General features: G+C 73.7%; 57 protein-coding genes (1 of these 57 only partly in view). 42 read left to right on the top strand and 15 right to left on the bottom strand.

Annotation, left to right across the window (positions count from 1 at the left end; all coding sequences use genetic code 11):
• The 5 genes from AC0I8G_RS19780 to arfB all read left to right on the top strand — a co-directional run.
• Positions 1-309 carry the 3' portion of an ATP-dependent Clp protease ATP-binding subunit gene (locus AC0I8G_RS19780; protein WP_328294524.1) on the top strand. 2,193 nt of this gene lie to the left of the window's left edge, so 309 of the gene's 2,502 nt are visible here — the last part of the coding sequence; its start codon lies off the left edge, out of view; it ends in the stop codon at positions 307-309.
• Between the two features lie 192 nt (positions 310-501).
• Positions 502-1,047 (top strand): amino-acid N-acetyltransferase, encoded by a 546-nt coding sequence (locus AC0I8G_RS19775; protein ID WP_471731464.1) that lies wholly within the window; start codon positions 502-504, stop codon positions 1,045-1,047.
• On the top strand, positions 1,044-1,541 hold the full coding sequence (locus tag AC0I8G_RS19770; protein ID WP_471731463.1) for a gluconokinase: 498 nt from the start codon (positions 1,044-1,046) through the stop codon (positions 1,539-1,541). The genes AC0I8G_RS19775 and AC0I8G_RS19770 overlap by 4 nt, the downstream gene beginning before the upstream one ends.
• A gap of 14 nt (positions 1,542-1,555) precedes the next feature.
• On the top strand, positions 1,556-2,989 hold the full coding sequence (locus tag AC0I8G_RS19765) for a GntT/GntP/DsdX family permease (RefSeq protein ID WP_471731462.1): 1,434 nt from the start codon (positions 1,556-1,558) through the stop codon (positions 2,987-2,989).
• Between the two features lie 125 nt (positions 2,990-3,114).
• The gene (arfB, locus tag AC0I8G_RS19760; protein WP_471731461.1) at positions 3,115-3,540 is read left to right on the top strand and encodes an alternative ribosome rescue aminoacyl-tRNA hydrolase ArfB; all 426 of its coding nucleotides are present in this window, start codon (positions 3,115-3,117) and stop codon (positions 3,538-3,540) included.
• 7 nt (positions 3,541-3,547) lie between these two features.
• Here the strand turns inward: arfB and AC0I8G_RS19755 are convergent, their stop codons facing one another.
• Complete coding sequence (locus AC0I8G_RS19755; protein WP_471731460.1) at positions 3,548-4,444, bottom strand: HhH-GPD family protein; 897 nt, start codon at positions 4,442-4,444, stop codon at positions 3,548-3,550.
• Positions 4,445-4,508: 64 nt separating this feature from the next.
• Here AC0I8G_RS19755 and AC0I8G_RS19750 point away from each other — a divergent pair, with 64 nt between their 5' ends.
• Positions 4,509-5,192, top strand: coding sequence for a hypothetical protein (locus tag AC0I8G_RS19750; protein ID WP_471731459.1), 684 nt, complete (start codon positions 4,509-4,511; stop codon positions 5,190-5,192).
• 33 nt (positions 5,193-5,225) lie between these two features.
• On the opposite strand, the gene disA is transcribed toward AC0I8G_RS19750, so the two are convergent.
• From disA to AC0I8G_RS19735, 3 genes are all read right to left on the bottom strand, one after another.
• Positions 5,226-6,305: a DNA integrity scanning diadenylate cyclase DisA gene (disA, locus tag AC0I8G_RS19745; RefSeq protein WP_380258219.1), complete on the bottom strand. Its 1,080-nt coding sequence runs from the start codon at positions 6,303-6,305 to the stop codon at positions 5,226-5,228.
• A 100-nt stretch (positions 6,306-6,405) separates the two neighbouring features.
• Positions 6,406-7,824, bottom strand: a complete 1,419-nt coding sequence (gene radA, locus AC0I8G_RS19740; protein ID WP_471731458.1) for a DNA repair protein RadA — start codon at positions 7,822-7,824, stop codon at positions 6,406-6,408.
• Between the two features lie 95 nt (positions 7,825-7,919).
• The gene (locus AC0I8G_RS19735) at positions 7,920-8,285 is read right to left on the bottom strand and encodes a hypothetical protein (RefSeq protein WP_471731457.1); all 366 of its coding nucleotides are present in this window, start codon (positions 8,283-8,285) and stop codon (positions 7,920-7,922) included.
• A gap of 118 nt (positions 8,286-8,403) precedes the next feature.
• Here AC0I8G_RS19735 and AC0I8G_RS19730 point away from each other — a divergent pair, with 118 nt between their 5' ends.
• Positions 8,404-9,570, top strand: a complete 1,167-nt coding sequence (locus AC0I8G_RS19730; protein WP_471731456.1) for a GGDEF domain-containing protein — start codon at positions 8,404-8,406, stop codon at positions 9,568-9,570.
• Positions 9,567-11,363 (top strand): putative bifunctional diguanylate cyclase/phosphodiesterase, encoded by a 1,797-nt coding sequence (locus AC0I8G_RS19725; RefSeq protein ID WP_471731455.1) that lies wholly within the window; start codon positions 9,567-9,569, stop codon positions 11,361-11,363. The genes AC0I8G_RS19730 and AC0I8G_RS19725 overlap by 4 nt, the downstream gene beginning before the upstream one ends.
• On the opposite strand, the gene AC0I8G_RS19720 is transcribed toward AC0I8G_RS19725, so the two are convergent.
• Both AC0I8G_RS19720 and AC0I8G_RS19715 read right to left on the bottom strand, forming a co-directional pair.
• Positions 11,330-12,019 (bottom strand): class I SAM-dependent methyltransferase, encoded by a 690-nt coding sequence (locus tag AC0I8G_RS19720; RefSeq protein WP_471731454.1) that lies wholly within the window; start codon positions 12,017-12,019, stop codon positions 11,330-11,332. The two genes, AC0I8G_RS19725 and AC0I8G_RS19720, sit on opposite strands and share 34 nt — an antisense overlap.
• A complete protein-coding gene (locus tag AC0I8G_RS19715; RefSeq protein ID WP_471731453.1) occupies positions 12,016-12,834 on the bottom strand; it encodes a DUF3109 family protein in 819 nt (272 codons plus the stop codon). Before AC0I8G_RS19715 ends, AC0I8G_RS19720 begins: the two co-directional genes overlap by 4 nt.
• Positions 12,835-12,888: 54 nt before the next feature.
• Between AC0I8G_RS19715 and AC0I8G_RS19710 the strand changes: the two genes are divergently transcribed.
• From AC0I8G_RS19710 to AC0I8G_RS19650, 13 genes are all read left to right on the top strand, one after another.
• Positions 12,889-13,857: a Ppx/GppA family phosphatase gene (locus tag AC0I8G_RS19710; protein WP_471731452.1), complete on the top strand. Its 969-nt coding sequence runs from the start codon at positions 12,889-12,891 to the stop codon at positions 13,855-13,857.
• A gap of 1 nt (position 13,858) precedes the next feature.
• Positions 13,859-14,686 (top strand): sugar phosphate isomerase/epimerase family protein, encoded by an 828-nt coding sequence (locus AC0I8G_RS19705; protein WP_471731451.1) that lies wholly within the window; start codon positions 13,859-13,861, stop codon positions 14,684-14,686.
• Positions 14,687-14,712: 26 nt separating this feature from the next.
• Positions 14,713-15,480, top strand: a complete 768-nt coding sequence (gene proC / locus AC0I8G_RS19700) for a pyrroline-5-carboxylate reductase (RefSeq protein ID WP_471731517.1) — start codon at positions 14,713-14,715, stop codon at positions 15,478-15,480.
• Between the two features lie 83 nt (positions 15,481-15,563).
• On the top strand, positions 15,564-16,679 hold the full coding sequence (locus AC0I8G_RS19695; RefSeq protein WP_471731516.1) for an acetoin utilization protein AcuC: 1,116 nt from the start codon (positions 15,564-15,566) through the stop codon (positions 16,677-16,679).
• Between the two features lie 190 nt (positions 16,680-16,869).
• On the top strand, positions 16,870-17,070 hold the full coding sequence (locus AC0I8G_RS19690) for a helix-turn-helix domain-containing protein (protein ID WP_328294542.1): 201 nt from the start codon (positions 16,870-16,872) through the stop codon (positions 17,068-17,070).
• A 175-nt stretch (positions 17,071-17,245) separates the two neighbouring features.
• Positions 17,246-17,344: a 30S ribosomal protein bS22 gene (locus AC0I8G_RS19685; RefSeq protein WP_012085056.1), complete on the top strand. Its 99-nt coding sequence runs from the start codon at positions 17,246-17,248 to the stop codon at positions 17,342-17,344.
• 240 nt (positions 17,345-17,584) lie between these two features.
• Positions 17,585-20,890 (top strand): hypothetical protein, encoded by a 3,306-nt coding sequence (locus tag AC0I8G_RS19680; protein WP_471731450.1) that lies wholly within the window; start codon positions 17,585-17,587, stop codon positions 20,888-20,890.
• Positions 20,887-21,651, top strand: coding sequence for a hypothetical protein (locus tag AC0I8G_RS19675; protein WP_471731449.1), 765 nt, complete (start codon positions 20,887-20,889; stop codon positions 21,649-21,651). The genes AC0I8G_RS19680 and AC0I8G_RS19675 overlap by 4 nt, the downstream gene beginning before the upstream one ends.
• The gene (locus AC0I8G_RS19670) at positions 21,648-22,787 is read left to right on the top strand and encodes a glycosyltransferase family 4 protein (RefSeq protein WP_328294545.1); all 1,140 of its coding nucleotides are present in this window, start codon (positions 21,648-21,650) and stop codon (positions 22,785-22,787) included. The genes AC0I8G_RS19675 and AC0I8G_RS19670 overlap by 4 nt, the downstream gene beginning before the upstream one ends.
• Entirely contained in the window at positions 22,784-23,920 is a 1,137-nt protein-coding gene (locus AC0I8G_RS19665) for a glycosyltransferase (protein WP_471731448.1), read from the top strand. Before AC0I8G_RS19670 ends, AC0I8G_RS19665 begins: the two co-directional genes overlap by 4 nt.
• Before the next feature lie 55 nt (positions 23,921-23,975).
• A complete protein-coding gene (locus AC0I8G_RS19660; RefSeq protein ID WP_471731447.1) occupies positions 23,976-25,475 on the top strand; it encodes a glycoside hydrolase 5 family protein in 1,500 nt (499 codons plus the stop codon).
• A gap of 178 nt (positions 25,476-25,653) precedes the next feature.
• Positions 25,654-26,820 (top strand): glycosyltransferase family 4 protein, encoded by a 1,167-nt coding sequence (locus tag AC0I8G_RS19655; RefSeq protein WP_471731446.1) that lies wholly within the window; start codon positions 25,654-25,656, stop codon positions 26,818-26,820.
• A 59-nt stretch (positions 26,821-26,879) separates the two neighbouring features.
• Positions 26,880-27,938: a cellulase family glycosylhydrolase gene (locus AC0I8G_RS19650; RefSeq protein ID WP_471731445.1), complete on the top strand. Its 1,059-nt coding sequence runs from the start codon at positions 26,880-26,882 to the stop codon at positions 27,936-27,938.
• 97 nt (positions 27,939-28,035) lie between these two features.
• On the opposite strand, the gene AC0I8G_RS19645 is transcribed toward AC0I8G_RS19650, so the two are convergent.
• Positions 28,036-29,307, bottom strand: a complete 1,272-nt coding sequence (locus tag AC0I8G_RS19645; RefSeq protein WP_471731444.1) for a glycosyltransferase — start codon at positions 29,305-29,307, stop codon at positions 28,036-28,038.
• Positions 29,304-30,260: a glycosyltransferase family 2 protein gene (locus AC0I8G_RS19640; RefSeq protein ID WP_471731443.1), complete on the bottom strand. Its 957-nt coding sequence runs from the start codon at positions 30,258-30,260 to the stop codon at positions 29,304-29,306. The genes AC0I8G_RS19645 and AC0I8G_RS19640 overlap by 4 nt, the downstream gene beginning before the upstream one ends.
• 391 nt (positions 30,261-30,651) lie before the next feature.
• Here AC0I8G_RS19640 and AC0I8G_RS19635 point away from each other — a divergent pair, with 391 nt between their 5' ends.
• Positions 30,652-31,530, top strand: coding sequence for a DUF4397 domain-containing protein (locus AC0I8G_RS19635; RefSeq protein WP_471731442.1), 879 nt, complete (start codon positions 30,652-30,654; stop codon positions 31,528-31,530).
• Positions 31,527-32,198 (top strand): class F sortase, encoded by a 672-nt coding sequence (locus tag AC0I8G_RS19630; protein ID WP_471731441.1) that lies wholly within the window; start codon positions 31,527-31,529, stop codon positions 32,196-32,198. Before AC0I8G_RS19635 ends, AC0I8G_RS19630 begins: the two co-directional genes overlap by 4 nt.
• A gap of 18 nt (positions 32,199-32,216) precedes the next feature.
• Here AC0I8G_RS19630 and AC0I8G_RS19625 read toward each other — a convergent pair whose 3' ends face one another.
• Together AC0I8G_RS19625 and AC0I8G_RS19620 are read right to left on the bottom strand one after the other, a co-directional pair.
• Positions 32,217-33,422 (bottom strand): GH12 family glycosyl hydrolase domain-containing protein, encoded by a 1,206-nt coding sequence (locus tag AC0I8G_RS19625; RefSeq protein WP_471731440.1) that lies wholly within the window; start codon positions 33,420-33,422, stop codon positions 32,217-32,219.
• Positions 33,423-33,498: 76 nt separating this feature from the next.
• Positions 33,499-34,299 carry an HAD family hydrolase gene (locus tag AC0I8G_RS19620; protein ID WP_471731439.1) on the bottom strand — a complete coding sequence of 267 codons (801 nt, stop codon included), beginning with the start codon at positions 34,297-34,299 and terminating at the stop codon, positions 33,499-33,501.
• A 122-nt stretch (positions 34,300-34,421) separates the two neighbouring features.
• Between AC0I8G_RS19620 and AC0I8G_RS19615 the strand changes: the two genes are divergently transcribed.
• The 18 genes from AC0I8G_RS19615 (at position 34,422) to AC0I8G_RS19530 (ending at position 51,260) form a co-directional block, all read left to right on the top strand.
• Positions 34,422-34,670 carry a glutaredoxin family protein gene (locus AC0I8G_RS19615; protein ID WP_380158564.1) on the top strand — a complete coding sequence of 83 codons (249 nt, stop codon included), beginning with the start codon at positions 34,422-34,424 and terminating at the stop codon, positions 34,668-34,670.
• Positions 34,671-34,875: 205 nt separating this feature from the next.
• On the top strand, positions 34,876-35,595 hold the full coding sequence (locus AC0I8G_RS19610) for a redox-sensing transcriptional repressor Rex (protein ID WP_471731438.1): 720 nt from the start codon (positions 34,876-34,878) through the stop codon (positions 35,593-35,595).
• Positions 35,596-36,924: a glutamyl-tRNA reductase gene (locus tag AC0I8G_RS19605; RefSeq protein ID WP_380258263.1), complete on the top strand. Its 1,329-nt coding sequence runs from the start codon at positions 35,596-35,598 to the stop codon at positions 36,922-36,924. It abuts the gene before it with no gap.
• Complete coding sequence (gene hemC, locus AC0I8G_RS19600) at positions 36,921-37,916, top strand: hydroxymethylbilane synthase (protein ID WP_471731437.1); 996 nt, start codon at positions 36,921-36,923, stop codon at positions 37,914-37,916. Before AC0I8G_RS19605 ends, hemC begins: the two co-directional genes overlap by 4 nt.
• 5 nt (positions 37,917-37,921) lie before the next feature.
• Entirely contained in the window at positions 37,922-39,715 is a 1,794-nt protein-coding gene (locus tag AC0I8G_RS19595) for a bifunctional uroporphyrinogen-III C-methyltransferase/uroporphyrinogen-III synthase (protein WP_471731515.1), read from the top strand.
• Positions 39,716-39,733: 18 nt separating this feature from the next.
• Entirely contained in the window at positions 39,734-40,711 is a 978-nt protein-coding gene (gene hemB, locus AC0I8G_RS19590) for a porphobilinogen synthase (RefSeq protein WP_471731436.1), read from the top strand.
• Between the two features lie 428 nt (positions 40,712-41,139).
• Positions 41,140-42,333 (top strand): aldose epimerase family protein, encoded by a 1,194-nt coding sequence (locus AC0I8G_RS19585; protein ID WP_471731435.1) that lies wholly within the window; start codon positions 41,140-41,142, stop codon positions 42,331-42,333.
• Positions 42,334-42,449: 116 nt separating this feature from the next.
• A complete protein-coding gene (locus AC0I8G_RS19580) occupies positions 42,450-43,100 on the top strand; it encodes a restriction endonuclease (RefSeq protein ID WP_471731434.1) in 651 nt (216 codons plus the stop codon).
• Between the two features lie 75 nt (positions 43,101-43,175).
• Positions 43,176-43,586 carry a helix-turn-helix transcriptional regulator gene (locus AC0I8G_RS19575; protein WP_328296258.1) on the top strand — a complete coding sequence of 137 codons (411 nt, stop codon included), beginning with the start codon at positions 43,176-43,178 and terminating at the stop codon, positions 43,584-43,586.
• A gap of 20 nt (positions 43,587-43,606) precedes the next feature.
• Positions 43,607-44,035: a VOC family protein gene (locus AC0I8G_RS19570; protein ID WP_380258272.1), complete on the top strand. Its 429-nt coding sequence runs from the start codon at positions 43,607-43,609 to the stop codon at positions 44,033-44,035.
• A 95-nt stretch (positions 44,036-44,130) separates the two neighbouring features.
• Positions 44,131-44,727, top strand: a complete 597-nt coding sequence (locus tag AC0I8G_RS19565) for a hypothetical protein (RefSeq protein ID WP_471731433.1) — start codon at positions 44,131-44,133, stop codon at positions 44,725-44,727.
• 142 nt (positions 44,728-44,869) lie between these two features.
• On the top strand, positions 44,870-46,216 hold the full coding sequence (gene hemL, locus AC0I8G_RS19560; RefSeq protein WP_471731432.1) for a glutamate-1-semialdehyde 2,1-aminomutase: 1,347 nt from the start codon (positions 44,870-44,872) through the stop codon (positions 46,214-46,216).
• Positions 46,213-46,863, top strand: coding sequence for a histidine phosphatase family protein (locus AC0I8G_RS19555; RefSeq protein WP_471731431.1), 651 nt, complete (start codon positions 46,213-46,215; stop codon positions 46,861-46,863). Before hemL ends, AC0I8G_RS19555 begins: the two co-directional genes overlap by 4 nt.
• The gene (locus tag AC0I8G_RS19550) at positions 46,863-47,483 is read left to right on the top strand and encodes a TlpA family protein disulfide reductase (protein WP_471731514.1); all 621 of its coding nucleotides are present in this window, start codon (positions 46,863-46,865) and stop codon (positions 47,481-47,483) included. Before AC0I8G_RS19555 ends, AC0I8G_RS19550 begins: the two co-directional genes overlap by 1 nt.
• A complete protein-coding gene (locus AC0I8G_RS19545; protein WP_471731430.1) occupies positions 47,480-48,229 on the top strand; it encodes a cytochrome c biogenesis CcdA family protein in 750 nt (249 codons plus the stop codon). The genes AC0I8G_RS19550 and AC0I8G_RS19545 overlap by 4 nt, the downstream gene beginning before the upstream one ends.
• Positions 48,229-49,968: a cytochrome c biogenesis protein ResB gene (gene resB, locus AC0I8G_RS19540; protein WP_471731429.1), complete on the top strand. Its 1,740-nt coding sequence runs from the start codon at positions 48,229-48,231 to the stop codon at positions 49,966-49,968. The genes AC0I8G_RS19545 and resB overlap by 1 nt, the downstream gene beginning before the upstream one ends.
• The gene (ccsB, locus tag AC0I8G_RS19535; protein ID WP_471731428.1) at positions 49,965-50,975 is read left to right on the top strand and encodes a c-type cytochrome biogenesis protein CcsB; all 1,011 of its coding nucleotides are present in this window, start codon (positions 49,965-49,967) and stop codon (positions 50,973-50,975) included. Before resB ends, ccsB begins: the two co-directional genes overlap by 4 nt.
• 3 nt (positions 50,976-50,978) lie before the next feature.
• Positions 50,979-51,260, top strand: coding sequence for a DUF4229 domain-containing protein (locus AC0I8G_RS19530; protein WP_471731427.1), 282 nt, complete (start codon positions 50,979-50,981; stop codon positions 51,258-51,260).
• Positions 51,261-51,323: 63 nt separating this feature from the next.
• On the opposite strand, the gene AC0I8G_RS19525 is transcribed toward AC0I8G_RS19530, so the two are convergent.
• The 3 genes from AC0I8G_RS19525 to AC0I8G_RS19515 are packed head-to-tail and all read right to left on the bottom strand — an operon-like array spanning position 51,324 to position 53,660.
• Positions 51,324-52,430, bottom strand: coding sequence for an alcohol dehydrogenase catalytic domain-containing protein (locus AC0I8G_RS19525; RefSeq protein WP_471731426.1), 1,107 nt, complete (start codon positions 52,428-52,430; stop codon positions 51,324-51,326).
• Entirely contained in the window at positions 52,427-52,834 is a 408-nt protein-coding gene (locus AC0I8G_RS19520; RefSeq protein WP_471731425.1) for an FmdB family zinc ribbon protein, read from the bottom strand. Before AC0I8G_RS19520 ends, AC0I8G_RS19525 begins: the two co-directional genes overlap by 4 nt.
• Before the next feature lie 10 nt (positions 52,835-52,844).
• Positions 52,845-53,660, bottom strand: a complete 816-nt coding sequence (locus AC0I8G_RS19515; RefSeq protein ID WP_471731424.1) for an N-acyl homoserine lactonase family protein — start codon at positions 53,658-53,660, stop codon at positions 52,845-52,847.
• Between the two features lie 130 nt (positions 53,661-53,790).
• On the opposite strand from AC0I8G_RS19515, the gene AC0I8G_RS19510 reads away from it, so the two are divergent.
• A complete protein-coding gene (locus tag AC0I8G_RS19510) occupies positions 53,791-55,536 on the top strand; it encodes a helix-turn-helix domain-containing protein (RefSeq protein WP_471731423.1) in 1,746 nt (581 codons plus the stop codon).
• A 39-nt stretch (positions 55,537-55,575) separates the two neighbouring features.
• Here the strand turns inward: AC0I8G_RS19510 and AC0I8G_RS19505 are convergent, their stop codons facing one another.
• Positions 55,576-55,881, bottom strand: a complete 306-nt coding sequence (locus tag AC0I8G_RS19505) for a hypothetical protein (protein WP_471731422.1) — start codon at positions 55,879-55,881, stop codon at positions 55,576-55,578.
• Positions 55,882-55,905: 24 nt separating this feature from the next.
• Positions 55,906-56,802, bottom strand: coding sequence for a 1,4-dihydroxy-2-naphthoate polyprenyltransferase (locus AC0I8G_RS19500; protein ID WP_471731421.1), 897 nt, complete (start codon positions 56,800-56,802; stop codon positions 55,906-55,908).
• Positions 56,803-56,814: the final 12 nt, after the last annotated feature.

Below are 56,814 nucleotides of genomic sequence, written 5' to 3'. Positions count from 1 at the left end.
TTCATCAAGCGGGTGGACGACCGGTTGAAGGACAAGGACATGGGCATCGAGCTCACGCCGTCGGCGAAGGTCCTGCTGGCGACTAAGGGCTACGACCCGGTCCTGGGTGCTCGTCCGTTGCGCCGCACCATCCAGCGCGACATCGAGGACGTCCTGTCCGAGAAGATCCTCTTCGGCGAACTCCGCGCCGGCCAGATCATCTCAGTGGACACCGAAGGCGAAGGGACCGAGCAGAAGTTCACCTTCGAGGGCACCTCGAAGGAAGACCTGCCCGTGACCGTCCCTGTCGGTGACACGATCGAGGACTGACCTCACCAGCACGACGGCCCGGCACCCCTCTGGGGTGCCGGGCCGTTCTGCGTCCGCGGCGGCCCGAGGGGGATCGTTGACTCCACGAGGACACTCGACGTCACCGTTGGGCCAACGCTCTCGGCGAGTGGGACCGGGGAGGCAACGATCCCACCGGCTCGTGCGCCGCACCACGTCTGGGAGGATCACGGGGTGCCGACCGGATCCGACGTCCTCGTCCGTCCCGCCCGGACGGGAGACATCCCCGAGGTCCGACGGCTCGTCGAGGTCTACGCGCGTCAGCGCATCCTGCTGGGCAAGGAGCTCATCACCCTCTACGAGGCCGTCCAGGAGTTCGTCGTCGCCGAGCTCCGCGACGAGAACGGCGCCCGGGTCGTGGGGTGCGGGGCGATGCACGTGCTCTGGGAGGACCTCGCCGAGGTCCGCACCCTGGCCGTCGACCCGACCGTCCGAGGGTCCGGTGCCGGCGGCAGGATCCTCGAGGCGCTGCTGCAGCGCGCGGACGACCTCGGGGTCACCCGGTTGTTCTGCCTGACCTTCGAGACCGCGTTCTTCGCGCGGCACGGCTTCGTCGAGATCGAGGGGACCCCGGTCGAGCCTGAGGTCTACGCCGAGATGCTCCGCAGCCACGACGAGGGGGTCGCGGAGTTCCTCGACCTCGCTCGCGTCAAACCGAACACGTTGGGCAACAGCAGGATGCTGCGGGTCGTCCCCGCGGCGGGTGGAGGGAACCGATGAGCAGCACGACGGTGATCGTCATGGGCGTCTCCGGGAGCGGGAAGACGACGCTCGCGCAGGACCTGGCCACGACCAAGGGCTGGACCTACGCCGAGGGCGACGAGTTCCACTCCGAGGCCAACGTCGCCAAGATGGCGTCCGGGCACCCGCTGACCGACGAGGACCGCTGGCCGTGGCTGCAGTCCATCGCCGACTGGATCGGGGAGCACGAGGCCGCGGGGGAGTCCGTCGTCGTCACCTGCTCGGCGCTCAAGCGGGTCTACCGGGACCTGCTGGCCAAGGACAACCCCTCCGTCGTCTTCTGCGAACTGCAGGTCCCGACCGAGGTCCTGGAGCAGCGGATGGCCGAGCGGAAGAACCACTACATGCCGGCGTCGCTGCTGCGCAGTCAGCTGGACACCCTCGAGGACCTCCACCCCGACGAGCGCGGGTTCCGGGTCCGGGTGCAGGGTGGTCCCGATCACGTGCTGAACGAGGTGCTGCGACACCTCTGACCCCGGAGGTGTCGATGACGACCGCCCTGACGACCGCACTCCCCGCCGCCGCGGCGGCCGCCGCCTGGACGGGGCACGACACCCGGTTGGTGGTGGCGGCGCTGCTCGGCATCGCCGTCGTCGTCCTCTCCGTGTCCTGGGCCAAGCTGAACCCCTTCATCGGGCTGCTGCTCGGCTCCGCGACCCTCGGGCTCGTCGCCGGGCTGTCGGTCCAGGACATCGTGACGTCCTTCTCGATCGGTCTCGGCGACGCCGACGGGACCGCCGGCGGGGCGGGCAAGACGTTCGCCGACGTCGGGATCCTCGTCGCCCTCGGGGCGGTGCTGGGCCGGTTCCTCGCCGACTCCGGCGGGGCGAACCTCATCGTGGACCGCATCGTCGACCGGGTGCCCGCCAAGGGCCTGCCGTGGGCGCTGGCCGGTGCCGCCGCCCTCGTGGGCCTGCCGCTGTTCTTCGAGATCGGCCTCGTGCTGCTGGTCCCGATCGTGCTGCTCGTCGTCCGGCGCACCGGCCGGCCCGTCCTGGCCCTCGGCATCCCGGCCCTGGCCGGGTTGTCCGTGCTGCACGGGTTCGTCCCGCCGCACCCCGGGCCGCTGGTGGCCATCGCCAACCTCAACGCCGACCTGGGGTTGACCCTCGGGTTCGGGCTGCTGCTCGCCATCCCCACCGTCATCATCGCCGGGCCGCTGCTGGCCCCGCTCGTGTCCCGCTTCGGACCCCAGGACGCCGAGCACCTCCCGACCTCCGGGGGCGACCTCGGCGGCGCGGAGGAGGGCGGACGCCGGCCCAGCTTCGCGGGCACCCTGACGGTCGTGCTGCTGCCGGTGGCCCTGATGCTGGCCCGCGCGATCGCCGAGATCGTCTCCGAGAAGGGCAACGCGGTCCACGACGTGCTCTTTGCGCTCGGCACTCCGCTGGTCGCGCTGCTCATCGGCTCCCTCGCCGCCATCCCGCTGCTCGGCCTCGCCGTGGGGATGGACCGCCGCAAGATCGGCTCCACCATCGACGCCTCGCTACCGCCGATCGCGTCCACGCTGCTCGTCATCGCCGCCGGCGGCGGGTTCAAGCAGGTCCTCATCGACGCGAAGGTCGGCGACCTCGTCGGTCAGCAGGCCGCCGCGCTGAGCCTGTCGCCGCTGGTCCTGGGCTGGCTCGTCGCCGTCCTCATCCGCCTCGCGACGGGGTCCGCGACCGTCGCCACGATCACCGCCGCGGGCATCGTGGCCCCGCTCGCGGGGGACCTCTCCGCCAACCACCTCGCCCTGCTGGCCCTGGCCGTCGGGGCCGGCTCGCTGTTCTTCTCCCACGTCAACGACGTCGGGTTCTGGCTGGTCAAGCAGTACTTCGGCCTCACCGTGGGGCAGACGCTGAAGAGCTGGTCGGTCATGGAGACCGTCATCTCGGTGTGCGGTCTCGGCGGTGTCCTGCTCCTCAGCCTGGCCTTCTGACCCGCGGAAACAACACTTTCCGCCCCCACGAGCGCGCCGTGGGGGCGGAAAGTGTTGTTTCCGCCGGGAAGGGGCGGGGTGGCAGGGCGGAAAGTGTTGTTTCCGCGAGGTGGGAGGGTGGGGGTGTGGACGGCGACCTCGTGGTGAACCGCCGGGTGACGATCCCGGAGGCGGAACTCCGCGAACGGTTCTCCCGCTCCAGCGGGCCCGGCGGGCAGGGCGTCAACACCACCGACTCCCGCGTCGAGCTGACCTTCGACCTCGAGCGGTCGCCGTCGGTGCCCGAGGACCTGCGCGAACGTGCGTTGGGGCGCCTCGAGGGGAAGCTCGTCGACGGCACCCTCACCGTCGCGGCCCAGGAGCACCGCGCTCAGTTGCGCAACCGGGCGGCTGCCACGGAACGGTTGCGCAGCCAGCTCGCGGCGGCGTTCGCCCCCGAGCCGGCCAAGCGGCGGCCCACGAAACCCACCCGGGGTTCGCAACGTCGCCGGCTGGAGACGAAGCGTCAGCGCAGCGACACCAAACGCCTCCGCCGCTCCACCGACGACTGACCCGTCCTCAGGAGCGGGGGAGGGTGAAGCGGCCGTCGGGGAGGGGTTCGACGAGACCGTCGGACACCAGCCCGTCGAGACAGCGCTCGCGTTGGGCGGCGTCCGACCAGCAGGCCGCGAGCTCCTCCGCGGTGACCGGTTCCGAGGACGCGCGGAGGACCGCGAGCAGCTTCCCGCGCACCTGGCGGTCGGTCCCGGCCCAGGCCTGCCCACGGCGGGGCGGGCCGGTGGGGGCGGGACGACCCGCCAGCACCCACGCGCACCGCGACACCAACGGGCACCGCCCGCACGAGGGGGAGCGCGCTGTGCAGACCAGCGCCCCCAGCTCCATGACGGCGACGGCCCAGCGGGCGGCGGTGGCCGCGTCGTCGGGCAGCAGGTCCACGGCCAGCCGGTTCTCGGCCGCGGTGAGCGAGGCGGCCGGTTCGGCCGTCCCGGTCACCGCGCGGGCGTGCACCCGGCGGACGTTGGTGTCGACGACGGCGTGCCGCTGTCCGAACGCGAACGAGGCCACGGCCGCCGCGGTGTAGGCGCCGATCCCCGGCAGCGACAGCAGCTGCGCGTGCTCGGAGGGGACGAGACCACCGTGCTCGTCGCGGATCGCGACGGCCGCCGCGTGCAGGCGCAGCGCCCGGCGCGGGTAGCCGAGCCGGTTCCACATCCGCACGGCCTCGCCGGGCGGGTCGGCGGCCAGGTCGGTGGGCGTCGGCCAGCGCTGCATCCACGCCTCCCACTGGGGCAGCACCCGGGCGACGGGGGTCTGCTGCAGCATCACCTCGCTCACCAGGACCCCCCAGGGCGAGCGGTCGGGCGCGCGCCACGGCAGGTCGCGGGCGTGGTCGGCGTACCAGTCCAGGACCGTGTCGTGCAGGTCCAGGACGTGGTCCGGGGTGGTGGTAGTCATCGCGGGGGATCGTCGCACGGCGCGCCTCCCGTCGCCCGACACGCCGGGCACCTACCTTTCCCCGGTGAGCAGCGTCCTGCACCCCGTCGGACCTGAGGACAAGGGCATCTACTGGCGACGACGCCTGGTGACCATCGTCGTACTGCTCGTGGTCATCGTGCTCGCCGTCGTCGGGATCCGCGCTCTCACCGCCACCGACGACGCCGCCGCCCAGGGGCAGAAGCTCGACCCCGGTCACGTCGCCTCCACCCTCACCGCCGCCCCCGGTCCCAGCACCTCGCCCGGCGCCACCCCCACAGACAGCCCCACGGGCAGCGCGACCGGGTCGCCGACGGCGACCGGCACCGGGGCGGTCGCCCCGTGCGAACCCGCCGCGCTGAACGTCGCCCTCACCTCCGACGCCACCACCTACGGCCCCGGCAAGGCCCCGCGGTTCGTGGTCACCGTGACCAACACCTCCCAGACCGCCTGCACCGCCGAGATCGGCAGCGGCGTGCGGGGCCTCGTGGCGACCGACGCGTCGGGTGCCCAGGTGTGGTCCACGGCCGACTGCGAGGCCTCCACGGCGTCGCAGGTCTACACGATCCAGCCGTCCAAGAACCGCGCGATGACGTCGGTCTGGTCGCGGCTGCACTCCGCTGCCGGCTGCCCTCCCGACCAGCAGGCCGTCGCCGACGGCAACTACACGGTGACGGCGACGTGGGACCAGATCGTGACCGCACCCCTGACGATCGCCCTCACGAGCTGACCGTCCCCGCGGCCCACCCCGTGGGGCGCGGGCTCAGACGTAGCGTTCGAGGATCGAGCTCTCCGCCAGGCGGGAGAGCCCCTCGCGCACCGCGCGGGCGCGCTGCTCGCCGACACCGTCGACGGTCATGAGGTCGTCGATGCTCGCCGCGAGCAGCTTCTGCAGGTCGCCGAACTGGTCGACGAGACGTTCCACGATGGCGCCCGGCAACCGCGGGACCCGGTTGAGCAGGCGGAAACCCTTGGGGCTCACCGCCGAGTCGAGGGAGTCGCCGCCGACGGAGAACCCGAGGACGCGCGCGACCTGCGCGAGGTCCACGAGGTCGGACTGGTGCAACCCGGCGAGGTTCTCGAGGACCTGCTCCAGCGGACCCTCGTAGCGGCTCGCCTCGAGGTAGTCGCGGACGACGAGTTCACGGTCGGGACCGACCCCGCCGACGAGTTCGTCGAGCTGCAGCGAGAGCAGACGGCCGTCGACCCCGAGTTCGACGACGTAACCGGAGATCTCGTCGGCGATCCGGGAGACCATCTCGATGCGCTGCACGACCGAGCAGACGTCGCGGACGGTCACGAGGTCCTCGATCTCGAGGGCCGACAGCGTGCCGGTCACCTCGTCGAGGCGGGCGCGGTAGCGCTCGAGGGTCTGCAGCGCCTGGTTCGCGCGGCCGAGGATCGCGTCGGAACCCTCGAGGACGTAGCGGCGGTTCCCGGTGTAGACGGCGACGATCCGCATCGACTGCGACACGGAGATGACGGGGAAACCCGTCTGCTTCGCGACGCGTTCGGCGGTGCGGTGCCGGGTGCCGGACTCGCTGGTCTCGATCGAGGAGTCGGGGACGAGTTGCACTGCCGCGCGCACGATCCGGGACACGTCGCGGTCCAGGACGATCGCACCGTCCATCTTGGCCAGTTCCCGCAACCGGGTGGCTGAGAACTCGACGTCCAGGGTGAAACCCCCGGTGCACAACGAGTCCACGACGCGGTCCAGACCGAGCACGATGAGGGCGCCCGTCCGACCGCGCAGGATGCGCTCGAGACCATCGCGCAGTTCCGTCCCGGGCGCGATGATCGCCAGGGTCTGCCGCAGGACCTCGTCCGGCGTCCGGTCGACCACGGGTCACCCTCCGAAAACGATCGTCTCGCGCACATCCGAACCTGGTCGGAGTCTAACCGCGGTGCGGGTGGGACGGGTGGGTCGCCCTCGCGGAACCGGCTCAGGCGTCGTCGGGGCGCAGTGCGCGGAGCGCTTCGAGGGCCTCGCGGATGGTCGCGACCTCGATGATCGCCGCCTTCGCCTTGGTCGCGCTGACGGCCTCCTTGGCCCCCGGCGGCGCGAGGATCCTGCGGTGGCCGAGTCGCGCGGCCTCGGCGATGCGCGGCCCGAGCATCGTGACCCGGCGGATGTCGCCGGAGAGCGAGACCTCCCCGATGGCCGCGACGTCCAGCGGCAGCGCGAACTCCTGGGCCGCGGAGGTGATCGCCAGGCAGATCGCCAGGTCGCTGCCCGGGTCGCTGGAGCGCATCCCGCCGACGGTCGCGGCGTAGACGTCCTTGTCGTAGAGGCGGACCTTCGCGATCCGGTCGGTGACGGCGATGAGCATCCCCACCCGGGAGACGTCGAGGCCGCTGACCCCGCGGCGGGGGTTGGGGGCGTTCGTCGGCGAGACCAGGGCCTGGATCTCGGCGATCAGCGGGCGCCGGCCCTCGACCGTCACCGTGATGCAGGTCCCCGGGACGGGCTGCTCGCGGGAGGCGCGGAACAGGCCGCTGGGGTCGGGCACCTCGACCATCCCGGCGTCGGTCTGCTCGAAGCAGGCGATCTCATCGGCCGCGCCGTAGCGGTTCTTGACGGCCCGCAGCAGCCGCAGCGTGGTCTGGCGGTCGCCCTCCAGCGCCAGCGTCGTGTCGACGACGTGCTCGAGGGCCCGGGGCCCGGCGACCGTGGACTCCTTGGTCACCTGGCCGACGAGGCAGTGCGCGATGCCGCGGGACTTGGCGAGTCGCGTGAGGGTGCTCGCGACCTCCATCACCTGCGTCACCCCGCCGGCACGCCCCTCGACGTCGCCCGAGGCCATCGTCTGCACGGAGTCCACGATGACCAGGGCGACGTCGGGGCCGAGGGCGTCGAGGTGGCCGATCGCCTCGGCGAGGTCGTTGGTGTCGGCGAGGTAGAGGTGCTCCGAGGTCGCGCCGATCCGGCGGGCCCGCACCGCGATCTGCTCGACCGACTCCTCGCCCGAGACGTAGAGCACGGGGCGTCCCGTCGACTTGGCGACGCTGTCCGCCGTGGTCAGCAGCAGGGTGCTCTTCCCGGCCCCCGGCTCACCCGAGAGCAGCAGCACCTGTCCGGGGACGAGGCCGCCCCCGAGGACCCGGTCGAACTCCGTCAGTCCCGTGCTGAGCCGGTTCTTCACCTCGGCGCTGCTGATCTCGGAGATGCGCCGCGCGGGCCGGACCGGTGCGCTGCCCGTGGCGGAGGCCTTCAGACCCACGACCCGCGTCGACCCGACCTCCTCGACGGTGCTCCAGGCCTGGCACTCCCCGCAGCGCCCGACCCACTTCGCCGTGCTCCAGCCGCACTCGGTGCAGCGGTAGGAGGGTCGGGCGGTCTTGCTGGTGGTCTTCACAGGCACGTCAGGAACCGTAGACGGCGGCTCCGACAGAGGGGACACGACACAGCCCGCCCTCCCGGAGGGGAGAGCGGGCCGTGTCGGAGCGGAGTGGCGGGTCAGACCCCGTAGAGGACCTTCATCGTGGTCATCAGGATGCCCAGCGTGGCGAAGACGAAGCTCGGCACGAAGGCGAGGATCGCGGCGCCGATGCTGCCGCTCTTGCGGTAGAGCAGGTAGGCCGAGAAGACCATGACGAGTGCGCCGGCGAGGGTGAAGGCCAACCCGACGACGATCCGGCCGCCCGGCGCCGCCTCGTAGGGGTTCGCCCCCAGCAGGAGCAGCGGGACGACCCCCGCCAGGACCAGACCCACGACCCAGATGCCCAGGGCCAGGACCGTCCCGGGCGTGGGCCTCGTCCACTTCATGGGGGCCAGCGCCCGCTGTTCCTCGTGGTGGACCGGCGGGGTGGCGTGCGCGCTCATGCCTCCATCATCCACCGTCGAGACCCTCCGTGACGACCCAGGTCGCAACTGCTTCCCTCCGACTTCCACGCCGCCTCCTGCGCCGACTCCTACGCCGCGTGGGTGAGGACCCCTGGGGTTGCGTGCCGGACCGGTCGACACCCACTGGGTGCCGGGGGAACGCGTCGTGGGGTGGCAACTGTTCGAGGGAGACCTCGAGCGGGACTTCCAGCGTGCCCGCAACCGGGCCCGCTCGCGGTACTTCGTCCCGACGGCCCTGCTGGGGCTGCTCATGTTCGACGCCTACGTCCTCGTCGACCTCGCCCTCGCCCCGCAGGTCCTGGCCCTCTCGCTGCTGCTGCGCCTGGGGGTCGTGACGCCCCTGGTGCTGGGCGGTCTGGTCCTCCGCCGCCGGCGGCTCCGCGCGAAACCGGCCTCGGGCATCGACGGCCCGCTCGTCGCCGCGGCCGCCGTGCTCGTGGTGCTCGCGATCGCCGCGGTCCAGTACAGCGCCCCGGCGGCGCTGGGGGGCGCCTACTTCGGGGGCTCCTTCATCGTCGTCGTGTTCTTCGTGACGCTGCTGCGCTCCGACGTCCGGCGTGCCGCCGGCTCCCTCGTCGCCATGCTCGCCGCCGTCGCCTGGGGGCAGGCCCTCATCGGGGCCGACGCCGCGGCGACCCAGGTCGCGGCGCTGCTCGCGGTCGCCGTCAGCGGGATGTTCGGCCTCGTGATGGCCGGCAGCGTGGAGAGCAGCGACCGGGCCCGCTTCCTCGCCGAGCGTCGTGAGCGCGCGCTGGACGCGGAACGCGAGGACCTCATCGCGGCGCTCGACGAGGCCGCCCACCGCGACGAGATGACGGGCCTGCTGAACCGGCGCGGGCTGCAGCAGCGGCTGCCCGCCGAGGGGACCCCCGTCGGGGTCCTCGTGGTCGACGTCGACCACTTCAAGGCCTACAACGACGCGTTCGGACACCTCGAGGGCGACCGGTGCCTCACGCTGGTGGCGGAGACCCTCGCCGCCCACGCGCGGCCGGGGGACGTCGTGGCCCGCTTCGGCGGGGAGGAGTTCGCCGTGCTGCTCGAAGGCGCCGACCGTGAGGACGTCCTCGCCGCGGGTGAGCGGCTGCGCGCCGCCGTGCGCGACCTCGCCCGCCCGCACCCCTCCCGCCCCGACGGCGGCGACGTCGTGACCATCAGCGTCGGGGTGGCCGTGGGGACCTGGAAGAGCGCGCTGGCCGCCGCGGACGACGCCGTGTACGCGGCGAAGTCCGCCGGCCGCGACCGCGTGCTGGCGGCGACCCGGTGAGGCGCGCCCCGTTCCTGCGGCTGGGGGAGAAGCTGCGCGCGCTCGGCCTGCCCGCCGTCTCACCCAGCTACGAGGCGCTCGCCCGCGAGGCCAGCGACGAGGTCCTGGTCACCGACCCGAGCGGACGGGTGTCCTTCACCTCGCCCACCTTCAGCCGGCGATGGGACCTCGACCGGTGGGCACTGGTCGGCAGCGACGCCTTCGACTGGGTCGTGCCGGAGGACCGCGACGCGGCCCGCGCACGGCTCCTCGCCGCGTGCGTCCCGGGGGCCGGCCCCGTCGACAGCGAGCACCGCTTCGTCGTGCGCGCCACGGGCGAGGTCCGCTGGTGCCAGGTCCGCTTCAGCGACGCGCGCCACGTCCGCGGGGTCGGCGGGGTCATCTGGAACGCCCGGGACATCACCGAGGACAAGCGCAACGTCGAGGCGCTGCGCCACCTCGCCGCCCACGACCCGCTGACCGGACTGCCCAACCGGCGTGAGCTCTTCGACGGGTTCCGCGCCGCCCTGCACGCCGGGGACGACACCGCGTTGCTGGTGCTGAGCCTCGACGGGTTGAAGCTCGTCAACGACCGGCACGGCCACGCCGTCGGCGACGAGGTCGTCTGCCGGATCGCGGAGCGCCTGGCCGACGTCGTCGGGAACGCGAGCGGCGGGGGTGGGCGGCTCCACCGCCTCGACGGCGACGAGTTCGCCGTGCTGCTGCGCGGTGCCGAGCCCGAGGTCCACCGGGCCCTGCCCGTCCTGGCCGACCGCGCCGTCGACGCGGTCCGCGAGCCCCTGTCCGTCCTCGGCCGGACGGTGGCGATCACCACCAGCGTCGGGACGGCCGTGCTGTCGGTGGCCGACGCGCCCGCCGACGCGGACGAGGCCGGGCGGCAGTTGTTCCAGCAGGCCGGGGTCGCGGTGACGGCCGCGAAGTCCGGCGGCCGCGACCGCTGGATCCCGTTCTCGCGCAGCCTGCTCGACAGCGCCCACGACCGGGCCGAGCTGGCGGCGGACCTGCGGCGGGCGCTCGACGCCGGTGGGGAGGGACTGCGGGTGCTCTACCAGCCGCTGGTCGACCTCGAGCGGTCCGCGACGGTCGGCTTCGAGGCCCTCGTGCGCTGGGACCACCCCACCCGCGGGTCCGTGCCGCCCTCGGTGTTCGTCGCGATCGCCGAGGAGTCGGACACGATCATCGCGCTCGGGGCGTTCGTCCTGGACACCGCGCTCGCCGCCGCGGCGGACCTGCAGCGTTCCTCCGGCCGCGACGACCTCGAGATCAGCGTCAACCTCTCCGGGCACCAGCTGCGCCGGCCGGGGATCGTCGACGACGTCGCGCAGGCGTTGCTCCGGCACGGGGTGGAACCCTCGCGGCTCTGCCTCGAGGTCACCGAGAGCGTCGCCGTCGCCGACCTCTCCGCGGCGGGGAACACGTTGCAGCAGTTGCGGTCCCTCGGGGTGCTGATCGCCCTCGACGACTTCGGGACGGGGTACTCCTCGCTGTCCTACCTGCGCCGGCTGCCCGTCGACATCCTCAAGATCGACAAGTCGTTCGTGGACGACGCGAGCAATCCGGCCGACGCCATCGGGGCCGCGGTCCTCTCCGGCATCGTCACGCTGAGCTCGGCGCTGGGTCTGGTGACCGTGGCCGAGGGGATCGAGACCGAGCAGTCCCACGCCGTCGTCCGGGGGGCGGGGTGCACGTGGGGACAGGGCTACCTCTTCGCCCGGCCGCTGGCGCTCGCGGACGCGCGGCAGCACCTCGCGGTGGAGGCTCAGAACTCCCGGGACCGCAGCACGACGGCGTAGTCCACGCGGGTCCCGGCGTGCTCGGCGAGGATCTCCTGCGCCTGGCGCGGGGGGAACTCGATGCCGACGACGGCCTCGAGGTCCTCGCGGCGCTCGAACTCCCAGGCGACGTCGAGGCGTTGCACCGACCACCCGCGCCGCGCGAAGAACCGGTCGACCGCGACGGCGTCGTAGCGCGGCAGCGACCGCTGGAACCAGCGCCCGAAGGTGGAGCGGGTCGCGTCGTTGTCGACGACGAACGCCGTCCCGCCGCGGCGCACGACCCGGTCGAGTTCGGCGAGGCCGGGTTCGCAGCCCGGGCCGAAGAAGTAGGCCCAGCGCGCGTGCACGACGTCGACGCTCGCGTCCGGCAGCGGCAGCGCGCCGGCCTCGCCGTGCAGGACGCGGACCCCGTCGATCCCGCGGACCCGGTGCAGCGCACGGCGCAGCAGCGGGGGGTGGGGTTCGACGCCGGTGACCGAGCGGGCCCGCTCCGCGAACCGCGGGAGGTGGAACCCCGTGCCGCAGCCGACGTCGAGGACGTCGGCCCCCGACCAGTCGTGGGTGCGGAGCATGGCCGCCTCGAGGAGCCCGCCGCGGTCGAGCGCCAGGTTCTCCAGCTCGTAGACGTCGGGGGAGTTCCAGACGTTCGGGCTGGGGATGACCGAACCGCTCACCGGCCGGCGCGGCTCGGGTCGGCGGGGTGGACGGTGAGGGGCAGGAGGCGCCGGTGCGCGGAACCGTCGCGCGATCGCGACACGAGGGCCTCGCAGTGCCGCGCGAGTTCCTCGTAGGGACGGTCGCCGATCATCTCGCGCAGTTCGTTCTCGCAACTGCGGAACACCGGACGGGTGCCGACGTGGGCGGCCGGGTTCCCGGTGCAGTACCAGTCGAGGTCGTGGCCGCCTTCGCCCCAGCCGCGCCGGTCGTACTCGGCGATGCTGACCTCGAGGTAGGTGGTCCCGTCGCCGCGGGTGACCGTGCGGTAGGAGCGCTTCAGCGGCAGCTGCCAGCAGACGTCGGGCTTGTACTCCAGCGGGTCGACGCCGTCGCGCAGGGCCTGCTGGTGCAGGGCGCAGCCGGCCCCGGCGGCGAAACCGGGCCGGTTGGCGAGGATGCAGCCGCCCTGGTGGACGCGGGTCTTGCGGGCGCCGTCCTCGACCTCGGTCCAGCCGCCGTTCTCCTTCTGACCCTCGGCGAAGAACTGCCAGGTCTGCGGGGTGAGCTTCTCGACGATCTTCGCGACGCGCTTCTCGTCGGCCTTCTCGGTGAAGTGGGCGCCGAGCGCGCAGCAGCCGACGTCGGGGCGGTCGGCGTAGATGCCGGGGCAGCCGTTGCCGAAGATGCAGGTGTAGTCGCTCGTCAGCCAGGTGAGGTCGATCCGGTAGACGGTGTCGGCGCCCTCCTCGGCGGAGAGACCGCGCTCGACGTCGTCGGGGTCGGGGAACTCCACCCACAGGCGGGCGGTGTCCAGCGGTGTCTCCTCGCTCACCGCTGCAGGGTAAGCGTGTTCTGGGGGTGGCGTGGCGTCCCATAGGGTCGCGGAATGCGTTTGGGCGTTCTCGACGTGGGCTCCAACACGGTCCACCTCCTCGTGGTCGACGCCCACCCGGGGGCACAGCCCCTGGCGGCGAACTCGATGCGTCGGCTGCTGCGGCTGGCCGAGCACCTGACCCCCGAGGGGGCGATCGACGACCCGGGGATCAGTGCGCTCACCGACGCCGTGGCGGCCGCCTCCGCCGCGGCCGAGGACGCCGGGGTGGAGGAGTTCCTGGCCTTCGCGACGAGCGCGGTGCGCGAGGCCAGCAACGGCGAGGCCGTCCTGGACCACGTCGAGGCGGCCACCGGGATCCGGTTGCAGGTCCTGCCGGGCACGGCCGAGGCCGACCTGACGTTCCTCGCCGTCCGCCGCTGGTTCGGCTGGTCCGCCGGGCGGCTGCTGGTGCTGGACATCGGCGGCGGCTCCCTGGAGATCGCCGCGGGTCTCGACGAGGCGCCCGACGTGTCCTTCTCGCTGCCGCTGGGGGCCGGGCGCCTCACCCGCGACCTCCTCGCCGGTGACCCGCCGGGCCCGTCGGAGGTCCGCGACGCCCGCCGGTACGTCCGTCGCCAGATCGCCTCCCGCGTGCGCGACGTCACCCGCGCCGGCGTCCCCGACCGCGTCGTCGTGACGAGCAAGACCTTCCGCAGCCTGGCCCGGCTGTGCGGGGCCGCGCCCAGCGGCGAGGGGCCGATGGTGCGCCGGGAGCTGCGCCTGGCCGACCTGTCGCCGTGGATCCCGCGGCTGGCGGAGATGCGGGTGAAGCAGCGGGTCGAGCTGGCCGGCGTCAGCGCCGAGCGGGCCCCGCAGGTCCTGGCCGGGGCGCTGGTCGCCGAGGCGGTCTTCGAGCTGCTCGGGGTCGAGCAGGCGCTGGTCTGCCCGTGGGCGCTGCGCGAGGGGATCATCCTGCGCCGCCTCGACGCGATCGCGGCCGCCGGCGGGGTGGGCGACCGTTCCACCGTGGCGGCGTTCTAGCGTGGCGCGCGTGAGCGATCCCGATCCCGGACACGTCCCCGTCGGCCTGTCGACGTCCTGCTCCTACCCGGAGTCCACGACGGCGGCCTTCGAGATCGCCTCCCGGCTGGGCTACGACGGTCTCGAGGTGATGGTCTGGACCGACCCGGTGAGCCAGGACGCGGCCGCGCTGCGCCGCCTCGTGGAGCACTACGAGGTGCCGGTGCTCTCGATCCACGCGCCGACGCTGCTGCTGACCCAGGGGATCTGGGGTGGTGGCGGTCCGTGGGGCAAGCTCGAGAAGAGCTGCGAACTCGCGGCCGAGCTGGGGGCCGGCACCGTCGTCGTGCACCCGCCGTTCCGCTGGCAGCGCGAGTACGCGACGGGTTTCGTCGCCGGGATCGAGGCGCTGGAGGACCGGACCGGGATCACCCTCGCCGTGGAGAACATGTTCCCCTGGCGGGCCCGGGGACGGGAGATCACCGCCTACGCCCCGAGCTGGGACCCCACCGCGATGGGCTACCGCAACCTCACCCTCGACTACAGCCACGCAGCGACGTCGGGCCAGGACTGCCTGGAGCTGACGAAGGACTTCGGCGAGCGTCTCGCCCACGTCCACCTCTGCGACGGGACGGGGTCGGCCAAGGACGAGCACCTGGTGCCCGGGGACGGGACGCAACCCGTCGCGGCGGCGCTGGCCGAGCTGGCGCGCACCGGGTTCCGGGGACAGGTGGTGGCCGAGGTGAACACCCGCAGGGCGCGGGGACGGGCCGCGCGCGAACGCGCCCTGGCCCGCACGCTCGAGTTCGCCCGGACGAACCTGGCCCGCACCCCCGAGGTGACGGCGTGACGCTCGCACTGGTCGGGGCCGGGGTGATGGGGCAGACCCTGCTCGGGGGGCTGCTGCGCGCGGGCCGCGACCCGGGGAGCGTCCTGGTCGTGGACCGCCGGGCGGGCCGGGCGAAGGAGCTGCACGAACGGTTCGGGGTCCGCGTCGTGGACGACGTGGCCGCCGTCGCGGGCGCCTCGACGGTCCTGCTCGCGGTGAAGCCGCAGGACCTGCTGAGCCTGCTGGACTCGATCGCCGACCACCTCGCGCCGGACGCGCTGGTCGTCTCGCTCGCGGCCGGGGTGACGACGGCGGCCATCGAGGCGCGGCTGGCGACGGGCACGGCGGTGGTGCGGGTCATGCCGAACACGCCGTCGCTGGTCGACGAGGGGATGGCCGGGATCGCGGGCGGGTCCGCCTGCGGTGACGAGCAGCTCGCCGAGGCCGAGGACCTGCTGCGCTCCTGCGGGAAGACCGTCGTGCTGGCCGAGAAGCACCTGGACGCCGTGACCGCGTTGAGCGGTTCGGGCCCCGCCTACGTGTTCTACGTCGTGGAGGCGATGGTCGAGGCCGGGGTGCTGCTGGGGCTGCCGCGCGCGACGGCGACGGAGCTCGTCGTGCAGACGGTCGTGGGTGCGGGCGCGATGCTGCGGGAGACGGGTCAGCACCCCACCGTCCTGCGCGAGCAGGTCACCTCGCCCGCCGGCACGACGGCCGCGGCCCTGCGGCAGCTGGACGACTCCGGGGTCCGGGCCGCGCTGGTCTCGGCCGTGGAGGCGGCCGCGGCCCGTTCGAGGCAGTTGTCGGGCCAGTGACTCCCGACCGCCCGGCCCCCGAGAACGTGCAGGTCGTCTGGGACCCGGCCTTCAACCGCTACGACTTCGGCCGCTGGCACCCGATGGCGCCCGTGCGCCTGGACCTGACGGCGAGGTTGTGCCGCGAGTTCGGCCTCTTCGACCGGCCGGGGGTGCAGGTCGTGACCGCCGAGCCGGCCGACGACGACCTCCTCACCAGCGTCCACGACCCGGCCTACGTCGCCGCGGTGAAGGCCGCCTCGGCGGACCCGCGGCAGGCGCAGGAGGTCTTCGGGCTCGGCACCGAGGACGACCCGGCCTTCCCCGGCATGCACGAGGCCGCGGCCCGGATCGTCGGGGGGTCCGTCGACCTCGGCCGGGCGCTCGTCGCCGGTCGCACGCTGCACGGCGTGAACTTCTGCGGGGGCATGCACCACGCGAAGCCGGGCTGCGCCAGCGGGTTCTGCGTCTACAACGACGCGGCCGCCGCCATCGTGGCGATGCTGCGCGACGGGGCGGAGCGGGTGGTCTACGTCGACCTCGACTGCCACCACGGCGACGGCACCGAGCAGGTGTTCTGGGACGACCCGCGGGTCCTCACGATCAGCGTCCACGAGTCCGGCACGACGCTGTTCCCGGGGACGGGCTTCGCCGACGAGCTCGGTGGCCCGCAGGCCCTGGGCGGGGCGGTGAACCTGGCCCTGCCGGCCCGCACGGCCGACGCGGGGTGGTTGCGGGCCGTGCACGCGGTGGTCCCGCAGCTGGTCTCGGCCTTCGCGCCCGACGTGCTGGTGACCCAGCACGGCTGCGACACCCACAGCCTGGACCCGCTGGGGCACCTCGACGTCTCCCTCGACGCGCAGCGGGTCGCCGCCGCGTCGATGCACCGCCTCGCCCACGAGGCCGCGGGGGGTCGCTGGCTGGCCCTGGGCGGGGGCGGCTACGAGGTCGTCGACGTCGTGCCGCGCACGTGGGCGCACCTGGTGGCGGAGGCCTCCGGGGAGCCGCTGGACCCGGCGGCGCGGGTGCCGTCGGGGTGGCTCGCGCACGTGCGTGAGGTGTTCGGCCGCGACGCTCCCACGGTGATGACGGACGGTGAGCTCGGGACGTTCACGGGGTGGGAGTCGGGGTACGACCCCGACGACCCGGTGGACCGCGCGATCCTCGCGACCCGCCGTGCGGCCTTCCCGTTGCACGGTCTGGACCCCGAGTTCGACTGAGGTCGAGAAATTTTTACGGAGCGTAATGCCTGATCACGGGCTGTTCAGGTCACGCTGAGTGACTCTTTGAGCACGCAGATCTTCCACCCACGTCACACCTGCCCCTACAGTGGTCACAGAACGCGCCCCCACCGGGCCGTCCGCGGGGGACAGCGCGCCGATGGCGCGCGAACTGAAGGGTGCTGTGGGGATGCCTGAGGATCGCCCGCTGTCCGAGGTCCGGTTCCTGACCGTCGCCGAGGTCGCGTCGATGATGCGCGTGTCGAAGATGACGGTGTACCGGTTGGTGCACAACGGAGAGCTGCCCGCGGTGCGGGTCGGCCGCTCCTTCCGGGTGCCCGAGGCCGCCGTCCACGAGTACCTGCGACAGTCCTACATCGACACCGCCTGACCCTCGGGGACCTCGGGGGTGACGCGCCGGGCGATCGCGGCCGGTTCGACCGCTAGACTCGACGACGGTCTGCTGCGCGAGCGGCACAGCTTTGTGATGGACCGTCGTCGGGATCGGCACGCGCCTGCCCCGGGGACAATCAGCACCAGCCGACATCGAAGTGAGCGAGGACCCCTTGGGCTCTGTCATCAAGAAGCGTCGCAAGCGCATGGCGAAGAAGAAGCACCGCAAGTTGCTTCGCCGCACGCGTCACCAGCGTCGCAACAAGAAGTGATCCACGCGGAGGGCGGGTTCACCGGATTCCCCGGGAGCCCGCCCTTCGTGCGTTCCGGGGCCGCTCCGTCGCTCCAGGTCACCACTGTTCGCTCTGCGTGCTGTTCGTTCGGGCCGATCCGGTGAAGGCATCGCCCAGATGCCGACCGGGACCCTCGTCCAGGGACGCCCGGGCGACCGCCCTCCTTAGACTTCGAGGGCCCGCCGGGCAGCGGCACCCGCCGCCGAGTCGAGGAGTCGGATGACCCCGGGAGTGACGAGCACGCCCAGCACCACGAGTTCTTCCGGGCGCGACGACGTTCCCAGCGGTCTCCAGCGCATCCTCCGCATCTCGGCCTCCCTGGTCGGGACCCAGGCGGTCACCAGCGTTCTCGGGCTCCTCTTCTGGGCCATCGCCTCCCGCGGGTTCACCCGGGACCAGTTCGGCGTCGCGAACGCGGCCATCTCGGCCATGGGACTGCTCGGCGCCCTCGGGACCCTGGGTCTGGGCACCCTGCTCATCTCGTTGCTCCCGCGGACCGAGCAGGGCGTCCGCCGCGTCACCGTGCGCACCGCGCTGGCCGTCTCCGCCGCGGCCGGGACCCTCCTGGCCGTCGTGGTCCCCGTCGTGGCCATCCACGTCCTGCGGCTGGACAACCTCAGCCCCCTCGCCGGTTCCCCCGGGCACGCGACCCTCTTCGCCGTCGGGACCGGCCTCGCCGCCGTCGTCCTCGTGCTGGACCAGGCCGTCCTGGTCATCGGCTCGGGCAACCTCCAGCTCGAACGCAACGTGATCGCCAGCGCGACCAAGGTCGTCGTCCTGCTCGGCCTGGCCGCGGCCGGCGCCACCGACGGGATGGCCGTCTTCGCGGCCTGGGCCGTGGGAACGGTGGTCTCGCTGCCGTTCGTGGCGCACCGCACCCGCGGTGGCCGCGCGCTGCAGCAGCACCCGCGCCTGGTCGACCTGTCCTCGATGCGCGGGCTCGGCCGGCGCGCGCTGAGCCACCACGCGCTCAACACGACGCTGCAGAGCCCGTTGATGCTGCTGCCCGTCATCGTCACCGCCGCCGTCTCGGCCGACGCCAACGCCCCCTTCGGGGCCGCGCTCCAGCTCACCGGCTTCGTCTTCGCCCTGCCCTACGCCCTGTCGGTGGGGCTCTTCGCCGCCGCCGAGGGCGACGACGGGGAGGTCCTGCGGCGGATGCGGGTCACCCTGCCGCTGGGCCTCGGGGTCAGCGTGGCCGCCAACCTCGCGCTCTTCCCGCTGGCGCCCTACGTGCTGCGGATCTTCGGGGACACCTACGCCGCGGACGGCTCGAACGTGCTCCGCATCCTCGTCCTCGCCGGTCTGCCGTTCGTGATCAAGGACCACTTCGTCGCCCTGCGCCGCGTGCAGGGCCGGACCGGGGACGCGACCCTGGTCCTGGTGGTCTTCACCGTCGCCGAGCTGGCCGCGGCCCTCGTCGGGGCGCACGTCGGCGGGGTCGTCGGCCTCAGCGCGGCGTGGGTCGGGGTGCTGGTCGTCGAGGCGCTGCTGCTCGCCGTCCCGCTGCTGGCCGCCCGGCGCCGGTTCGTGGCCCAGGAAGCAGCCCAGGAAACAGCCCAGGAAGTGACCGAGGAAGCAGTCGAGAAGGTGGACCCGGACGACGTGGTGCAGACCCAGCCCCAGGAGCAGGACGAGGTGGACGAGCGGACGGCGTCGGCCCGGTCGGTCGCCCCCGTGGTCGAACCCGTCCCCGCACGCCGCGGGTCCCGGGGGCTCGGCCCGGCCCTGCTCGCCACCGCCCTCGGGCTGCTCGCGATGTCCTTCGCCGCCGCCCGGGCCCGCAGCACCGGCGACGACGGGGGTGCGACCCAGCTGCTCTGGGAGGCCGGGCTGGTGCTCCTGGTCGGGCCGGCCGCCCTGCTGGCGATGTGGCCGCGCACCAGCGGCTCGGTGCGGGTCTGGACGGCCGTCACGGCCGCCGCCGCCCTGCAGCTGAGCCGGGTCGTGCTCTACCCCGACCGGTTCATGTTCCACGACGAGCTGCTGCACGCGAACCTGCTGCGCCAGATCTCCGACACCGGGCAGTTGTTCGGGCTGAACCCGCTGCTGCCCATCACGGCGTACTACCCCGGTCTGGAGGTCGCGACCGACGGGGTCGCCGACCTGACCGGTCTCTCCGCGCACACCAGCTCCGTCGTGCTGCTGATGGCCGCGCGGGTCGTGCTCAGCCTGGGCATCGCGGCCGTCGTCGTCCGCCTCACCCGCTCGCACCGGGCCGGGGCCGTCGCCGTCGTCGTCTACGCCTGCAACCCGCAGATGCTGTTCTTCAACTCCCAGTTCAGCTACCAGACCCTCGCGCTGCCGCTCGCCGTCCTCACGGTCGCCCTGTTCGCCTCCCGGCACCGCGGGTCGGGGCGCGGGTCGTGGCGCGGGCTGGTGCTGCCGCTGGCCGCGTTCGCCGCGGTCACCACCACCCACCACGTCACCGCGGCGCTGCTGCTGGCGGCCTTCGCCGTCTGGACGCTCGTCGAGCTCCTCGTGGCGCGCTCCGCCCGCCGCGGCGGGGACACCGCACGGCGCAGCGAGGCCGGCGCGCTGGCCGTGACCACGGCCTTCGGCCTCGCCTGCTTCACCGCCACCCTGCTGAACCCGGGCAACACCCTCGGCAGCTACCTGGGCTCCATCGTCACCAGTTCCTCCACCGACCTCGGTGCCCTCTTCGAGGGGAAGCAGACCAAGGCCCTCTTCGCCAACACCGCGGGCGTGGGTCCCGCCTGGTGGGAGCAGCTGCTGCTCATCGGTGGCCTGGGGATCACGCTGCTGGCCCTGCTGCCCTCGTTGTGGGCCGCGCGGGCGTGGGTCCGGACCCGGGTCTCGCTGGCCGTCGTCCTCGTCCTCACGGCCGTGCTCTGGCCCGTCGTCCCCGGCGGGCACGTGGCCCGGGCCACCTCCGAGGTCGGCGACCGCGCCGCGGGCTTCGTCTTCCTCGGCGTCGCCTTCGTGGTGGCCTGGTGGCTCGTCCGGCGTCCCGCGACCCGACGCGTCGCCGGGATCTTCGGCGTCGCGGCGACGGTGACGTTCCTCGGTGGTGTGGTCCTGGGGTCGGGAACGGTCAGCTCCCAGCTGCCCGGGCCGTTCCTCGTCTCCGCCGACGCCCGCAGCGCCGACGCCGACAACCTCGCCGCGGCGCAGTGGCTGGGGCGGACCCTGCCGCCGGAGACCCGGGTCTACGCCGACCGCGTGTCCGGTCTGCTCGCGGCCGCCGACGGCGGCATGTTCACCGTGCGCCACATCAGCACCGACATCGACGCCTCCCGCCTCCTCCTCGACCCGGAGTTCAGCCAGAAGGACGTCGACCTCGTCCGCGAGGCCGGCATCCGCTACCTCGTGGTCGACCGGCGCGACGCCAACGGGCTGCCCAACCAGGGCGTCTACGTCGAGAGCGGCGAGTTCGGCGGCGACGGGCGCACCGCGCCCGTCCCGCTGGCCGCGCTGGAGAAGTTCGACGACGTCCCCGGCGTCGACCGCATCTACGACAACGGCTCCATCGCCGTCTACGACCTCTCGGAGCTGGGCCAGTGAGCACCACGTCCCCGCGGACGCGCCCGGCCGGGGCCACCCCCCAGCTCGTGGGCGCGGCCGTCCTCGTCGTCGCGGCCGTCGTCGCCGTCCTGCTCGACGGCCCGACCTGGCTGCGCAGCGCCCTGGTCCTGGCCGCCACGGTCGCCACCGCGGCGCAGCTCGTCCGCCGGGGGTGGCGCCGCTCCACCCTCGACCGCGTCCTCACCGCGGTGGGCGGGGTCCTCGTCGTCCTCGTGCTCGTGGGGATGGTGCTGGGCGTGAGCGGGATCGGCCTGCGAGCCGGCACCTGGGCCGTGGGCCTGGGGGTGCTGGCGCTCGTCGGTCTCCTCGTCAGCGCGCTCACCCCGGGGCGGGAGCGCGAAGCCTCCGTCGAGGCGACCCCGGTGGCCGAGGGCTCCCTGCGCCGGGCGGTCCTGCGCACCTCGCCGTGGGTGCTCGCCGCCGTCGCCGTCACCGTCGTCGCCCTCGTCGTCGCCGTGCGCAGCGTGGACGAGAACTCGACGTCGCCCGTCCAGATGTCCCTCGTGTCGCTGGACGGCGCCCAGGCCGTGGTCGAGGTCTCCTCCGAGGAGGCCGCGGGCCCGCTGGAACTTCGCACGGACCCGGGTGACGGTTCCGCCGTCACCTACCCGCTGTTCTCCGTCCCCGAAGGAGGAACCGTGCGGACCACCGTCGTCGTGCCGGTCCAGGGCAAGGTCGTCGTCACCGTCAGCAACCCCGGACAGGTGCAGCCGCTGCGCACCCTGGTCGTGAACCGGTGACCGCGCGGAACGGGCGGCCCCGGGTCCTGCACGTCGTCCAGCGCTACTTCCCCGAGATGGGGGGTCTGGAGACCCACGTCGCCGAGATCACCCGCGGGCTCGCGGCGACGGGGGAGTTCGACCTGACCGTCCTCGCCACCGACCGCAGCGGCGGGCTGGCCCGCCACGACGTCGTCAACGGCATCCCCGTGCTCCGGCGCCGGTCCTGGCCGCGGGAGGGCGACCTCTACCTCTCGCCCGGGCTGGCGCTGCCCGTCCTGCGGGGGCACTGGGACCTCGTGCACGTGCAGGGCGTCAACACCCTCGCACCGCCCGTGGGCATGCTCTCGGCGATCGCGGCCCGGACCCCCTTCGTCCTCACCTTCCACAGCGGCGGGCACTCCTCCTCCGTGCGGACCGCCGGTCGCGGCGTGCAGTACCGGGTCCTGGCCCCGCTGCTGCGGCGGGCCCGCCGGCTCATCGCCGTCAGCCGGTTCGAGCGCTCGGCCTTCGCTGCGGTGACCGGTCTCCCCGAGTCCCGCTTCAGCGTCATCCCCAACGGGGGCGCGCTGCCGCCCTCGCCCGTCGCGGTCGCGCCGGTCGAGGGCCGCATCGTGACCAGCGGGCGCCTGGAGCGCTACAAGGGTCACCAGCGGGTCATCGAGGCCCTGCCGCTGGTCCGCGCGCAGGTCCCGCAGGCCCACGTCGTCGTCCTCGGCAGCGGTCCCTACGAGCAGGAGCTGCGGCGCGGGGCCGAACGCGCCGGCGTCGCGGACCACGTGGAGTTCCGGGCGCTGCCGCCCGCGGACCGGACCGCGATGGCGGGCGAGCTCGCCCGCGCCGGGGTGATGGCGGCGATGTCGGACTACGAGGCGCACCCGGTGGGGGTCATGGAGGCGGTGACCCTCGGCCTGCCCGTGGTGGGCAGCGACGTGGCCGGCATCGGGGACCTCGTCGAGGACGGCCTGGTCGTCGGGGTCGCACCCGACGCCGACGCGGCGACCCTGGCCGCGGCGCTCAGCACCCAACTGCTGGCCACCCGGGCCCGCGGGGCGGTCCCGCACGTCCCGCGGCCGGTGGAGCTGCCGACGTGGGAGACGAGCGTCGCGGCGACCGCCGAGGTCTACCGCACGGTGCTGGGCGGGGGTTCCTGGTGAGCCGCCCGACCCGGGTCGTCCACGTCATCACGACCCTCACCACCGGCGGCGCCGAACGGCAGCTGGAGCTGCTGGTCGAGCGCTCGGGCGCGCAGTCCCGGACGCTGTGCCTCTACGAGGGCGGCCCCGTGGCGGACGCGATGCGCCGGCGGGGACACCACGTCGACGTCCTCGGCATGGCGGGCTGGCGCAAACCGCTCGCGATCGCGCGGCTGGCTCGCGAGCTGCGCCGGCTGCGCCCCGACGTCGTGCACGTCCACCTCCTCGCCGCGCAGCTCTGGGGCATCCCGGCGGCCCGCCTGGCCGGGGTCCCCGTCGTGGTCTCCAGCGAGCACTCGCTGATGGCGGACTCGATCGAGGGCCGCCCGCTCACCGCCTGGCTGCGGCGCGTCTACACCGGCCTCGAGGCCCTCACCGACCACACCGTCGCGGTCTCCGCCACCACCGCGGACCGCCTGGTCGCGTGGGGCGTGGCGCGGAGCCGCATCTCCGTGATCGACAACGGGATCGACCTCGACGCCGTCCGCCCCCGGGCAGGCGACCGCGAGCGCGTGCGGGCCGAGCTGGGAGTTCCGGAGGGCAGCACGGCGGTCGTCGTCGTCGGCCGCCTGGACCCCGTCAAGCGCGTCGACGAGGTCCTGCGGGCGCTCGCGCCCCGGCTGCTCGCCGGCGGGCACGTCCTGCTGGTCGCCGGGGCGGGGTCGTTGCGTCCCGGGCTGGAGTCCCTCGCAGGGGAGCTGGGGATCGCCCCCGCGGTCCGCTGGCTGGGCGCGCGGGACGACGTCCCGGCCGTGCTCGCCGCCGCGGACGTCCTGCTCAGCGCCTCGCGCGACGAGACCTTCGGCCTCGCCGTCCTGGAGGCCGTCGCGGGCGGGTTGCCCGCGGTCTTCGTGCAGTGCCCGGCGCTCGAGGAGCTCGGGACGCTGCCCGAGGGGGTGGCCCGCGCCGACGGTGGCGGCCCCGAGGCGCTGCGCAGCGCCCTGGACGACCTGACCGCCCGGGGCCTGCACCGCCGCCCCGCCCCGGCCGCGGTGGTCGAGCGCTACGACGCGCGGCGCACGGCGGCCGCGGTGGACGCGCTGTACGCGGACCAGCTGGCCCACGACCGGCACCCCTCCCGCCGCGCTCGCTGACCGCACGGGCTGACCGGGCCGTACAGATCGGCGCTCCCGCCGCCGATGGGGAGGGGTGCGCCGACTCCGACCGACGACCCCGCGACCCTCGCTGCTGCGCGGTCTCGTCCTGGCGGCCCTCGCGGCCCTGCTCGCGGTCGGGTCGGCGGCGGTGGGCCTCCCCGGGAGCAGTCCCGCGGCCGCTGCCGCTCAGAGCACGGGTTTCGTCCAGCGCGACGGGTCCCGGCTCACGCTGAACGGCGCGACGTTCCGCTTCTCCGGGACCAACGTCTACTGGCTCGGCCTCGACGACAACGTCCGCGACGCCACGGGGCAGCCGACCGTCCCGTCCCGCTTCCGCATCGACGACGCCTTCCGGGCCGCCCAGGCCTCCGGCGGCACCGTCGTGCGCACCTGGGGCGGGCTCGTCGGCTGCGCGCGCTGCATCGAACCCCGTCCGGGCGTCTTCCAGGACTCCGCCTTCGACTCCATCGACTACGCCGTGGCCTCGGCCGCCCGGCACGGGCAGCGCCTCGTGGTCACCCTGGTGGACAACTGGGACTACTACCACGGCAGCAAGCTCACCTACACGGGCTGGCGCGGGCTGCCCGAGTCCGCCTTCTTCTCCGACCCCGGGGTCATCGCCGACTACCAGGCCTACATCTCACACTTCGTGCAGCACGTGAACCCCTACACGGGGCTCGCCTACCGTGACGACCCGACGATCATGGCCTGGGAGACCGGCAACGAGATGTGGTGCCAGACCTGTTCGGGCAACTACTGGGACGGCTCCTGGACCCGGGCGGTCGCCGACCACCTGAAGTCCGTGGCCCCGCGCCAGCTCGTCGTCGACGGGCACGGCACGGACCCCGGCTGCCGGACCGACTGCCTGCACGCACCGAGCCTGGACATCGCCTCGGTCGACGTCGTCGACGACCACTTCTACCCGATGCAGCTGGACCGGGTGCGTTCCGCGGCCGCGGCGGCCGCCGCCCACGGCAAGGCCTACCTCGTCGGTGAGTACGACTGGAACAACCACCGCGGCGGTTCCGGCCTGCAGGACTTCCTCGACACCGTCCGCCTCTCCGGAGCGGTCGGCGCGCTGACCTGGTCGGTCGTGCCGCACGCCGACACCGCCGGGTTCGTCGACCACGACGACGGTTTCCAGTACTTCTTCCCCGGTCGTGACGACGACGAGCGGGCGCGGACGGGCACGCTGCGCGCGTTCGCCGCGAAGGTGTCCGGTGCGGCGGCCTCCGACGTGGCACCCCCGGCGCCGTGCGGGCTGGCCCAGGTGGCGACGGGGACCGGCACGGGGCTGCGCTGGCGGGGTGCGGCGCCCGCCGTGCGCTACGTCGTGCAGCGGCGCGCGGCCGGGTCCACCGCCGGCTGGCAGAACCTCACCTGGCAGGTGCGCGACCAGGCGGTCCTCCCCGCGAGCGGTGCGCTGTGGGTGGACACCACCGCCGCCGGGAGGCGTTCGGAGTACCGCGTCGCCGGGATCTCGCTGCGGGGGACGCGGGGTCCCTGGTCCACGGCCGTGCCACCGGGGGTCACGACCGCCTGCGGTTCCTGAGCGGGTCACCCGCGTCCGCGGAACCCCCGCGGATGCAGGACGATGGAGCGTCCCGCCCGCGGGCGGTTCACCTGATCAGGTCTTGCCCCGGACCTGTGCGGGGCCCGAACCTTGGGGTGGGGCCCGGACCGTTCGCCGATCGGTCCGCCCTCGACCTCGAGAGGCAGAAGTTCCCCGAATGCTCCTGGAACCATCCCGGACCCCGACCAGTCCGTCCGGTTCCGGAGGGTTGCTGCTCGCCTCGCGGGGGGACGCGCTGACACCCTTCCTCTTCGAGGAACTCCAGCGGCGCTACCCCGTGGTCGGGGTCCTCCACACCGACCTGTCCCGGTGGCAACGGGTGGCCGTCGCGACGACGACGTTCCGCCCCTCCCGCGTGCGGTGGGCCGAGCACTTCTTCAAGAGCGGCCTCGGCTACGCGCTGCGCTCGCGCAACGCGGAACTCCTGCGCCGGCGCTCGCCGGACCCGCAGGCCCCCGTCTTCCAGGTGCACGCCCTCTTCGACGTCACCGGGGGTGGCGGCAGCCTGCTCTACGTCGACTGCACGCACCGGCAGTCGGCGGCCTCCTGGCCGGCGTGGAACCCCCTGCAGGGGAGGGCCCTGGAACGCTGGTACGCCCGCGAGACCGCCGCCTACCGCGCCGCCCGGCACGTCTTCTCGTTCAGCACCGCGACGAGGGACTCGCTGGTCGACGAGTACGGCGTGGACCCCGCGCGGGTGAGCGTCGTGGGGGCCGGCGCGAACGGCGGTCTGCCCGAGGAGGTCGCGCACCGCGGAACCTCGCCGGGCCCCGCCCCGAACCTGCTGTTCATCGGCAACGACTTCGCCCGCAAGGGCGGTCACGACCTGCTGGCCGCCTTCGCGCAGGTGCGCGCACGTTTCCCCGGCGCGACGCTCCGCCTGGTCGGGACGCGTCCGGAGGTTCCCGCCCAGCCGGGTGTGGAGGTCCTGGGGAGGGTTCACGACCGCGAGCTCGTCGCCCGCCTCTACGCCCAGGCCGACGTGTTCGTGCTGCCCTCCGTCTTCGACCCGTTCCCGTTGGTGCTGCTGGAGGCGATGGCCCGCGGGGTTCCGCTGGTCACGACCGCGTCGTGCGGGATCCCCGACCTCGTGCGGGACCAGGTCGAGGGACACGTCGTCGCCGCGAACGACCCGGCGGGTCTGGCGGCCGCACTCGTGCGATCCTTGGCCGATCCCGCGCACAGCTCGTCGATGGCTGCCACGGCGCGTCTGCGGGTTCGGGAGGAGTTCACGTGGCAACGCGTCGTCGACCGCATGGCCCCCGTCCTCGACGAGCTGGTCCGCACCGGAACCGGTCGTGGACCCGATCGCTCGCCGCGCTGACCCTGCTGACGCTGGTCGGAGCGGGGCTGACGTCCTGTTCCGGTGCGGCCGACGACTTCGTGGAACGCGACGGCCGGCAGTTCACCGTCGACGGGAAACCCTTCCGGTTCGTGGGTTTCAACCTCTACGACGCGGCCGCCAGCGACCGGTACTCCTGCCGCCCGGCGTCGCGCATCCCCCCCGAGGACCTCGAGGACCACTTCCGCTGGCTGCACGACCACGCGGGGGTGACCGTCGTCCGGTTCTGGGCGTACCAGACCTACACCGACGGTGGTCGTGACTTCAGCGCCGTCGACCGCGTCGTGGACGCCGCGCGGGCGACCGGGATCCGGTTGATCCCGGTCCTCGAGGACGGACCGGGGGACTGCAGCACAGGCGAACCGGGCGTCTCCCTCGCGGAGGCCGACGGCGGGACCTGGTTCAGCCAGGGGTACCGGAAACCGTACGGCAGCGCGCGGATCTCCTACCGGGACTACGTCAGAGCCATCACGGAGCACTACCGCGACGAACCCGTGGTGATGGCCTGGATGCTGGTCAACGAGGCCGAGACCCCGGCCCGCGACGACCAGGGACGGTCGGTCCTCGTGAGTTTCGCCGGTGACGTCGCGGGCCTGGTCCACTCCGTCGACCCGAACCACCTCGTCACCCTGGGAACCCAGGGCAACGGTGCCCCGGGCGGCAGCGGCGCGGACTTCCTCGCGGTCTACAACCAGACCGACCTGGACTTCGTCGAGGTGCACGACTGGGCCCGCTACGGTTCCGACACCGAGGCCATGCCGGGGGCCGAGGCCGACGGCAGCCTGCCGGCGGTCGGTTCGCAGACCTGCCGTTCCACGACCGCGCCGATCGCGTGCTCGTTCGCCATCGCCGCCCAGATCCAGAAACCCCTCGTCGTCGGCGAGGTGGGGATCTCCGCCACGGACGCGGCCGGCCGGGGTCGACGGGCGGAACTGGTCCGGGCGAAGGCACAGGCCGCGTTCGACGCCGGCGCCGCCGGGTACCTGGTGTGGCACTACGGCACCGGAGCGACCGACGGTTACGACGTCGTGCGTTCCGACGACGACCTGCTGTTCGACGTCACCCGGCGACTGGGTTCGCAGGTGTCGGGGACGCCCTGAGGAGTTCCCCCGGGGACGCGGAAGGACCCGTCGCCCCCGGGTTCTCGGGGGCGACGGGTCGTCGGCGGTTCCGGTGGGTCCTGGGTGGGAGGCTGGTTCAGGCCACGACGTCGTGACTCGCGTCGTCGTGCCGCGGTTCGAGGGCGTTGTCGACCGTCGCGGCGCGGGGTCCCGCGACGGACCCGGGAACCCCGAGGGTCGCGAAGACCCGGGCGAAGCGGGTGACCGAGGTGTCCCAGGAGTGCGGGTCGGCGTAGCGCTCGCCCCGGCGTTCCAGGAGTCCCCGCAGCGCCGCGGCGAGTTCCGCGGGCGCGGCCGGGGGCACGAACACGGCACCCTCGTAGTCGCGGGCGGCCTCGACGAGACCCCCGACGGAGGTCACCACGGTCGGCAGTCCGGCGCTCATGGCCATCTGCAGCGGCCCCGAGGACGACGAACGGCGGTAGGGGAGCACCACGGCGTCGGCCGCGGCGAAGTGGGTGCGGACCTCGGCGTCGGTGACGTAGCGGTTGACGAGGTCGATGCGGTCGCCGTTCGGGCTGTCCCGCACGGCGTCCAGCGGTGCCGTCCACCCCTCCCACGTCTCGCCGACGATGGTCAGCCGGAACTTCTCCGCCAGCTCCCGGGGCAGCGAGGAGAACGCCTCGACGAGGTCCTCGAGACCCTTGTACGGGCGGATCGTCCCGAAGAACAGCAGGCGGAGCGGGGCGTCGCCGGTGGCGTTCTCGCTGCGCACCGCGGTGGCGTCGAGGACGTGGTCGTAGGGCCCGTGCGGGATGACCGTGATCTGGCGCGGGTCGAGGCCGTAGGCCCCCTGCAGGAGTTCGGAGTCGTACTCGGAGTGGACGACGTGCGCGTCGACCCGGCGCAGCAGCGCCTTCATCGCCGACCGCACGTAGCGGACCACGCCGGGGACCCGGGCTTCGCCGGTGTCCTGGACCTCGTGCCACTCGATGACGACCTTGGCCCCGCGGCGGTGCAACGCCCGCGCGAGGAGCAGGTAGGAGTGCAGCACCGCGCCGGTCCACCACTGCAGGACGACGACGTCGGGGCGGGTGCGGTCGAGGAAACCCGACACCCCCCGGGCGCTGCGTCCCCAGTACCAGTCGACGCCGTCGTAGACGTCGATGTCGGGGGAGTAGTCGACGTCGTTCACGACGGAACCCACCCGGGAACGTCCGGGGTAGAGGAACCGCGGCACCAGGCGACGCATCAGGACGACGCTCGTCGTGGTGCGTTCGGCGAAGGCGTTCGCGAGGCGGCAGGTGTAGTAGCTGATCCCGGAGGTGAACCGCCAGCCCGAACCGACGACCAGGACGCGGGTGGGACGCGACGTCCCGGCCGTGCGCGCCTCGGGGACGGAACTCATGCGTTCTCCCGCGTGTCCTGCTCGCTCTGGTGGAGTTCGCGACGACCCGGTTCGGTCCCCTGCTGCGGGACCGACGGCTGGCGGTCGGTCGGGCGCAGGTCGATGACCCGGGCCAGGGGGGAGTCCAGCAGCGCCGCGTCCTGCGACTGCTCGTTCGCGAGGGTGTGCTCGGCGTCGGCGTGGGCGTGGGTGAGGAGGTCGGCGCTGGGGGTGGGGGTGGTGGAGCGCCCGCGCTGGAAGCGTTCGGTGAGGATCGTGCGCAGCACCCGCAGGCCGTCGCGCACGGCGTGCAGGTTGCTCTCGCCGTGGATGCGGCGCAGTTCCACGCTGGGCACCTCGTGGATCTGCAGGTCGGCGGCGGCGACCCGGCAGTTGATGAGGGTCTCGATCTCGAAGCCGTCACCCCACTGCGCGGTGTCGTAGCGCGAGGACGGGATGGCCAGGTGCTGGAGCACGTCGCGCCAGAAGGCGTTGTAGCCGTAGCAGAGGTCCGTGTACTTGGTGCGGAACAGCACGTTGGTGAACAGCGTCAGCATCCGGTTGCCGGTGTCGCGCACGAGGGTGATGTCGTCGCTGCCGCCGGCGGCGAGGACGCGGCTGCCCTTGGCGAAGTCGGCGCCGGCGACGAGCGCGGCCACGAAGTCGGAGATCTCGGAGGCGTCGGCGGAGCCGTCGGCGTCGAACATGACGATGACGTCACCGGTGGCGGCCTCGAAACCCACGGCCAGGGCGTTGCCCTTGCCGCGCCGGGTCTGCTGGAGGAACTTCGCCTCGGGCAGCACCCGGGCCACGACCTCGGCCGTCCCGTCGGTGGAGTGACCGTCGACGACGATCACCTCGTGCACCTTCGGCAGACCGGGCAGGACGATCTCGAGGTTGCGCGCTTCGTTCCACGCGGGCACCACGATCGTGACCTTCGGGTGCTCCGGACGTTCTACGGGCGTGGCAACCATCGGTGAAACCTCTCTCGTGCAGTTCAGTGGACCCGCATCGTCGAGGTTCCCGGGCCGTGATCGGCCTGTCGACGAAACGTAGGTCCCGCGGCTGAGAGGTGTTCGGGTCCGTCACCCGAACAGATGGGTCTACTCCGAAAGAACTTCTCTACGTCATGCCTGGTCGACGGAGAGTGAGTTCAGGGGCAATCGGGCACCGACTGGCCCGTCTCGTAGTCACTAGTGCTGTACGCAACGTGACATCGACGGCAGAAGGCGCCCGGTGCGTGCGCGAGGTCCGTCCCTGCCGCAGACTGAGGGCCCGGCGTGGTCCTCTGATCGCGTCTGCGGTGCGGGGTCAGGCGCAGTCGGCCTCCGCGACCGCCCCCGTCCACGTCCCGAGGAGTCCCCCGTGCTGGTCCGTTCCCGCCGTGTCCACCCGCAAGGCCGCGTGTCGACGGTGATCGGCGTGGTGCTGGCCGTCCTCCTGGTGGTCCTGCTGTCCGCGCGGGGAGCCGCCGCGGCCGTCGTCCCCGGTGACGCCTGGGTGCGCGCCGCCCACCTGGTCCCGGGTCTCGAGGCGATGCAGGTCAGCGCCCGGCCCACCGCCGGGGGCGACACCGTGGTCCTGGCCGCCGACGCCGGCTACGGCGACGTGGCGCCCTACCAGCGGCTCGCACCCGGCGACTACACCGTGGAGCTGCGCCCGGCCGGCGCCGCGCCGACCTCGTCCCCGGTCCTCTCCAGCACCCTCACCGCCAAGGCCGGCGCCGCCTACACCCTCGCGGGCCTGGGTTCCCTCGCCTCGCCCCGGCTGGCGACCCTGCAGGACGACCTGACCCCGCCCGCGCCCGGGACGGTCACCGTCCGGTTGCTGCCGGCGGCCTCGACCGCGGCCCAGGTGACGGTGAGCGCCGTCGACGGGCCGGTCATCGCCCAGGACGCCGTGTTCGGTCAGCCGACCAGCTACACCAGCGTCCCCGCCGGGACCTGGACCCTGCAGGCGGTCGCGAACGGTGTCGCGCCGGCCACCACGAAGGTCGACCTGACCGCGGGCGGCGTCTACACCCTCGCGGTCGTCGACGGGACCGGCGGCCTCGGCGTGCAGGTCGTCACCGACGCCGCGGGCGCGGCGACGATGCCCGTGGGTGGCGCGCAGACCGGCGGCGGCGGCACGGCCGGTGGCCTCGACACCGAGTCCTCGCCCGGCCCGTGGGTCCTCGCGATGACCGTGCTCGGGGGACTCGGCGTGCTCGCCGTGCGTCGCGCGAGGACCACGCGCTCGTCGTGACCGGCCGCGTCCTGCGTCGACGGTCCCTCCTGCTGCTGCCCGCAGCCCTCTGGGTCGCGGGCTGCTCCACGGGACCGGGTGCTCCCGCCCCGACCGGCGCTCCGGACCCCACCGCGACGGGCACGTCGTCGCCCACGCCGTCGGTCCCGTCCTCGGGTGGCCCGTCCTCGGCCACGGCGCCCGAGAGCGCGCCCGTGCCCGCGGTGGGTGACCCCGGGCGCGCCGTCGCGGCCGGTGAGGTCCCCGTGCACCTCGAGGTCCCCGCCGTGGGGGTGGACGTCCCGCTCATCCGGCTGGGCGTGAACCCGGACGGTTCGCTGGAGGTCCCGGCCGACTACCAGCAGGTCGGGTGGTTCACGGGGAGCGCCGCCCCCGGCGCCACGGGCCCGGCGATCATCGCGGGGCACGTGGACAGCACCGGCGGCCCGGCGCCCTTCTTCCGGCTGCGTGACCTCGTCGCCGGCGACGAGGTCGTCGTCACCGGCGCGGACGGGCAGCGACGGTCGTTCTCCGTCGACGGGGTCGAGCAGTACCCGAAGGACCGGTTCCCCACGGCGGCCGTCTACGGCCCCGCCCCGGGCCCGGTCCTGCGGCTCATCACCTGCGGCGGGTCCTTCGACCGCAGCGTGGGTCACTACCGGGACAACGTGGTCGTCTTCGCGTCGTGAGCGCCTGGTCCGGACCGGTCAGCTGCAGCTGAGCGCGGTCGGCGTCGCGGGGCTGGTGGAGCTCGCCAGCTGGTAGCCGTAGCTCGTCGTGGCGCCCGCGGCGAGCGTCCCGTTCCAGCTCGCGTTGCGGACGCTCAGCGTGCGCCCGGACTGGGTCCAGGTGCCGTTCCAGAGGTTCGTGACGGTGGCGCCGGCGGGCAGCGTCACGGCCGTCGACCAGTCGGTGCGCCCGGTCGGGCCGTTGGCGACGGTGACCGTCTGCACGGCGCCGGAGTTCCAGGCGTTCTCGGTGCGCGCCGTGGCGCTGCAGACCGGGCGACCGGAGACCGGACGGGTGGAGCGGGTCACCGCCGGCGTCGGGGTGGCAGTCGTCGTCGCGGGGGGCTTCGGCGTCACCGGGGTCGTCGCGGTGGGCGCCGCGGTGGGCGCCGGGACGCCGCCCGCGGGCCCGGCGGAGAAGTCCGTGACGGCGAGCCCGGCGCCCCCGACCCACGGCTCGAAACCGGCCTGGACGCTCGTGAGGTACCAGGAGCGCTCCGCGTAGCCGCGCTGCACGGCGTCGTCGTAGAAGGTGCTGAGGGCGAAGTCGAGGGAGGCCGTCCCGGTGGTGCGGACGTAGGAGACGACGTTCCAGCCGGTGTTGCCGAACCAGACGTCCCAGGTGGTGCCCGCGAGCGCCACGGTGCCCACCTTGGCGCCGATGGGTTGCGGGCGACCGGCGTGGTTCGCCCAGACCATGACCTCGGCGCCGGTGTTCTGCCCGTCGCGGCGGGCGGTCGGGTCGAACCACAGGTCGTAGCCCGCGTCCCACTCGCCCGTCGTGGGGTAGGTCATCGAGACGTTCGTGCGCAGGGTCGAGAACGCCGGGCTGGAGGCCAGGACGGGGTCGAAGCCGGGCGTGCAGACGGCGTAGTGGCAGCCCCAGTAGATCGACGGGTAGCTCTTGGGGGCGCCCGAGGTCGAGGTGGAGCCGTCGGCGGTGGTGACGGCGAAGCCGGTGGCGCTGGGTTCGATGCACTGCTGGGCCGAGGTGCCCCAGCGGTTGTTCTGGATCGTGTAGCGCCCGTCGGCCGTCGTGGTCTTGGCGTAGGTGTCGCACAGGACGGTGGCGGCGGAGGCCGACGGGGTGTCGAGGGTGGCGACCAGGGCGGCGGAACCGGCGGTGAGGGCGGTCACGGCGGTCGCGACGGCGACCTTCACGGCGCGTGCGCGGAGTGGGGTCACGCGGACTCCTCGGTCCCGGGCCGGGGGACCTTGAGTCCAATCCGACGTGACCTGCGTCACACGTCGAAACGTCGGGTCAGCGGCGGCGGAGCAGGGAGACGACGGCGAACGTGCCGACGCCGACGGCGCCGACGCGGGCGCTCCAGCGCACGGCGTGGCGCCACTGGCGGAACTCGTGCACGGGCCACCCGTGCGTGGCGGCGTGCCGGCGCAGCGTCCGGTCCGGGTTGACGACGACGGGGGAGCCGACCAGCGAGAGCAGCGGCAGGTCGTTGGCGGAGTCGGAGTAGGCCGCGCAACGGGCCAGGTCGAACCCGGCGGAGGCGGCCAGGGCGCGCACCGCGTCGGCCTTGGCCTGACCGTGCAGCGGTTCGCCGACGAGGCGGCCGGTGTAGACGCCCGCCACGGACTCGGCGACGGTGCCGAGCGCGCCGGTCAGCCCGAGGCGGCGTGCGATGACCTCGGCCATCTCGACGGGGGCGGCCGTGACCAGCCACACCGGCGCTCCCGCGGCGAGGTGGCGGCGGGCGAGTTCCTGGGTGCCCGCGCGGACCTTGGACTCGACGTGCTCCTCGTAGACGTCCTCGCCGATCCGGCGGATGGTCGCGGTCTCGTGACCGGCGACGAAGGCCAGGGCGAGGTCGCGGATCTCCACGAGGTGGCCGAGGTTCTCGCCGCGCACCGCGTAGTGCAGCGCGCGGCGGGCGAAGCGCTGCACCTCGCGGCGGGAGAAGAACCCCCGCGCGGCGAGGCCGCGGGCGAAGTAGAACAGCGACGCGCCCCGCACCATGGTGTTGTCGAGGTCGAAGAAGGCCGCCTGCACCACCCGTGCGTCGACCAGCGGGGTGGACGCGTCGGCGGCAGGCACGTTCGGCATCGTAGGCCCGGCGTCCAGGTCGGACCGGTCAGGAGTGAGTGGTGGGCAACCCGGAGTCACGGCAGCGGTCACAGCAGGAGTCGCAGGGGTCACGGCCGGAGTCACGGCAGGAGGCGCGACTGGTGCTCGTCTCGCGGGTGGGCTGCCACCTGTGCGACGAGGGTCGCGGGGTCGTCGCGGCGGTGGCGGCGGCGACGGGGACGACCTGGACCGAGGTCGACGTCGACGCCGACGCGGAGCTGCTGCGGCGCTACTCCGACAAGGTGCCCGTCGTGCTGCTGGACGGGGTCGAACGGGACTTCGGCCGCCTCGACGAGCACCGTCTGCGCGAGGCGCTGGCGGGACGCCGGTGGTGGCGTCGCGGCCGCTGAGCAGCGCCGCAAGGAAGGCAACCCTTCCTGTGTCGTCCCAGCTCAGGAGCGACGTGGCGCTCGTCACGCCGGGCGGCTACGACTTTGTGCAAGGCTTCACAAGAGCCTAGTCTTCTGGCGCACGACCAGCGGTTCCGGGGTTCTTCCCGGGGCCGGGAGCTTCGCGTACGAGGGTGCGGGTCTGACCGCTGTGGACGAGGACGAGGTGGGGACGGTCGACGTTCCCGAAGCGACCGTGGCGCGCCTGCCGCAGTACCTGCGGGCACTGTCGACGCTCGCCGAGGCGGGTCTGCGGACGGTGTCCTCGGAGGCGCTGGCCGAGGCCGTCGGCGTCGGTTCGGCCAAGCTGCGCAAGGACCTCTCCCACCTCGGCAGCTACGGCACGCGCGGCGTCGGCTACGACGTCGAGCAGCTCCACGCCCAGATCGCCGACCACCTCGGGCAGACGACCAGCTGGAACGTCGTCATCGTCGGGATCGGCAACCTGGGCCACGCCCTCGCCGGTTACGGCGGTTTCGCCTCCCGCGGGTTCCGCGTCGTCGGCCTCTTCGACGACGGGCCCCACGTCGTGGGCGAGGTCGTCAGCGGCCTCGCGGTCCGTCCGCTGGACGAGCTGCCCTCGGTGCTGCGCGCCGGGGAACCCACCATCGGAGTCCTCGCCGTCCCCGTCGAGCACGCGCAGGTCGTCTGCGACCGGCTCGTCGCCGCGGGTGTCACGAGCGTGCTGAACTTCGCCCCCACCGTGCTGCGCGTCCCCGCCGACGTCGACGTGCGCAAGGTCGACCTCGCCTCGGAGCTCCAGATCCTCGCCTTCCACGCCCAGCGGCGGGCCGCGCGCTTCGCCACCCCCGCCGCCCCTGCTCCCAGTCCCGTCCCCACCCTCGAGATGACGCTCGCGGGCGAACGCGTCGGGGAGGTGGTCTGAGTGGCGCTGATGGTCGTGGGCCTCTCCCACCGCACCGCCTCCCTGGAGGTCCTCGAGCGCGCCGCCGCCGGGGCCGGCTCCGCCGAGCAGATCGTCGAGTCGCTGCTGGCGTCCCCGCACGTGGAGGAGGCCTTCGTCCTCTCCACCTGCAACCGCGTCGAGCTGTACTGCGACGTGACGCGCTTCCACGGCGGGGTCGCCGACGTCGGTGACGCCCTGTGCCGCCGCATCGGCCTCGGGTTCGAGGAGCTCGGCGAACAGCTCTACGTGCACTACGAGGACGCCGGCGTCGAGCACCTCTTCCGCGTCGCCTGCGGTCTGGACTCGATGGCCGTCGGCGAGAGCCAGATCCTCGGTCAGCTGCGCCTGGCCCTGCGCGACCTGCACCAGCGCGGACTGGCCGGCGGGACGCTGGACCGGCTGCTGCAGAACGCGTTGCGGGTCGGCAAGCGGGCCCACTCCGAGACCGGGCTGGACGCCGCGGGCGCCTCGCTCGTCGACGCCACGACCACCCGCGCCGCCGGTGTGGTCGGGGACCTCCCCGGCAAGCGCGCCCTCGTCGTCGGTGCCGGCGCGATGAGCGCCCTCGTCGCGACGACGCTGGCCCGGGCCGGCCTCGACGTCGTCGTCGCCAACCGCACCCCGGACCGCGCCCAGCGCCTCGCCGCCGCGATCGGCGGGGTCGCCGTCGGGCTCGACGACCTGCGCGCGCAGGTGGCCGCGGCCGACCTCGTCGTCAGCTGCACCGGGGCCGTCGGGCACGTCCTGGACGTCGCGACCGTCGCCAGCGCCCTGCTCGACCGCCCGGAACGCCCGATCTTCCTGGCCGACCTCGCCCTGCCCCGCGACGTCGACCCGGAGGTCGCGACCCTGCGCGGGGCGCACCTCGTCGACCTCGAGGGCCTCGGCGCGGACCTCGCCAGCTCGGCCGTCGCCGAGGACCTGCGCTCGGTGCGGGCCATCGTCGCCGAGGAGGTCGCCGCCCACGCGGCCCACCTGCGGGCCGCCGACGTCGCCCCGACCGTCGTCGCGCTGCGGGCCCAGGCCCGCCACGTCGTCGAGGTCGAGATGCGCCGGCTCGGCAGTCGCGTCGAGCTCGACGACACGACCCGCGCCGAGGTCGACCGCGCGGTGCACCGCATCGTGGAGAAGCTGCTGCACACCCCCACGGTCCGGGTGAAGGAGCTCGCCGAGGCCCCCGGCGGGGTCGGCTACGCCGCCGCGCTGCGGACGCTCTTCGACCTCGAGGTCGCCCAGGACCCGAGCGCCCTGCCCGGTGACGCGCCGCTGTCCGGGACGGTCGCCGACGCCGTGAGCCACGTCTCGTGACCCGACGACTGCGCCTGGGCACCCGCCGCAGCGCGCTGGCCCGGACCCAGAGCACCTGGGTCGCCGATGCGCTGCGCCGCAACGGGTTCGAAGTCGAACTGGTGGAGATCACCACGCACGGTGACGTCAACCGCGCCCCGCTGGCCCAGATCGGCGGCTCCGGCGTCTTCGTCTCGGCGCTGCGCGACGCGCTCCTCGCGGACGAGGTCGACCTGGCCGTGCACTCCCTCAAGGACCTGCCCACGGCCGACGCCGCCGGGCTCGCGCTGGGTGCCGTCCCCGAGCGCGAGGACCCGCGCGACGTCCTCGTCGCCGTCGGACGCACCCTCGCCGACCTCCCCGCCGGGGCCCGCGTCGGCACCGGCTCGCCGCGCCGGCGGGCCCTGCTGCTGGCGCTGCGTCCCGACCTCGACGTCGTCGCCGTGCGCGGCAACATCGACACCCGCATCGGCTACGCCACCAGCGGGGAGCTCGACGCCGTCGTGCTCGCCGCCGCGGGCCTCGCCCGCATCGGTCGCCTCGACGAGGCGAGCGAGCTCTTCGCGCCCGACACCTTCGTCCCCGCGCCCGGGCAGGGCGCGCTGGCCGTGGAGTGCCGCGACGGGGACACCGAGGTGCTCGAGGCGCTCGCCGCCCTCGACGTGCCCGCGGTCCGGTTCGCCGTGGCCGCCGAGCGTCAGGTGCTCGCCACGCTGGAGGCCGGTTGCTCGGCCCCGGTCGGCGCCCACGCCGTCGCCGTCGGCGACGACCTCGTCCTGCAGGTGGCGGCGGAGGACCCTTCCGGGGTCCTCGTCCGCCGTCGCCGGGCGGTCCCCCTCTCGTCGGTGACCGATCTCCGGGCGGCTCGCCGCCTCGGGGCCGAGGTCGCCGCGGACCTGCTCGAGCGCGAGCTCGCACAGACCCCCGTCGCCGTGGGCGGCGGAGCCCAGGAGAACCACCCCCTGGACCGTCCGGTCGACGGTCCACGTCCCGATCCGGAGAGTGGCTCGTGAGCACGATGACGAACAGCCCCCTGGTCGCCGAGCCGGCGCAGGCACCGGAGGCGGCCCTCGAGGTCACCTCCGACGCGCCCGAGGTGAGCCTGCTCACCGAGGTGACCGTGGCCAAGAAGGGGCACGACGCCCCCGAGTCGACCAGCACCAGGAAGTCGGGCAGGTCGGGCCGGACCGGCCGGAGTGCGAGCTCCGACAAGGCCACCAAGGCCGAGAGGGCGCTCGGGCACGTCTCCTTCGTGGGCGCGGGTCCCGGCGACCCGGGTCTGCTCACCGTGCGGGCCGTCGACCTGCTCGCCGCGGCCGACGTGGTCGTGCTCGACCAGGCCAGCCGCGAGGACCTCGCCGCTCGCTACTGCCGCGACGGGGTCGAGGTGCTGGACGCCGGTTTCGGTGACGACGGTCAGCCGCTGACCCGTGCCGTGCGGGCCAAGCTCGTCGTGAAGGCGGCGAAGGCCGGTGGTCGCGTCGTGCGGCTGATGGACGGGGACCCGTCCACCTTCACGGGGCTGGCCGACGAGATCGTGGCCTGCCGCAAGAACGGGGTCTCCTTCGACGTCGTCCCGGGCGTCTCCGCCGTCAGCGCCGTCCCGGCCTACGCGGGGATGCCGATGACCACCAGCCACACCTCCAGCGTCAACGTGGTGCACCCGACGGGTCGCTCGCTCGACTGGTCGCGGCACGCCGACAAGGACGCCACGGTCATCGTGCTCGGCACCGGTGACGACATCGCCGCCGCCGCGGTGGGTCTGCTCGGTGCGGGCCGGTCGGCCTCGACGCCGGTCGCGCTGACCTCCCACGGCACGACGACGACCCAGTCGACGACCACGACGACGCTGGGCGACCTCCAGCGGGCCGCCGCCGCCCTCGACGGCTCGCCGACCACGGCCGTCGTCGGCGACGTCGTCGCGCTGCGCGAGCAGGGCAGCTGGTACGAGACGAAGCCGCTCTTCGGCTGGCGGGTCCTGGTGCCGCGCACCAAGGAACAGGCCGGCGGGGTCACCTCGAAGCTGTCCGACCACGGCGCCACCGCCGAGGTCGTGCCGACCATCTCCGTCGAACCGCCGCGCACCCCGCAGCAGATGGAGAAGGCGGTCAAGGGGCTGGTGACCGGGCGCTACGAGTGGATCGGCTTCACGTCCGTCAACGCCGTCAAGGCCGTGCGGGAGAAGTTCACCGAGTACGGCCTCGACGCCCGCGCGTTCTCCGGCCTCAAGGTCGCCGCCGTCGGTGGCGTCACGGCGGACGCGTTGCGCGAGTGGGGGATCGAACCCGACCTCATGCCCGAGAACGAGCAGTCCGCCTCCGGGCTGCTGGAGTCCTGGCCGCCCTACGACGACGTCCTCGACCCCATCAACCGGGTGTTCCTGCCGCGTGCGGACATCGCGACCGACACCCTGGTCGCGGGTCTGGTGGAGAACGGCTGGGAGGTCGACGACGTCACCGCCTACCGGACGGTGCGCGCCGCGCCGCCCGCCGCCCCGGTGCGCGACGCGATCAAGACCGGCGCGTTCGACGCGGTCGTCTTCACGTCGAGCTCGACGGTCCGCAACCTCGTCGGGATCGCCGGGAAACCGCACCCGTCGACCATCGTCGCCTGCATCGGCCCGGCCACCGCGAAGACCGCCGAGGAGCACGGCCTGCGGGTCGACGTCCTCGCGCCGGAGCCCAGTGCGGAGGCCCTCGTCGAGGCGCTGGCCGGTTTCGGTCAGGGTCTGCGGGCGGCGGCCGCCGAGGCCGGCGAGCCGGTGCTGCGGCCCAGCCAGAAGAAGTCCTCCGCGCGCCGTCGGGCGCGCTGACCAGCTAGGAGTTCCCCCGTGGTGCAGTTGCCGATCAGGCCCCGCCGTCTCCGCTCCACCCCGGCGATGCGCCGGTTGGTGACGGACGTGCACCTGCACCCGGGGGACCTCGTGCTGCCGGTGTTCGTCCGGGAGGGCATCACCGAACCGCAGCCCATCCGCACCCTGCCCGGGGTCGTGCAGCACACCCGCGAGTCCCTGGTGGCGGTGGCGAAGGACGCCGTCGCGGCCGGTCTCGGCGGGATCATGCTGTTCGGGGTCCCGGAGGAGCTCGACGCGGTGGGGTCCGGGGCCGACGACCCCGACGGGATCCTCAACGTCGCGCTCGAGGACGTCCGCGACGCCGTCGGCGACGACCTCGTGGTCATGGCCGACCTCTGCCTCGACGAGTTCACCGACCACGGCCACTGCGGGGTCCTGGACTCCCGGGGACGGGTGGACAACGACGCGACGCTGGAGCGCTACGCCTCGATGGCACTGGCCCAGTCCACCGCCGGGGCCCACGTGCTGGGGCCCAGCGGGATGATGGACGGCCAGATCGGGTACCTGCGCAACGCCCTGGACGGCAGCGGTTTCGAGGACGTCTCGCTGTTCGCCTACGCCGTGAAGTACGCCAGCGGGTTCTACGGTCCGTTCCGCGAGGCCGTGAACTCCCAGCTCAAGGGCGACCGCCGCACCTACCAGCAGGACCCCGCCGCGAACGTCGCCGAGGCGTTGCGCGAGGTGCGGCTCGACCTCGACGAGGGCGCCGACATGGTCATGGTGAAACCCGGCCTGCCCTACCTCGACGTGCTGCGCGCGGTGGCCGACGTCTCCGACGTCCCCGTCGCCAGCTACCAGGTGTCGGGGGAGTACGCGATGGTCGAGTTCGCCGCGCAGGCCGGGGCGCTGGACCGCGAGCGGGTGGCGCTGGAGTCGCTGCTGGCGCTGCGACGGGCCGGCGCGTCGATCGTTCTCAGCTACTGGGCGCTCGAGGCCGCGCAGGAGTGGCTCTGAGGCGTCGGCAACGTCCGACGACTCCGGTCTTCGTGCACGTTCGAGGTTCCCACCTCGTGGGGTGGACCTGAGCGTGCGAGGCTCCACCAGCAGCATCCGGAACGGCGACGTCGAGCGCAGCCGCACCGAGGCGCCGCTGCGGCTGAGCCGCCGCAACCGCTCCAGCTGCTGGGCCGGCAACCCCGCCCGCAGGTGCAGGCTGCGGACCTCGACACCCCGTCGCAACGCGCGTCGTGGGCGCAGCCCCCCACGTTCGGACCTCCGGCCCGAGCCGGGGCCTTCGACGACCTCGATCCGAGGCAACTGCAAGCGCCTCTCCGAACGGAAGCCGTGCAGTGTGGCGGGATGGTGACAGGGCGGGACCGGACGCCCTCGTTGACGAGCCAGCCGGTAGGGCCTAGCTTCCTCAGCACTTCCACAGTTGAGCGATGGAGCTCTCGAAGGAGAAGAAGCGCATGCCCCTCAATCCCTCCCGGCGCAGCGTCGTGCTCGCCGCGACGGCCGCCACCGCCCTCGTCGGTGCCGCCGCCGGCCCGGCCGCAGCGGCCGACCAGCACGACCCCGGGCTCTTCGCCGAACCGTGGGGCACCCTGCCCGACGGGAGGGCCGTCGAACGCTGGACCCTCGTCAACGGCGAGGTCACCGCCCGCGTCCTGACCTACGGCGGGATCCTGCAGAGCCTCGAGTTTCCCGACCACCGCGGGCGGGTGCGCAACGTCGTCCTGGGTTTCGCCGACCTCGAGGGCTACCTCGCCGGCAACAACCCCGGCCCCTACTTCGGGGCGCTCATCGGCCGCTACGGAAACCGCATCGCGGAGGGGAAGTTCACCCTCGACGGGGTCGAGCACCAGCTCCCGCTGAACAACGGGCCGAACTCCCTGCACGGCGGGGTGAACTCCTTCGACAAGCGGCTGTGGTCGGCGACCCCGGTGTTCGGTGACCACACCGTCGGGCTGCGGTTGTCCCTGGACAGTCCCGACGGCGACCAGGGCTACCCCGGGAACCTGCACGTCGAGGTCACGTACTCCCTCGACCGGTTCGCGCAGCTGAGCCTCGACTACTTCGCCACCACCGACGCGGCGACCGTCGTGAACCTCACCAACCACAGCTACTGGAACCTGAACGGAGAGGGTTCCGGCAACGCCCTCGAGCAGGAACTGACCATCCACGCCAGCGGTTTCACCCCGGTGGACGAGACGCTCATCCCGACCGGCGAGATCGCGCCGGTGGCGGGGACCCCGATGGACTTCCGTTCCCCGACGAGGATCGGCGCGCGGGTCCGTCGGCCGTACCAGCAGATCCTGTTCGGTCAGGGGTACGACCACAACTGGGTGCTGGACCGGACCGGGGGTGGGCTCGAGGAGGCCGCCGTCCTGCAGGACACCCGCAGCGGGCGCACCCTGCGGATCTCGACGACGGAACCGGGGCTGCAGTTCTACTCCGGGAACTTCCTCGACGCCACCCTCGTGGGCACCGGCGGCGGCACCTACCGCCAGGGCGACGGGGTGGCGCTGGAGACCCAGCACTTCCCCGACTCCCCGAACCAGCCGGACTTCCCCTCGACCGTGCTGCGGCCCGGCGAGGAGTACCGGACGACGACGGTCTTCGCGCTCTCGCGCTGAGACCTCCGCTGATCCGGCGCCGCCGCGGGGGCGCCGGTCAGCGGTGATCGAGCCGAGGCTGAGCCGATCAGGGGACGGGACGTTCAGCGACGACGCTGCACCACCGATTCCGCACTGTGGCCCGCAACCGCTCGACCCGGAGACGATCGACCGGCAACGGCGACGACGCCGCCAAGCTCGCCCTCCTCACCCTCCTGGTGCTCGCGGGCACGGGGCGCGCGCTGTGCGCCTGGCTGGCGGTCTGGTGGCCCGTGCTCGCCCTGGCCGGGGCCGTCGTCGTCGTGCTGCTCACCTGGCGGGTGCTGGTGCTGCGGCGACGGGCCCGCGGGCGAGCCGCCCGGCAGGCGCGGCTGGACCAGCAGGTCGCCGCCACCGACGGGATGAGCGGAGCGGACTTCGAGCAGCTCGTCGCCCGGCTCCTGCGCCGCGACGGCTGGCGCCAGGTCACCGTCTCCGGTGGTTCCGGTGACCTGGGCGCCGACGTCACCGCCCGCCACCCCGGCGACGGGTCGCTGCTGGTGGTGCAGTGCAAGCGCTACACCGACCGGGCCGTCGGCTCTCCCGACCTGCAGCGGTTCCTGGGTACCGTCTTCCACCACCACCGCGCCGACCACGCCCTCTACGTCACCACCAGCACCTACTCCCGTCCGGCCCGCGCCCTGGCCGCCGGTAGCGGCGTGCAGCTGCTGGACCGCGAGGCCCTGGCGACGTGGATGACGGGGCGGTCCCCGGCGCTGGACGCTGCCGTGCAGGCCGTCGCGCGCTGACCACGCCGACCACGCTGACCGGTCGGCGGGACGGTGGTCTTCCGTCGACCCGCGGGCCACACTGGGACGGTGGCGGTGCGGCGCGAGGACCTGGTGCGCCTGCGGCAGGTCCGCGACCGGATCGACCGCGACTTCGCGCAACCCCTCGACGTCGCGGTGCTGGCCCGGCAGGCGCTGATGTCGTCCGGGCACTTCTCCCGCTGCTTCCGCGCCGCCTTCGGCGAGACGCCCTACGACTACGTCATGACCCGCCGCATCGAACGGGCCAAGGCGCTGCTGCGGCGCGGCGACGTGTCGGTCACCGACGCCTGCTTCGCGGTGGGCTGTTCCTCGCTGGGCTCGTTCAGCTCGCGGTTCACGCGCCTGGTGGGGGAGACGCCCAGCGCGTACAGGGCCCGCGACCACTCCGCCGCGGCGTCGATCCCCAGCTGCGTCCTGCACCGGGCGGCCAGACCGGTCACGATCCGAGAAGCCGGCCGGGTCTGAGCGCGCCTAGCGTCGTGGACATGGTGATCCTCTCCAGCGTCCTCCTGACCGTCCACGACCACGACGAGGCCCTGACCTTCTACCGCGACCTGCTCGGGTTCGCGGTGACCCAGGACGTCTCCTACGAGGGGATGCGCTGGGTCACCGTCACCCCCGCCGACCAGCCGGACGTGCACGTCGTCCTGGAGACCCCGCAGTCCTGGCCGGACGCGTCGCCCGCCGACCGCGAGGCCATCGCGGAGCTCCTCGTCAAGGGCCTCGTCTCGCGCCTCATCTTCACCACCGACGACGTCGACGCCCTGCACGACAAGCTCTCCGCCGCCGGCGCGGAGATCCTGCAGGAGCCCGTCGACCAGCAGTACGGGGTCCGCGACTTCGGCGTCCGCGACCCCTCCGGCAACCAGCTCCGCTTCAACCAGCCGCTGGCGGACGCGCCCAGCTGGTCCTGACGCCGCCGTCTCCACAGGGGCTCGGAGGCGGTCGGTCGTCCACAGCGCGGGCTCGCGGACCCGAGCCGGTGCGTCGCCCGTCGCAGGCTCTGCGCATGACGATCCACCCGAGCCCGCGCACGCTGACCGGACTCCCCTCCGGCCTCCCCTCCGCCCTCCCGCACGAGACGCTCGCGGACTGCTGGGTCCGGCTCGCCGACGGCGGGCCCAGCTGGACGCTGGACCTCCTCGACGTGCTCGAGCCCCACGTCCTCGGCCGGCCCGCCGACGGCCGCGACATCGTCCGCTACCGCGACCTGCCGTGGACGGCCGCCGCTCAGCTCCTGCAGCGGCTGCCGGCCGGGCGGCTGGCCGACAAGCAGAACGACGCCCCGTCGCTGGGGTCGGTGCTGGTGGCCGCGATCGGGCACCCGCGCGAGGTCGAGGTGCACGGCTACCTCGTCCCGCCCTCGCGGGAGGACGAGCGCATCACCGCCGAGGGGATCGTGGTCTACGACCACCCCGAGCTCGACGAGTTCCGGCTGGTCGACGACGACTCGTGCTGCACGGAGAACGGCTGCGAGTGCCAGGCCTTCTGGGCCTCCGTGCAGGCCTCCTTCGGCCTCGACGACGCCACGCGCAGCCCGCACGTCGTCCGGCGCCGCACGTGCCGGCGGACCGGCCGCGACGGCTGGTACCTGTGGTGGACCTGACCGTCCCCTCCGCGCGGGCGACGCGTCACCCACGTGGGTGCTGGGTGACCGGACGTGAGGTCGGTCACCCTCGACCTCCGACACGCCGTCGTAGCCGCCCCTGGGGCGACCGCATCCCGCGAACCTTGCGACACTGGGGCCCGTGACCGCGCCGACGCCTGCCCCGACGAGCCCTGCCGCGCCCGTTTCCGCCGCCCTCTTCGAGCGGGCCTCCGCCGTCATCCCCGGCGGGGTGAACTCGCCCGTGCGGGCCTTCCGGGCCGTCGGCGGGACCCCGCGGTTCATCGCCTCGGCCCGGGGCCCCTACCTCACCGACGCCGACGGTCGCGAGTACGTCGACCTGCTCTGCTCCTGGGGGCCGATGATCCTCGGCCACGCCCACCCGGACGTGCTCGCGGCGGTCGACGCGGCGGCGCGCCAGGGGTTCTCCTTCGGGACCCCGACGGAGCGCGAGGTGATGCTCGCCGAGGCGATCGTCGCCCGCGTCGAGCCCGTCGAGCAGGTGCGCCTGGTCAGCTCCGGCACCGAGGCCACGATGAGCGCGATCCGCCTCGCCCGCGGGTTCACCGGACGCCCGGTGATCGTGAAGTTCGCCGGGCACTACCACGGTCACGTCGACGCCCTGCTGGCCTCGGCCGGGTCGGGGCTGGCGACCTTCGCGCTGCCCGACACCCCGGGGGTGACGGGGACCGCCGCCGGGGACACCATCGTCCTGCCCTACAACGACACCGAGGCGCTCGCGGAGGTCTTCCGGCAGCACGGGGACCGCATCGCGTGCGTGATCACCGAGGCGGCCGCCGGGAACATGGGCGTCGTCCGCCCGCAGCCCGGCTTCACGGCCGAGCTGCGCCGGATCACCCGTGAGCACGGCGCGCTGCTCGTCTCCGACGAGGTCATGACGGGCTTCCGCGTCAGCGCGGCGGGCTGGTACGGCTTCGAGGGCCTCGGTCTCGAGCACGCCCCGGACCTGCTGACCTTCGGCAAGGTCATGGGCGGTGGCTTCCCCGCCGCCGCGTTCGGCGGCCGCGCCGACGTCATGGCCCACCTCGCTCCCGCCGGTCCCGTCTACCAGGCGGGCACGCTGTCCGGGAACCCCGTCGCGACCGCCGCCGGTCTCGCGACGCTGAGCGCCTGCACCCCCGCGGTCTACGCCGCCGTCGAGGCCGCCGCGACGACGGTCCGCGAGGCCGCGAGCGCCGCCCTGTCCGCCGCGGGCGTCCCGCACCTGGTGAACACGGCGGGGTCGATGTTCAGCGTCTTCTTCACCGAGCGGGAGTCGGTCACGAACTACGACGAGGCCCGTCAGCAGGACCTGGGGGCCTTCCGCGGCTTCTTCCACTCGATGCTCGACCAGGGCGTCCACCTGCCGCCGAGCGCCTTCGAGGCGTGGTTCCTCTCGGCGAGCCACGACGAGACCGCGCTCGGGCGGATCGTCGGGGCGTTGCCGGCGGCGGCGCGCGCCGCGGCGGAGGGGGCGGGTTCGCTGTGACCGGCACGCAGGGCAGGACGACCGTCCACCTCGTCCGCCACGGCGAGGTGTTCAACCCCGACCGCGTCCTCTACGGCCGGTTGCCGCACTTCCGCCTCTCCGACCGCGGTCAGGCGATGGCGACGCGGCTGGGGGAGTTCTTCGCCGACCACGACGTCGCCTCGGTGACGGCCTCGCCGTTGCAGCGGGCCCAGGAGACCGCGACGCCGACGGCGCAGCGCCACGGCCTCGCGCTCGGTACGGACGCCCGGCTCATCGAGGCCGGGAACTCCTTCGAGGGGCACCGCGTCACCGACGGGCGCGGCTCGATCCGCGACCCGCGGGTGTGGCCGCGGCTGTGGAACCCGTTCCAGCCCAGCTGGGGTGAACCGTACGAGCAGCAGGTCGCGCGGATGAGCGCCGTCGTGCGCGACGTCCGGGACGCGTTCCCGGGCCGGGAGTCCGTGCTGGTCAGCCACCAGCTGCCGGTGTGGGTGACGCGGCTGCGGGCCGAGCAGCGCCCGCTGTTCCACGACCCGCGCAAGCGGCAGTGCAACCTGGCCTCGGTGACGTCGCTGGAGTTCTCCGGTCGCACGCTCGTCTCGGTCGCCTACACCGAACCCGCCGCCGACCTGCTGCTCGGCGCCGACCCGATCCCGGGGGCGTGATGACTCTCTCGCGCAGGGCGTTCGGAATGGCGGCGTTGTCGACGCTGGGCCTGGCCGCGTGCTCGGGCGGTGACGGGTTGCCGAAGTCCGAGGGGTCGAACTTCATCGAGGGCGACGGCTCCTACGTGCACTGGAAGGCCGACGAGCGCAAGGAGCCGGTCGAGTTCAGCGGGACGACGGTCGACGGCGACACCGTCGACCTCGCCGACTACCGCGGCAAGGTCGTCGTCCTGAACACCTGGTTCGCCGGGTGCGCGCCCTGCCGCTCCGAGGCACCCGACCTCGAGGCGGTCTGGCAGCAGTACTCGGGCCGCGACGTGCAGTTCCTCGGCATCAACACCTACGACACCGCCGACGTCGCCGCCTCGTTCCAGCGGTCGCACTCGATCACATTCCCCTCGATCCTGGACGCGAAGTCCGGAGCGGCGATGCTCGCGCTGCGGACGTACTCGCCGCAGGCGACGCCCACGACGCTCGTTCTCGACCCCGAGGGTCGCGTCGCGTCCCGGGTCTCGGGGATCGTGTCGACGTCGACGCTCACCGGGATGCTCGACGACGCCGGCGCGACCCCCGCCCCGACGGACGGGACGACGCCCACGGCGACGGGGGCCCCTGCGTGAACCTTCCCCTGTACGTGCAGAACGGGCCGCTGCTGCTGGCGGTCCCGTTGGCGGCGCTGGCGGGACTGGTGTCGTTCCTGTCCCCGTGCGTCCTGCCGCTCGTACCGGGGTTCCTCGCCTACGTGACCGGGCTGTCCGGGGGAGACCTCGAGAAGCAGCGGCGAGGACGGATGTTCCTCGGGTCGCTGTTGTTCGTGCTCGGGTTCTCCGTGGTCTACGTCCTCATCAGCTTCACCGCCGGCAGCGCCGGCGGGTGGCTCATGGGGCTGCGCTACCAAGCGGCCTTCCAGCGCGTCTCCGGGATCCTGGTGATCTTCGCCGGCCTGGTCCTGCTCTTCGCCCCGCTCTGGGCGCAGCGGGAGATCAAGGTGCGGTGGCGTCCACGGGCCGGCCTGGCGGGGGCACCCCTGCTGGGTGCGCTGTTCGGCCTCGGGTGGACCCCGTGCATCGGCCCGATCTTCTCTGCGATCCTGGCGATGGCCATGACCTCGGCGAACGGCGCCCGTGCGGCCGGCCTCGGGTTCGCCTACTGCCTCGGACTGGGGATCCCCTTCATCCTCGTGGCGCTCGCCTACGGGCGAGGCATGAAGGTCCTGGGCGTCCTGCGTCGTCACCGGCTGGCCTTCAACCGCTTCGGCGCGCTCCTGCTCCTGCTCATCGGTGCCCTGCTCGCCACGAACCAGTTCATCCCGCTGGTCAGCTGGCTGCAGAACACCTTCGTCTCGAACTTCCAGCCGGTGATCTGATGCCCCGTACCGACGAGACCCACCTCGACGACCTCCGCGACGCCTACCGCGACAACGACACCGCCGAGGGCGTCACCCCACCCCGGCGCCGCAAGCGCAGGGAACCGCAGCTCGCTTCGGAGCTGAAGCCGCTGGAGTTCCTGCGCTACTGCTGGCGGCAGCTGACGAGCATGCGCACGGCGCTGTTCCTGCTCATGCTGCTGGCGGTCGCGGCCGTCCCCGGCTCGACGTTCCCGCAGCAGAACAACAACCCCACGGCCGTGGCGCAGTGGGAGGTCGACCACCCCACGGCCTACCCGTGGGTGGAGCGGCTGCAGGGGTTCCACGTCTACTCCTCGGTCTGGTTCTCCGCGGTCTACCTGCTGCTGTTCATCTCCCTCGTCGGCTGCGTGCTGCCGCGGGCGGGTGTGCACCTCAAGGCGCTGCGGTCCCGGCCGCCGCGGACCCCGTCGCGGCTGGAACGCCTGCCCGAGCACCGCGGCTCGACGGTGGGTTCCACCCCCGAGGAGGTCCTCGACGCCGCCCGGGCGGTGCTGGCGAAGCGGCACTTCCGCGTCGACCGGCGCGAGGGGTCGGTCGCGGCCGAGAAGGGCCACCACCGCGAGAGCGGGAACCTGCTCTTCCACCTGTCCCTGGTCGGCCTGCTGCTCTCGGTCGCGTCGAGCTCGTTGTTCTCCTACTCCGGCCAGCGCCTGGTCACCGTCGGCGGCACGATGGTCGGCACCACGTTCGACAGCTTCAGCGGCGGGGTCGGGACGAGCGAGGACGACGTCCCGCCGTTCACGCTGTCGCTGGACTCCATGGACGTGTCCTTCGAGGCGCAGCAGACGTCGCAGATCGGTGAACCGCGGACGTTCGCGGCGAACGTCACGCTGACCGACGAACCGGGGGCGACGCCGAAGGAGGAGACGATCAAGGTCAACCACCCGGCGAAGGTCGGGCAGACCCAGATCTCGCTGTCCGGCAACGGCTACGCCCCGGTCATCGTCGTCCGCGACGGGAAGGGCGACGTCGTCGCCGACGGTCCGACGCCGTTCCTGCCGCAGACCGCGAACTACGACTCGACCGGCGTCGTGAAGGTGCCGGACGCCGTCGACGCGAACGGGGCCCCGGTGCAGCTGGCGGTCCAGGGCGTGTTCCTGCCGACGGCCACCACCGACGCGGCCGGCACGCCGGTCTCGAAGTTCCCGGACACCGTCAACCCGGTCCTCATCGCGAAGGTCTGGACCGGCGACCTGGGGATCGACAGCGGGGTCGCGCAGAACGTCTACACCCTCGACACCAGCGCGATGACCCAGGTCGTCGGCGACGACGGCCAAGCCGTGGCGCTGACGATGGCCCCCGGGCAGACGGTCCAGCTGCCGAACGGGCTCGGCTCCGTCGAGTTCCAGGGCATCGAGCGCTTCGCCTCCCTCGACGTCCGCTCCACCCCGGGTCAGAGCGCGGCGCTCGTCTTCGCGCTGCTGGCCACGCTCGGGCTGATCCTGTCGCTGTTCCTGCCGCGACGCCGGGTGTGGGTCAAGGCGGTCCGCAGCGGTGAGTCAGGGGCGGCGGGCACGGTCGTCACCGTCGGTGGTCTGGCCCGCGGCAACGACGCGGGTCTGGCCGAGGAGGTCGACGGCGTCCTGGCGCGCCTGCGTGAGGTCCTCGGTGAGCCCGAGCCTCCCGGCGAATCGCCAGCAGACCCCCCGGTGGGGGACCATGAGCCTTCAGTGCACGCTCCCGAGGAGACCCCGTGACCGTCGACGAGAACGTCGCCCAGATCAGCAACGTGCTGCTCTACGGCGCGATGAGCGCCTACCTCTTCTCCTTCATCGCCTACGCCGCCGACCTCGCCGAGGGCGGCCAGGTCATCAAGGCGCGCGAGGCCCGGCGCACCGCCGCCACCGCCACGGCCGGCGGGGCCGGCGGGGCCGGCGGGGGTGGCACGACCACCCTGGAGAAGCCCGTCACGGCCCGGCGTCGTCGCGCGGCCGCGGTGGGGACCTCGCTGTTCACCGTCGCGACCCTGCTGCACCTGGGTGCGGTCGTCTCCCGCGGGGTCTCGGTGCACCGGGTGCCCTGGGGCAACATGTTCGAGTTCGCCCTCACCGGCACCCTCATCGTGGCCCTCGGCTACCTCGTCGCCGTCGGGCGTGCGCACCGCGCGGGCCTGGGCGGGGGCCGTGACGCCCGCTACCTGGGCACCTTCGTCACCGGGCCGATCCTCGCGACCCTCGGGATCGCGTTGCGCTCGTTCTACGTCCAGGCCGCCCAGCTCGTCCCCGCACTGGACAGCTACTGGCTGATCATCCACGTCTTCGTCGCGATCCTGGCGACCGCGCTCTCCACCCTCGGCTTCTCCGCGACGGTGCTGCAGCTGGTCCAGGAGAAGCGCGACCGCGTGAAGGCCGCCGGCGGGCGTCCCGGTGGGGCCTTCATGGACGCCCTCCCCGGGTCGGTGGAGCTTGAGCGCACCGCGTTCCGCCTCAACGCCGTCGCGTTCGTGATGTGGACGTTCACCCTCATCGCCGGTGCCGTGTGGGCCCAGGTCGCCTGGAACCGCTACTGGAACTGGGACTCCAAGGAGGTGTGGACGTTCGTCATCTGGGTCGTCTACGCCACCTACCTGCACGCCCGCGCGACCCGGGGCTGGAACGGCCGCCGTGCCGCCTGGCTCTCGGTCCTCGGCTTCGCCTGCATGCTCTTCAACTACCTCGTGGTGAACATCTTCTTCCCCGGCCTGCACTCCTACGCGGGGGTCTGAGCCGTGGGTGGGGTGACGCTGCGCTACACCGCCCTGCGGCTCGGCATCTTCGCCGTCTGCCTCATCGTGGCGCGCGCCGTGGGGGCCCGGGGGTGGCTGGCGCTGCTCATCGCGGCCGTCGTCTCGGTCCTGCTGTCGCTGCTCCTGCTGCGCCGCCAGCGCGAGCAGATGGCCGAGGCGCTGCAGCGACGCATCGACGGCCGGATCGACTCCCGGCAGAACGGCACCGGGACGACGTCGCGGTTCCGCCGCGGCCTCGACGAGGACAACGCCGCCGAGGACTGAACCGCGGGGGCTGCCCGCCCCTCCGAGCGCCCCGCCGGGACTCCCGGCGGGGCGCTCGTGCGTCTACTCGAAGACGATCACCTGCCGCACGGCCCGCCCCTCCGCGAGCTCGTCGAGGGCCTCGTTGACGTCGTCGAGGGCGATCCGCCGCGTCACCAGCTCCTCGACGGGCAGCGCCCCGTCCAGGTAGAGCTGCGCGTAGCGGGGGACGTCGCGCGCGGGGACGGCCGAGCCGAGGTAGCTGCCGACGATGCTGCGGGCCTGCGCGACCAGCCCCAGCGGGGAGATCGAGGAGCGGGCGGTGGGGCTGGGCAGGCCCACCGTCACCGTCCGCCCGCCCGGGGCGGTCAGCTCCACGGCGGTCTCGAAGGCCTTCGGGTGTCCCGCGGCCTCCACCACGACGTCGGCGCTGACCCCGGCCGCCAGCGCGTCGGCCGGTGACCACGCCGCCGCGGCCCCCAGCGCCAGCGCCCGCTCCAGCTTCGCCGGCACCGCGTCGACGCCGATCACGGGGCCGTGGCCCAGCCCGACCGCGGTGAGCAGGGCGGCCATCCCGACCCCGCCGAGACCGACCACGGCGAGGGTCTGCCCCGGCGCCCACGCCCCGGCGTTGACGACGGCACCCCCGCCGGTGAGGACGGCGCAGCCGAGCACGGCCGCGACCTCGGGCGGTACCTCGTCGGGCACCGCGACCACCGAGCGGCGGTCCACGACGGCGTGGGTGGCGAAGGCCGAGACGCCCAGGTGGTGGGCGACGGGTTCACCGTCGCGGTGCAGGCGGGTGCCGCCGCCCAGCAGTTCCCCGGCGTTGTTGGCCGCCGTCCCCGGCGCGCAGGGCATCCGCCCGTCGGTGGCGCAGCCGGCGCACTCCTCGCAGCGGGGCAGGAAGACCATGACGACCCGCTGGCCGACGCGCAGGTCCTCGACACCGGGGCCGAGGGCCTCGACGCGACCGGCCGCCTCGTGGCCGAGCAGCATCGGCACCGGGCGGACCCGGTTGCCGTCGACGACGCTGAGGTCGGAGTGGCAGAGCCCCGCCGCCTCCATCCGCACCAGGACCTCGCCGGGTCCGGGGTCGGACAGCTCCAGCTCGCTGATGGTCAGCGGCCGGCTCGCGGCGTAGGGGCGCTCGCGCCCGATCTCCTCCAGCACCGCCCCGCGGATCCTCACGACGCCTCCCCGGCCGGGCGGGTCGCGGTCACCCGGGTCGCGACGGCGGCGGCTACGTCGTCCCCCGCGCGCAGCGGCGCCCCGGCGAACAGCCCCTCGTGGGCCAGCACGGGACGGCGGTCCCCGGCCAGCTCCGGGTGCTTCTCCTCCAGCGCCTCCCGGCGGCGCGCGACGTCGTGCCAGTGCCGGACGGTCTCGGCGTCCCCACCGCCGGTGGCGCGCCAGGTGCGCGGCATCTGCTCGCGGGACGGGCCCGGGTCGGCGGGGCGGGTCACCCGCAGTCCCGGCGGGCGCCGCCAGGTGGGCGCGGTGCACGTCGCGCAGCCGGGGTTGGGCGAGAACATCGAGGGCAGGGCCGTCTCGGCGCGGTGCCCCTGGTCGCAGACGAGGTCGACGATGATCACGTCCGCCGCCTCAGGAGTAGTAGCCGTCGGGGGCGAGGCGCAGCGACTTCCGCTGCTCGGCGTCGTGGCCGAAGACCACCTCGGCACCGGTCGCCTCGGCGATGCCGCGCAGCTTCGCCACCGACTCCAGCCAGGCGAGGTTGTCCCACACGATCGCCGCACCCGTCGCGGGCGGTCCCCAGCTCGCGCCGAGGTAGACGGCGTCGGAGGTGAAGATCTTGGTGCCGTCGTTCGGCAGGTCGACCCGCAGCGACATCGTCCCCCAGGTGTGGCCGGGGGTCTCGATGAGGTGCACGCCGTCGACGAGCTCCACGTCGCCGGACACCGCCTCCAGGTCGAGACCGGCGTAGTCGCTGACGATGTGCGCGCCCTGCGAGTACCCCTCGATGGCGCGCGCCCCCTCGATCTCGGCGGCGTTGGCGATGATGCGGGTCTTCGGGTCGGTGAACATCGACGCGTTCGCGGCGTGGTCGAAGTGCAGGTGGGACAGGACCAGGACGTCGATGTCGTCCGGGGTCAGCTCCAGCTGGGCCAGGGAGGAGTCCAGGTAGCCGGGGCCCGTGGGGTCCTCCTGCACGGGGAAGAAGTCGTGGAAGCCGGTGGGGGCCCAGCGCGTCTCCCAGTCCCGGGGGACCCCGGTGTCCCAGAGGATCCGGCCCTCGGGGTGCTCGATGAGCACCGCGTGGGTGGGGCACTCCCCCCAGGGGATCGGCTCGTCGCGCTGGTGGCGGCTCTTGATGGTGGTGCCGCCCTGCAGCAGCAACCAGGTCAGGTCCGTCTCCATGACGCCGGTGGAGAGCACGTGGACCTTCATCTCGCTGGCCATGACAACCGTCCTCGCTCGTCGTGGGTGGTGCGATCACCCTGGCAGCGCACCGTCCCGTCGGCGATGGTCCCCGCTCCACCGTCACGGCCCGGCGGTGTGCCCGAGCACACCCCCCGCCTACGATCCGGCCGTGACGACGGAGTCCCCCGAGGCCGCCGGGGCGCGCGAGGCCGCCCGGCGCGAGCAGCTGCTGCGCGTCCTCTACGACACCGCCACCGACCTCAGCTCGCTGCGCGACGTGGACGCCGTGCTGGGGGCGATCGTGCGCCGCACCCGCAGCCTGCTCAGCACCGACATGGCCTACCTCAGCCTCAACGACGACGCGGCCGGGGAGACCTTCATCCGGATGACCGACGGGGTCGCCACCGCCGCCTACCGCAACATCCGGATGCCGCTGGGGACGGGTGTGCTGGGCGCGGTCGCCACCGGCAACTCCCCGCGCTGGACGCGCGACTACCTCGCCGACACCTCCCTGAGCCACCTGCCCGGGGTCGACTCCAGCGTCGCCGGGGAGGGGGTCCGGGCGATCATGGGCGTCCCGTTGCGGGTGGAGGGCCGGGTCATCGGGGCGCTGCTCGTCGCCCAGCGTCGCCCGTGGGACTTCTCCCGCGAGGACGTCTCGCTCGTGGAGGCCATCGGCTCCCACGCCGCCGTCGCGCTGGAGAACGCGCGGAGGTTCTCCGCGGTCTCCGACGCCCTGGCCCGCCTGGCCCAGGCGCAGCGGGAGAACCTCGAGCACGTCGCCACCCTGGAGGCGCTCACCGCCGCCGACGTCGAGCTCTCCCGGGCCCTGGCCGAGCCGAACCCCGCGCAGGCCATCGCCCTCGTCCTCGGGGCGCGCTGCGCGGGGGAGGTCGTGGTGCTCGACGCCGACGGCCACCGCCTCGCCGCGACGTCACCCGACCCCGCGCCGGACCGGGCCACGCTGCGCGCCGCGGCCCGCGACTCCGCCCGCGCCGGTGGCGGGGTGGCGGTCCCCGGTGGCGGGGAGGGCCTGCTGGTGGCCGCGACCACCGGCGGCGACGTGCTCGGGGCGCTCCTGCTGCAGGGGGCGCCCACCACCCGCGAGCGCCTGCTGCTGGAACGGGCCGCGACCTTCCTCACCGCGGCCCTGCTGTTCCAGCGCGCGCTGGCGGAGTCGACCCACCGGCAGGAGACGGAGGTCGCGCTGGCCCTGCTGGGCCCGCGCGCGGCGCAGGTCCCCGGGCTCGCGGCGCGGGCCGCGCGCCTCGGCCTCGACGTCGCCGCGGGGACGGTGGTGAGCGTCGTCGTCGTCGGGCCCCAGGACCGCACCACCGCGCACGCCGTGGCGCGCGCGGTGGTGCCGGGCGGGGCGGGGCTGGTGACCCGTCACGAGGACCACCTGTGCCTGCTGCTGCCCGCGGGCTCCCCGGCGCCGGGGCGGCTGCGGGCGGCGCTCGCGGCGCAGGGCGCGACCCCGACGATCGGGACGAGCCGGGCGGTGACGTCCACGGCCGCGGTCCTGTCCGCCCACGACGAGGCGCGCGGCGTCGTGCGGGCGATGGAGGCGCTGGGGCGGAGCGGGGAGGCCCTCGACGTCGACGCCCTCGGCATGCCGGGGGTGCTGCTGGGGCTGGCGGGTTCCGCCTTCGCCCGCTCGCTGGTCCGCGAGCGCCTCGGCCCGCTGCTGGAGCACGACGAGCGGCGCGACAGCGACCTCACCGCGACGGCGTGGGCCCTGGTCGGGGCCGACGGGGAGGTGCGGGCGGTGGCGTCGGCTTTGAACGTCCACCCCAACACGGTGCGGCAGCGGATGACCCGGGTGGGCGAGCTGCTGGGGGAGGACTGGCGGCGGGGCCCGCGGGCGCTGGACGTCCACGTCGCCCTGACGCTGTGGCGGCTGGGGGTCCGCTGACCCGGGCCGGCGGCGCGGGCGCCCGGTCGGCCCGGGCGCTCAGCGCAGCGGGATGCTCGCCAGCAGGTCGGGCCGCTCGGCGTCGAGCGCGGTCAGGTCGATGACGGTCGGCAGGGCCGGTAGGTGGCCCGCCTCCTCGGCGGCCTCCTCCGCCTGCAGCAGCACCTCGAGGACGCGGCGGACCAGGAACGGCTCGTCCGCGCCGGTCGCCTGCAGCTTCTCGAGCAGGGCGGCGTCGGAGGTCACCAGGTGTTCGGTGCGGGTCCCGGCCGCCGTGGTGAGGACCGCTGCGTAGCGGTGCTCGCCGTCGGCGCTGACGTCGATGGCGCCGTGGTTGTCACTCATGGGCGCACTGTGACGGGTGCGGGGTCAGAGCGCCAGTCCGAGAGCCAGCAGGGCCCCCGTCAGCAGTTCCAGCTGTCCGGTGCCCTTGAGGACGGGGATGAGGTCACGGCCCGTCGCGCCGCCGAGGACGGTCCGCAGCGGACGCTGGGCGAGGACCCCGGCGAGCAGCACGACGAGGACCCACGGGTGCCGGGGTGCGGTCAGCAGGGCCGCCACGAACGCCCCGACGACGAGCGCCGCGTAGAGGCGGCGGGTGTTCGCCTCGCCGATCCGGACGGCCAGGGTGTGCTTGCCGGCGACGGCGTCGGTGGGGACGTCGCGCAGGTTGTTGGCGACGAGGATCGCGCAGGCCAGGAACCCCACGCAGAACGCACCCGCGACGGAGGTCCCGTCGATGCGGCCGGCCTGCACGTAGGTCGTGCCCATCACGGCGACGAGGCCGAAGAAGACGAAGACGAAGACCTCACCGAGACCCGCGTAGCCGTAGGGCCGCTTGCCGCCGGTGTAGTACCAGGCGGCGGCGACGCTGGCCGCCCCCACGAGGAGCAGCCACCAGTGCCCGGAGACGGCGACGACGACGAGACCGGCGAGCGCGGCGACGGCGAAGCAGAGGAAGGCCGCGTCGCGCACGTGCCGGGGTTCGGCGGACCCGGAGCCGACGAGGCGGAAGGGGCCGACCCGGTCGGCGTCGGTGCCGCGGATCCCGTCGGAGTAGTCGTTGGCGTAGTTGACGCCGATCTGCAGGGCGAGGGAGACGACGAGGGCCAGGACCGCGGTGAGCCAGTCCACCCCGTCCAGGGCGGCGGCGGACCCGGTGCCGACGAGCACGGGGGTGATGGCGGCGGGCAGCGTGCGCGGACGGGCCGCGGCGACCCACTGCGCGGGTGACCCGGCGCGCCCCTCCACCGCTGCGCTTGGCACGATGGACCCTCG

Source organism: Kineococcus sp. AC630, assembly GCF_979255925.1.
Note: the sequence above shows the minus strand (reverse complement) of the source record. Positions and strands in the feature narration are given on the sequence as shown.

Excerpts from the sequence above, each read along its gene's own strand:
- AC0I8G_RS19595 (WP_471731515.1), top strand. The coding sequence starts at position 37,922 with ATGACGAACAGCCCCCTGGTCGCCGAGCCGGCGCAGGCACCGGAGGCG.
- AC0I8G_RS19655 (WP_471731446.1), top strand. The coding sequence starts at position 25,654 with ATGCTCCTGGAACCATCCCGGACCCCGACCAGTCCGTCCGGTTCCGGA.
- AC0I8G_RS19570 (WP_380258272.1), top strand. The coding sequence starts at position 43,607 with ATGGTGATCCTCTCCAGCGTCCTCCTGACCGTCCACGACCACGACGAG.
- AC0I8G_RS19640 (WP_471731443.1), bottom strand. The coding sequence starts at position 30,260 with ATGGTTGCCACGCCCGTAGAACGTCCGGAGCACCCGAAGGTCACGATC.
- AC0I8G_RS19505 (WP_471731422.1), bottom strand. The coding sequence starts at position 55,881 with ATGAGTGACAACCACGGCGCCATCGACGTCAGCGCCGACGGCGAGCAC.
- AC0I8G_RS19550 (WP_471731514.1), top strand. The coding sequence starts at position 46,863 with ATGACTCTCTCGCGCAGGGCGTTCGGAATGGCGGCGTTGTCGACGCTG.
- AC0I8G_RS19680 (WP_471731450.1), top strand. The coding sequence starts at position 17,585 with ATGACCCCGGGAGTGACGAGCACGCCCAGCACCACGAGTTCTTCCGGG.
- AC0I8G_RS19735 (WP_471731457.1), bottom strand. The coding sequence starts at position 8,285 with ATGAGCGCGCACGCCACCCCGCCGGTCCACCACGAGGAACAGCGGGCG.
- proC (WP_471731517.1), top strand. The coding sequence starts at position 14,713 with ATGGGGCAGACCCTGCTCGGGGGGCTGCTGCGCGCGGGCCGCGACCCG.
- AC0I8G_RS19620 (WP_471731439.1), bottom strand. The coding sequence starts at position 34,299 with ATGCCGAACGTGCCTGCCGCCGACGCGTCCACCCCGCTGGTCGACGCA.
- AC0I8G_RS19565 (WP_471731433.1), top strand. The coding sequence starts at position 44,131 with ATGACGATCCACCCGAGCCCGCGCACGCTGACCGGACTCCCCTCCGGC.
- resB (WP_471731429.1), top strand. The coding sequence starts at position 48,229 with ATGCCCCGTACCGACGAGACCCACCTCGACGACCTCCGCGACGCCTAC.
- AC0I8G_RS19585 (WP_471731435.1), top strand. The coding sequence starts at position 41,140 with ATGGAGCTCTCGAAGGAGAAGAAGCGCATGCCCCTCAATCCCTCCCGG.
- AC0I8G_RS19755 (WP_471731460.1), bottom strand. The coding sequence starts at position 4,444 with ATGACTACCACCACCCCGGACCACGTCCTGGACCTGCACGACACGGTC.
- AC0I8G_RS19695 (WP_471731516.1), top strand. The coding sequence starts at position 15,564 with ATGGCGCCCGTGCGCCTGGACCTGACGGCGAGGTTGTGCCGCGAGTTC.
- AC0I8G_RS19770 (WP_471731463.1), top strand. The coding sequence starts at position 1,044 with ATGAGCAGCACGACGGTGATCGTCATGGGCGTCTCCGGGAGCGGGAAG.
- AC0I8G_RS19690 (WP_328294542.1), top strand. The coding sequence starts at position 16,870 with ATGCCTGAGGATCGCCCGCTGTCCGAGGTCCGGTTCCTGACCGTCGCC.
- AC0I8G_RS19765 (WP_471731462.1), top strand. The coding sequence starts at position 1,556 with ATGACGACCGCCCTGACGACCGCACTCCCCGCCGCCGCGGCGGCCGCC.
- AC0I8G_RS19515 (WP_471731424.1), bottom strand. The coding sequence starts at position 53,660 with ATGGCCAGCGAGATGAAGGTCCACGTGCTCTCCACCGGCGTCATGGAG.
- AC0I8G_RS19710 (WP_471731452.1), top strand. The coding sequence starts at position 12,889 with ATGCGTTTGGGCGTTCTCGACGTGGGCTCCAACACGGTCCACCTCCTC.
- AC0I8G_RS19645 (WP_471731444.1), bottom strand. The coding sequence starts at position 29,307 with ATGAGTTCCGTCCCCGAGGCGCGCACGGCCGGGACGTCGCGTCCCACC.